The following is a 57,671-nucleotide window of genomic DNA, read 5'->3' as shown; positions in this document are numbered from 1 at the left end:
AACCAGTAAAAAACAGCCGACCAAATGGGCGGAAAACATCCTTGCAGGCATAGAAGCCAGCAAAACGCCTGAACTTGCCCGCTTCCTCTTTGCCCTCGGCATCCGTCACGTCGGCGAACGCACCGCCAAAACGCTGGCACAGGCATTCGGTACGCTCGAACATGTCCGCCATGCACCCGAACCCATCCTCGCCTGTCTGCCCGATATCGGCACGGTGGTTGCCCGCTCCATCGCTCACTTTTTTGCCCAAGAAGCACAACAGGCGATGATAGACGAGCTGCTGGCTGTAGGTATTGCCCCGCAAAGCCAGGCTGTCACTATCCCGCCATTACGCCATGCCGAGCCGCAACGCTGGATTGCCCGCCTGCCCGATTTTAAAATCAGCGAAACCAAAGCCCATGCCTTATGGGAACTTGCCGGCAAAAGCATAGAAGGTTTGCAAACCGACAAAGTGTTGCCTGCTGATTGGCAAATATGGCGCAGCAAACCGCAAAACGCAGCCCTGCTTGAAAATATGAAAACTTTCTTTGCTCAAACACTGTCTAAGCTTCAAGATGAAACGATTTCAGACGGCATTAATGAAGCCGTGGCAGGTAAAACCTTTGTATTAACAGGGACTTTACCCACGCTCAAACGCGACCAAGCCCAAGCCATGATTGAAGCTGCAGGCGGTAAAGTTTCCGGCAGCGTATCCAAAAAAACCGACTACGTTGTCGCCGGAGAAGCCGCAGGCAGTAAATTGGAAAAAGCCCAAGCTTTGGGCGTGGCCATATTAACCGAAGAAGAATTACTGACGTTGCTGGGATAAGACAGTATATACAGTCTTTTTCGAGCCGCCTGATACTTTATCATGTGGTATTATCGTTACACACAATTACACTTTCGGGGGCCAATCCCTCAGACAAAATAGGATACCAATATGAAACCCATTAAAAAATGCGTCTTCCCCGTTGCCGGTATGGGCACCCGTTTCTTGCCTGCGACCAAAGCCAGCCCCAAAGAAATGCTGCCTATTGTGGACAAACCTCTGATTCAATATGCAGTTGAAGAAGCGGTTGAAGCCGGCTGTACCGAAATGGTGTTCATCACTGGCCGTAACAAACGCAGCATCGAAGATCACTTCGACAAGGCATACGAGTTGGAAACCGAATTGGAATTGCGTCAAAAAGACAAGCTGTTGGCACACGTTCGCGATATCCTTCCTCCGAATATTACCTGCTTGTACATACGTCAAACTGAAGCATTGGGTTTGGGTCATGCCGTGTTATGCGCTCAAGCTGCCGTTGGCGATGAGCCTTTTGCTGTTATTTTGGCAGACGATTTGATTGATGCGCCTAAAGGTGCATTAAAACAAATGGTCAATGTGTACAACCAAAGCGGTAACAGCGTTTTAGGCGTTGAAACCGTTGATCCTTCCCAAACATGCTCTTATGGTATTGTCGAAGTCGAGCAGCTGAAAAACTATCAACGTATCACCAACATAGTTGAAAAACCCAAACCGGAAGAAGCGCCTTCCAACCTTGCAGTTGTCGGCCGCTACATCCTGACTCCGCGTATTTTTGACTTGTTGACCAACCTGCCCCGCGGCGCCGGTAACGAAATCCAACTGACAGACGGTATCGCCCGCCTGCTCGACCATGAGTTTGTGTTGGCTCATGCGTTTGATGGCAAACGCTACGACTGCGGCAGCAAATTGGGTTACCTTGAAGCAACCGTGGCTTATGGTTTGAAACACCCTGAAACTGGCGAACAATTCAAAGAATTGCTCAAACAATACGCTTAAGCCCAGCCATTATAAAAAGGCCGTCTGAAATTTCAGACGGCCTTTTTCTCACACTTATTTCTTCCAATATGCCGGAGTTAGCAAAATCAGAACGGTAAAAATCTCCAAACGTCCCAACAACATCACCGCCGTACACAGCCATTTCTGCACATCGCTCAGCACAGCATAATTATGCGACGGACCGACTGCACCCAAGCCCGGCCCTGCATTGGTAATACAGGCAATGACTGCCGTAAAGGCGGATAAAAAGTCCAAGCCTGCGGCCATCAGTAAAAAGCTGAATACGATGACCGTCATAAAGTAAATAAAAATGAACGACATAACGGTCAGCGCCATACGATCCGGAATGGAGCGATTATTGACCTTTACCGTACGAACCGCTCGCGGGTGCAGCAAAATCAACATCTCGCGCAAGCTGAATTTAAACAATACCAACGCACGCACGTTTTTAATACCGCCACCCATAGAGCCTGAGCTTGCCAACACGTTCGATAGGAAAAACATCCACAACGACACAATTAGCGGCCATTGTGCAAAGTCGGCATTGGAGAAACCACTGGCCAATCCGATGGACACAAAGTTGAAGCTGACAAAACGCAAAGCTTCACCAAGGCTTTGGTACACGTCCTGCTGCCACAGATACAATGCCGAAATCAAAATACTGCCCGACAAAACCAGCAGCATGGTGCGGCATTCTTCATCCTTCCAATACACCTGCAAAGAGCGGTTGCCCAACGCAGTAAAGTGGCTCGCGAAATTGATACCACCCCATACAGTAAAAAACATCAACGTCCATTCGACTGCTACGGAATCAAAATAGGCAACGCTGTCATCATGTGTAGAAAAACCGCCCAAGGCCACTGCCGACATCGCATGGCACAAGGCATCAAACCAACCCATACCGGCAATATGTAAGGATACAAAAGCCGCAGCAGTTGTCAGCGCATAGGCAAACCATAGCCGTTTGGCCACTTGCGAAATGCGGGGCGCCATCTTACTTTCTTTATCCATACCCGGAATTTCCGCTTTGAAGAGCTGCGTCCCCCCCACGCCCAACATCGGCAAAATTGCCACAGCCAGCACGATAATACCCATACCGCCAAGCCAGTTAAGCATGTGCCGCCAAAAATTCACCGATGGTGCCAACGTATCCAAACCGGAAATCACTGTTGCCCCCGTTGTCGTCAGCCCCGACATCGCCTCAAAAAACGCATCGGTGAAACTCATGGACGGCATATAAAAATAAATCGGCATCGCCGCCACGACAGCAAAAGCCAGCCACAGCATCAATACCAGGGTAAATCCGTCACGCGGCCGCAATTCACGGTTGAAACGCAGCGTCAGCACCCAAGTTACACACGATACCAGCAATACGGTCAAAGCCGTATAGGCAAACACGAGAAACGCGCTGTCGTGATAAAAATACGACATCAGTGTCGGTACGGCCAACAGTAATGAAAACAACAGCCCCAGCTTGGACAATACATGGACAATCGGCATCACCTTGCTTACCGCACCGCCCAATCTGAAACCCTTATGCAGATACATCATATTCCTATCATCAGAAAACAAAATGTTTCAGACGGCCTCATAAAAAAGGCCGCCTGAAACCGTATATTTTATCAAAATGCCGCAATCACGTGATAAAGAAAAACAAAAAACACTTGCCTGCTCTTTCTCTAGGAGTATAATGTTATACCATAACATTTATTGGAGAAAGAAATGAAACCTGATATTCACCCAGACAACTATCGTACCGTCCTGTTTTACGACAGCGGCGCAGACCAAGGATGGCTCATCCGTTCATGCGCCAATACCCACGGCAAAACCATGGTTTGGAAAGACGGCATAGAGTATCCCCTCTTTTCACTTGATACTTCTTCCGCGTCCCACCCCGTGTACACAGGCAAACAACGCAATGTCAATATCGAAGGCCGCGCCAGCAAGTTCAACCAACGTTACCAATCCATGATGTCTTCCTTCAGAAAGGATAAATGATGCAAGTTCTCTCATCTCTAAAAACTACAAAAAAACGACACCGCGACTGCCAAATTGTCCGCCGAAAAGGCAAAGTGTACGTTATTTGCAAGAGCAACCCCCGCTTTAAAGCACGCCAGCGTTAAGCGGCCCAACCCATATTTCAATGTAACTCTCTGAATTTTCCGCACTTTCGTTTACCTCTAGCGCAAGTGCGGCTTTTTTTCAAACGGCATTAATCATTCATATCAAAACTACAAAGAATCCTGCCATACTCCCGGAAACAGGAAGGAAAAGTAAATAATGGTTATCCCTATTGTGAAGCCATAAAGATATTTATAACATGCCGCTACATTCTTCCTTCAACACTGACCATAGGAGTCAAAAATGAAAGTAAAAGCCCTGCTTGCAATTGCCGCCGCCATGAGCCTCGCTGCCTGTGCCGCACCCGAAGCCCATCAACATGACCATGGTCACCGTCACGAGCACAATCATGACCACGGCCGTGCACACGATCATGATGCCCGTGTTCAATCATTCAGCTGCGAAAACGGCCTGTCTGTACAAATCCGCAACCTGAGCACCGATCAAGTTGAATTACGCCTTGACGACAAAGTTGCCACCCTGTCTTCTGCCGTTGCAGGTTCAGGCGAACGCTATGTTGCCAACCAAGGTCTGTTCGGCAAAGGCGCTGAATGGCATCAAAAAGGCAGCGAAGCATTCTTCGGCTTCACTGACCCATACGGCAACAAAGTAGAAACTTCTTGCTCTGCCCGCTAATTTTTACTTAGCAATAGAATAGCTGAAGGCCGTCTGAAAACTTGTTTCAGACGGCCTTTTATATTGGATAAAACGAAATTTCCATTTAAGGATAAAATGCAAATATGAGGCTATTTGAAGGTTCAAAATACGTCCATACTCCACGGATAAGTAAGACCCTTTGAAAGGTATCTTCTCCAACAATGCATTATTTCAAAATCATTAAATATATATCTACCTTAATTTAAAACTTTTTCCAAGATTTCTTTAAGGTTTTCATCATCTTCATCCAAAATTAATTTTTCTGAAATATTATGAAGACAATGCTCCAAATCAATGGCTAAGGCTAATTGGTTTTGATAGGATAATTTTGGATAGAGTTCAAGTAAAACCCAATAAATGCATATACTATCATTTGAATAAAAAATATTTGAAATGAATGGAAGTAATGTATCTTGTCGTTCTACAAAGATTTCGACAATTTCACTAAAAACAGGAAAGTTCGCATCTCCCAACCATCCTGAGAGCCACTCCCCCATCTCAATTAATTCCTCATCGTTGCAGTCCTTAATTTTTTTGCAAGCCTTGATGTCAAACTTATCTTTAGGACGCATAGGATACCTCATTGTTATTAAAGACTTACGAATACAGAATTATAATGATTGATCTCATTTCTAGACAAATGATTATTCGTCATTCCTATATCCTCAACAAATTTTCTCTGGAGTAAGAGTTATTTTTTGCAATTAAACTCCTACCCCACAATAACTTGAAACCCTATCCTGTATTTTACCTAAATCACAAATCCCAATTACCCTTCAAAATCTATTCGCTATCCGAAACAGATTCAATAAACAAAGGCCGTCTGAAAACCTATTACCAAAGTTTTCAGACGGCCTTTATCTTAGACCAAACCATTAAGCGTAATGTCTGTCTTCGCCTTTACCGTCAACGTTGTCGGCACAACGTTTACAGATGGTTTCATGGCCTGCAACTGCGCCCACATCGTGGGTGTAGTGCCAGCAGCGTTCGCATTTTTCACCATCGCTGGCTTTAGCGGTTACAGCAAGTTCATCACCTACTTTCACTTCAGCTTTAGACACCAGCAAAGCAAAACGCAATTCTTCACCCAAAGTGTTCAGATAATCGGCAATTTCTTCCGGAGCCGTAATTTCGGTTTCGGCTTGCAATGAAGAACCGACGGTTTTATCCGTACGCAGAGGCTCGATGGCGGCAGTTACCGCTTCGCGTGCTTCGCGGATTGCCGTCCATTTTTTCACCAATTCGGCTTCGGCTTTTTCATTGATAGACGGGAACTCATGCCATGTGTGGAAGAGGACGCTGTCTTCTTCGCCGCCACCGATGATGTCCCATGCTTCCTCGCCGGTGAAGCACAAAATCGGAGCAATCAGCAGAACCAAACTGCGTGTGATGTGATACAAGGCAGTTTGCGCGCTGCGGCGTGCATGGCTGTCGGCTTTGGTGGTGTAGAGGCGGTCTTTCAGGATGTCGAGGTAGAACGCGCCCAAATCCTCCGAGCAGAAAGAAACAATGTCTTTTACAGCGAAGTGGAAGGCGTAGCGAGGATAGAAGTCGCCTGCCAGACGCTCTTGCAGCTGACGTGCCAATACCACGGCGTAGCGGTCGATTTCCACCATATCCGCCTGTTGCACGGCATCTTCAATCGGATTGAAGTCGCTGAGATTGGCAAACAGGAAGCTCAAGGTATTGCGGATACGGCGGTAGCTTTCGGTTACACGTTTGAGGATTTCTTTGGAAATCGCTAATTCGCCGCTGTAATCGGTGGATGCTGCCCACAGGCGCAGGATGTCCGCGCCGAATTCGTTATAGATTTCCTGCGGTGCGACGACGTTGCCGATGGATTTCGACATTTTTTTGCCTTCGCCGTCTACAACGAAACCGTGGGTCAGCAGCTGTTTATACGGTGCGCGTCCCATGGATGAGGCGCAACCGGTCAGCATAGAGGATTGGAACCAGCCGCGGTGTTGGTCGCTGCCTTCGAGGTACAAGTCAGCAGGCCATTCCAATTCTTTGCGTTGTTTCACAACGGAATAATGGGTCGAACCGGAGTCGAACCATACGTCCATGGTATCGGAAAGTTTATCGTAATTTTCGCAATCTTCCGCGCTCAAGAGTTCGCTCTTATCGAGGGAGAACCACGCTTCGATGCCTTTTTCTTCGATTTTCAGGGCAACTTTTTCCAAAAGCTCGGCGGAATTCGGATGCAGCTCGCCCGTTTCTTTGTGAACAAAGAAAGTCATCGGCGTGCCCCAGTAACGTTGGCGTGAAACTACCCAGTCAGGACGGCCTTCAATCATGGCTTCCAAACGCGCACGACCCCATGATGGGAAGAATTCGGTGTCATCAACGGCCTTGATGGCTTTGTCGCGCAGGGTTTTGCCGTCGGCACCGGCTTTATCCATACCGACAAACCATTGACCTGTCGCGCGGTAAATCAGCGGCGTCTTGTGGCGCCAGCAGTGGGCGTAGCTGTGTTCGATTTTGCTGCTTGCCAAGAGGTTGCCGGTTTCTTCCAACCATTGCAGGATAACGGGATTGGCTTCCCAAACGCGCATACCGGCAACGCGCGGCGTTTCGTTGATGTATTTGCCTTCGGCATTGACGGGGTTGTAAAGCTCGATGCCGTATTTATTGCAGACAGCGTAGTCTTCCAAACCGTGTGCAGGCGCAGTATGCACCAAGCCGGTACCGGCATCAGTGGTCACATGGTCGCCGTTGAGCATGGGAATATCACGCTCGAGGAACGGATGATTCATGTGCAGGTTTTCCAGCTTGTCGCCGGTGGTTTCGGCAAGAATAACAATGCCGTCTGAAAAACCGTAACGTTTGAGTGCATCTTCTGCCAAATCTTTGGCCAATACCAATTTGCCTTTGGGCGTATCAATCAGTTGGTAAACTACGTCTGCGCCAGCTGAAACAGCTTGGCTCGCAGGCAAAGTCCAAGGCGTGGTTGTCCAGATAACGGCAAACGCTTTGCCTTCTATACTTGCCAAACCGAATGCGGCGGCAAGCGCAGCGGTGTCTTTAAACGGATAGCCCACGTCAATCGCAGGCGATACTTTGTCTTTATATTCCACTTCCGCTTCAGCCAGCGAAGAGCCGCAGTCCAAGCAGAATTGAACCGGTTTCGCACCGCGGTAAAGATAGCCGGATTTGTAGATTTCGCCGAGCATACGCACGGTATCGGCCTCGGTTTTGAAATCCATGGTCAGGTAAGGATGGTCCCAGTCGCCCAACACGCCCAAGCGGATAAAGTCTTTTTTCTGGCGGGCAATCTGTTCGGCGGCATATTCGCGGCACAATTCGCGGAAACGGGCTTTAGGCATGTCTTTGCCGTGCAGCTTTTCTACCATCACTTCGATAGGCAAACCGTGACAGTCCCAACCCGGTACATAAGGCGCGTCAAAACCGGCTTGGGTTTTGCTGCGGATAATGATGTCTTTGAGGATTTTATTGACGGCATGACCGATGTGAATGTCGCCGTTGGCATACGGAGGACCGTCGTGCAGGATGAATTTCGGACGGCCTTTGGCGATTTCGCGCAGTTTTTGGTAGCGTTTTTGCTCGTACCAGCTTTTCAGCCATGCAGGCTCGCGCTTGGCAAGATTGCCGCGCATTAGAAACGGGCTCTCGAGCAGGTTTACGGTTTTACTGTAATCGGTCATTTTTTGATCTCTATTGTTGCGGTATTTCGGTTTCAGACGGCCTGATTGCTCATTTTGAAAAGAACAGGCCGTCTGAAAAAATTCAAAGGACTTATTGTAGCCCAATTGTCTTGATTTTATAAGCTTCTAGACGCGTTTCTATGCTTCCCAAACCCTCGCATCTTCCATATCTTGCAAAATTTGGGTTTTCAATGCTTCGATGCTCTCAAATTTTTTCTCGTCACGCAGTTTGTGCAGGAAGCGGACGAAGATACGTTGTCCGTACAAATCGCCGTTGAAATCGAACAGATGGACTTCCAGCTTCTGCGAGCGGTTGTTGCTGACAGTGGGGTTAAAACCAAAGCTGGCAACGCCTCGGCGCGAGCCGAATGTGCCGTCTGCTTCAACGACAAATACGCCGCTTAAAGCATAATGATACGGAGGAAGCTGGACATTGGCGGTAGGCGCGTTGATGGTGCGGCCGAGTTTTTGCCCGTGTTTGACCTTTCCGCTTAACACGTAATCATGGCCCAACAGTCTTTTGGCGTATTCCAACTTGCCGTCTGAAAGGGCTTGGCGGACGGCGGTGCTGCTGGTACGGATGTCTTCAACGATAACGGACGGCGTGCGCTCGGTTTGCATATCGGGCTGTTGTGCCAAGAGTTCAAAACAGCCTTCACGGCCGGCACCGAAACGGAAATCGTCACCAATCAACAAATAACGCGTGTTGAGCGTTTGGCGCAAAAGTTGGTCGATAAACGCTTGTGCGCTCATATCGGAGAAAGCTTGGTTAAAACGCAAGACCCAAACGGCATCCACGCAGCCGGTTTCACGCAAAAGGCGCAATTTGGTACGCAGCGGGCTGATGCGGTAAGGCAGCTTTTTCCCGGCTTTGCGCGCAAAAAATTCTTTGGGCTGGGGCTCAAAAACAACAACGACAACAGGCAGACCGCGCTGGTCTGCCTCTCGTTTGAGCTTCTGTAGAATGTGTTTGTGCCCGAGGTGTACGCCGTCAAAGTTGCCGATGGTTACGGCGGCTCCTTGCGGAAATTTGGGCGCGTGTCGCTGTCCAAGCCAGATGTTCATGGGTGGTGGGTATTGTGTTTGAATAGGCGACTATTGTAAACGTTATTGCCGTTTCAATAAACCTTAGGCCGTCTGAAACCAATAAATATATGCTTTCAGACGGCCCTAAAGTTTGTTAATACCTTACCACCACCAAGGATAACGGCCAAACGGATAGCCCCAATCGTCGTAATAGCGATAGTAGCGGGCTTCGCGCAGCTGTTCTTGGGAAATATAGTTTTGCCATGCCATTTTGTAGCAGGCTTGGAACATCGGGTCGGAAACTTTGTCGATATATTTGAGGCGGAAGGCTTTTTGTTCCGCGGTTGCTACACCGGGTTTGCCTTCTTCGTCAAATTTGCGGCGGATCAGTGCGGCAGTTTCCTGATCGCATTGGGCGGCAAGATTGACTTGAAGATCCTGTTCATAGCGTTTCTGCGCTTGGGCGCGTGCAGCTTTTTGCTCAGGCGTGGTGGCACAGGCGGCAAGCAATGCAACGGCGCCAAACAATAAGGTCAGACGGATAGGATTCATCGGATGTTTCCTTATGTTTATATCTTTCTATTAATGTACGCCCTCATCTTGCAATGAGCAAGTGTAGCAACTTAGGAACACTTTATATTATTTGTTCTTGGTAGCAGACAGTTGCATATAAAATACACCCTGTATGAATGTTTAACTCCAAACCCACTCAATGAACACTGACAAACCGCCCCACTCCTACCGATTGCGCCACCACAGGCAACACACGCCGCCGTTTTGGCAGGCGGATCGCCCGTATCTGCACGAACACAATATTTCCGATGCCCGTTTCAGACGGCTGGGCTACATCATGGCCTTTCTTGCCGGAGCGATTAATGCCGGCGGTTACTTCGCATTCTCACGTTATACCTCCCATGTTACCGGCTCAATGTCGCTGTTGGCAGATGTTTTGTATCTTCAAGAGTGGAGTGTGGCCATTATTGCCACAATCAGCGTGTTGTGTTTTGTTGCCGGTGCCGCGCATTCGGGCTGGGTGATTTTATGGACGCAGCAGATGCGTTTCCGTGGCAGCTTTGGGTTTTCCATGTGGCTGGAAGCAGTTTATCTGTTGATATTCGGTTGGTTCGGTATTGCCGCGATGGAATGGGATTTTGGCGGCTCTGATTTTATTATGCCGTCTTTGGCATTGTTTTTATTGTGTTTTATCATGGGTATGCACAATACGGTTATCACGCTTCTTTCCGGCGGTGCCATCCGTTCCACCCACATGACCGGCACGGCGACCGACTTGGGCATTGAAATTTCACGCGCGCTTTATTACTCCAAACAGCATCATCCGCGCCTGCCGCACGTCCGCGTCAACAAACCGAAAATGTGGCTTTTAAGCGGCTTGATGCTGTCGTTTTTGCTGGGCGGCGTGGTTGGCGTATGGGGTTATCATTTGGTCGGCCATCATTTCGCCCTGCCCGTTTCCGCCGTTTTGTTCATATTGGGTGCAGGCTCGGTGGGATACGATGTCAAAGTCAGATTGAAATGGGCATTTGTCAGCTGGTATCGCCGCAAGCATAAAAAACGGAAGAAACTGTAAAAAACTTTGCTTGTTATTTCGCGGCAAAATGACCAAACTGTCGGAGAAATGCAGAAATGCTTCAGAATTATGTTAACTGGCAAATATTTTCGTAATATCGGGTTAAACCCGTTCTTTTGAGTTTCGGATATTCGGTATCATTAATTCGTAACGACCCACGCGGTTTTTATTCATTTCAGACGGCCCGAGCCGTCATCTAAAAAGAGGATACAACATGAAATTCTTGAAACCACTGACCGTTATTGCTACTGCAATTCCTTTGGCACTCACCGGCTGTGTGACCGATCCTGCTACCGGTCAACAATCCGCCAGCAAAACCGCTATGTACGGTTTGGGCGGTGCGGCTGTTTGCGGCATCGTTGGTGCGCTGACCCACGGCGGTAAAGGCGCGCGTAACTCCGCATTGGCTTGTGGTGCAGTAGGTGCCGGTATCGGCGGTTACATGGACTACCAAGAGAAAAAACTGCGTCAAAGCTTGGCCAATACCAACATCGAAGTTGAACGTCAAGGCAACCAAATCAAACTGGTTATGCCTGAAAACGTAACCTTCGCTACCGGCAGCGCTGCCCTGAGCGGCCATGCTCAAAGCGCCTTGTCTGCTGCCGCGCAAACTTTGGTTCAATATCCTGATACGACTTTGACCATCAACGGCCACACCGACAACACCGGTAACGACGCCATCAACGAGCCATTGTCTCGCAACCGCGCCGAATCTGTCGCTACCTTCCTGCAATCCCGTGGCGTAAGCAGCACCCGTTTGAGCACTTTCGGTTACGGCTCCCGTCAACCAATCGCCTCCAACGCTACTGTTGAAGGCCGCGCACAAAACCGCCGCGTTGAAATCTTGATCAACCCTGATCAACGCGCCATTGATGCTGCTAAAAAACAAATGTAATCTGACATCCGTCTGATTCCCATACTTAAGGCCGTCTGAAATTTCAGACGGCCTTTTTCTTTGTAGATTTTGTTTGCAATTTCGCCTCCTCAATCCAATCCATCATAAAATTTATTCCTTTATTAACAAGACTTTTCAATTTTTCCTTCAAAAAAACTGTATTAATACTCTAATTTTTACATTAACTTAGAGTATAATTCCTAAAATTTTAAAAACACGCCTCATGCCGTCTGAAAAACGGCGGCGAAAAACACACTTATTTATATACACATCAGTCCGTTATCCAATCCATTTCATAGGATTTCAGACGGCACCATCCAGAATCTATGAAGGAGCATCCATGCAAAACAACTTTGACCCATTGATTATCCGTGGCAAATCACTGATTCCCGTTGTACAAGGCGGTATGGGTGTAGGCGTTTCCGCATCAAAACTCTCCAGCGCGGTTGCGCGCGAAAACGGCGTGGGTACCATCGCCAGCGTCGATTTGCGCCACTTGCACGAAGATTTGCTGGCCGAATCAAAAATCGATTCCAGCGAAGAAAAATACACCCGCCTCAACTGCATCGCGCTTGACCGTGAAATCAAAAAAGCCAAAGCCGATTCAGAAGGCAAAGGCATGATTGCCGTCAACGTCATGAAAGCCGTAAAAGACCATGCCGCCTACGTCCGTCAGGCCTGCGAATCCGGCGCAGACGCGATTGTGATGGGTGCAGGTTTGCCTTTGGATCTGCCTGAAATGGCCGAGGGCTACCACAAAGATGTCGCCCTTTTCCCTATTTTGTCCGAGTCACGCGGTATCAATATCGTTTTGAAACGTTGGATGAAAAAAGGCATCTTGCCCGATGCCATCGTTATCGAACACCCTGCCCACGCAGCCGGCCACTTGGGTGCGGCAACCGTTGACGGCGTGAACGATGCCAAATTCGAGTTCAAACGCGTTATTGAAGAAACATTTGAAGTATTCAAAAACTTGGGCTTGGAAAGCGAAAAAATCCCGTTGGTACTCGCCGGCGGCATGGCAAACTTTGAAAAAGTCAAAACAGCCTTGAAAAACTGGGGCGCATCCGCCGTCCAAATCGGTACCGCGTTTGCCGTGACCGAAGAAGGCGATGCCCACATCAACTTCAAGAAAACACTGGCCGGTGCGGAAACCGAAAAAGTGGTTGAATTCATGTCTGTTGCCGGTTTGCCTGCACGCGGCGTGCGCACAAAATTCCTCGACAACTACATCAAACGCGAGGCCAAATTGCAAGCCAATGCCAAAAACGATCCGCGCCGCTGCACCCAAGGCCTGAACTGCCTGACCAGCTGCGGCTTGCGCGACGGTTTGGCCAAAGCCGGTCAATTCTGTATCGACATCCAACTTTCCGCGGCATTCCGCGGCGAAGTCGATAAAGGCCTGTTTTTCCGTGGTAAAGACCCGCTGCCGTTTGGCAACGCCATCCGTACGGTTCAAGAAACCATTCATTATCTCTTGAACGGTTCCCTGCCTGTCGTCCCTGCCAAATAAACGCATCAACACTCAAAAGGCCGTCTGAAAAACATTTAAACCCTGTTTTCAGACGGCCTTTTTGTCCTAATCCATCTAAAAAATGCTAAGATTATTGCCTTAATTTATCGGCAGAAACATCATGAACCCATTATTGAACCATCTCAAACCCTATCCTTTCGCCCGCCTGCGTGAAGCCATGCAAGGCATTGATGCACCCGAAGGCGTAACGCCCATTCATCTGCAAATCGGCGAGCCGAAACACCCGACGCCCAAAGTCATTACCGACGCGCTGACCGCCTCCCTGCACGAACTGGAAAAATATCCGCTGACCGCAGGCCTGCCCGAACTGCGCCAAGCCTGCGCCGAATGGGTTGCCCGCCGTTATGATGGTTTGAGCCTCAACCCCGATAATGAAATCCTGCCCGTATTGGGCAGCCGGGAAGCTTTGTTCTCTTTTATCCAAACCGTTTTAAATCCGGCTTCAGACGGCCCCAAACCGGTCGTTATCAGCCCCAATCCTTTCTATCAAATTTACGAAGGCGCGACTATTTTGGGCGGCGGCGAAATCCATTTTGCCAACTGTCCTGCGCCCAGCTTCAACCCCGATTGGAGCAGCCTGCCTGAAGACGTATGGCAGCGCACCAAAGTCCTGATCGTCTGCTCGCCAAACAACCCGAGCGGCAGCGTCCTGCAATTAGAAGACTGGAAAGAAATTTTTGATTTGCAAGACAAATACGGCTTCATTATTGCCTCTGACGAATGCTATTCCGAAATCTATTTTGACGACAACAAACCGATCGGCGGCTTGCAGGCTGCGGCGCAATTAGGACGCGGCACACGCAACATTATTATGTTCACCAGTCTGTCCAAACGCTCCAATGTCCCCGGTTTGCGTTCCGGCTTTGTCGCAGGCGATGCCGAGTTGCTCAAAAACTTCCTGCTCTACCGCACCTACCACGGCAGCGCGATGAGTATTCCCGTCCAACGCGCCAGCATTGCCGCTTGGAATGATGAAGAACACGTCATTGACAACCGCCGCCTCTACCAAGAAAAATTCGACCGCGTCATCCCTATTTTGCAACAGGCATTCGATGTCAAACTGCCTGACGCGTCGTTCTACATTTGGCTGAAAGTTCCCGATGGCGACGACTTGGCATTTACGCGCAACCTGTGGCAGAAAGCCGCGATCCAAGTGTTGCCCGGCCGCTTCCTTGCCCGCGATACCGAACAAGGCAATCCGGGCGAAGGCTACGTCCGCATCGCTTTGGTTGCCGATGTGGAAAGCTGCGTCAAAGCGGCTGAAACCATTGTTTCGCTCTACCGCTGACGATTAAGCAAACAAAGGCCGTCTGAAATTTCAGACGGCCTTTTTATTAAATAATCGGGTAATTTATATGGTGAAGTCCAGAAGGTAGAAATCTTCTTTACCTACGCCGCATTCAGGGCATTTCCAGTCGTCGGGGATGTCTTCGAACTTGGTACCTGCCGGCAGGCCGTGCTCAGGATCGCCGAGGTCTTCGTCGTAAATCCAGCCGCAAGGGCCGCACATATATTGAGCCATTTTGTGTTCCTTCTATTTTAAAAGGCCGTCTGAAACCGTATTTTCAGACGGCCTTTCGTGTGTTTTATTGTTGATATTTTGAATTTATTGAGCTGCTTCCAAAGCGGCGATTTCTTTACGCAGGTGTTTGATGGCCGGTGTTACGATGGCGACGAACATGGCCTCGCGGACACGGCGTTGCGCCGGACTGCGCATCAGATAACCTTTCGCGCCTGCATGCAATGCAGCAGATTGAGTGGCGTTCAATGCCAATACGGCAGCCGCTTCACGCAGTTTCAAGGTTGCCAGCGTGTCAGGTTTATTGTTCCACGCATCATCGGCAAGGCGTTCGGTTTCCGCCCATGCGCCGTCCAACGCGGCTTTCAAATCATCGTAGCTGTGGTCGAGGTAAGCGTTCACTTCTGCGTTCACCACATTGGCCATGCGGATAATGCCGAGCGCACCGTCAATCACACCGGCGCCGATACCCATTTGCAGTAGAATGAAACCGGCTTTAATGGTCGGGATATAAGACTGGAACTGCTCAGGCGTAGCAATCACATCTTCATCCGGAATAAACACGTCTTTAAAATTCAGGCTGTAAGTGCGCGTGCCTTCCAAACCGCAGAACTCAGGGCAATCTTGCAAGGTAACGCCTTCCCATTGACCGCCGGTGATAAACATCACATAGCTGTCGCCGATTTGGGCGGTATTTGCCCAAATGTGGTCTTCGCCGATATTGGATACCCAAGGCAAAGCACCGTTGACTTTGTAGCCGCCCTCGACGTGCTCGGCTTGCAGGTTGTGTTTTTCAATGCCGGCAAGATGTTTGACGGTATTGGACATGCCCGTACCGGCCAAAACTTTACCCTGCAGAATATCGGCAAAATATTTATCTTTAACCGCTTGATTAGGCGATTGGTGCAGATACCACGCGCAAGCCGCCTGACACCATGCGCTGAACGAAGTGGCGCCGCATTCTTTACCGATTTCGCGCAATACGGCAATTTGCGTTGCCAAACCCAAACCGTTACCACCTTCTTCAACCGTACCGGTCGCGGCAAAACCGCCGATTTTGCCCAATTCCAGCATAAATTCTTTCGGATACAGGCCTTTGCGGTCGATGTCGTCCACCAATGGTTTTAATTTGCTTTTAACGAGTTCGGTAACATTGTTCAGTAAAGCTTCGCGTGTCATGATTTTTTCCTCTGAATAAGGTTTGAAGCGTAGATGGTTCTACTCATGAATTATTCTTGACAACAAGATATCCCTTGCTTTTTGCTAAAAGGCCGTCTGAATTTTCAGACGGCCTTTGATGGGATTAGGCAAATGCCTGCAATTCAGGGTTGATCTCAGTTTTGGCAAGGTTGTTGACGTAGTTGCACAAGGTTGCCAAAGCAACGCCCATAACTACTTCAACGGCTTGCTGTTGGTTGTAACCGGCATCGAAGAATGCTTTCAGCTCATCGTCGGATACCGCGCCTTTTTTCGCCATAACGGCTTGGGTGAATGTCGCCAAAGCACCCAGTTTGGCATCGTCAAACTCGCCTGCAGCCAATGCGCGTGAGGCTTTGATGGATTGTTCGGACAACAGTTTTTTCAGGGTAGCCAGTTTGGTGTGGCCGGCAACGCAGAAACCGCATTCGTTGGTACGGGCTGCAATGATTTGGACAACTTCGACTTCGCCGTCAGTCAGGCTGTTGGCCGCATTCAGCTTGCCAACTTCTTGATAAAACGCCAAAGCTTCAGGCGCATTGGCCAAAACGCCGATCAGGTTAGGAATAAAGCCGTTGTTTTTCAATACGGCTTCAATGCGTGGTTTAGCAGCTTCAGGAGCGGTTTCAACTGTGTGTATGGTTAAACGTGACATCTTTATGACCTTTTTTGTAATAAAACGAAGTGGGTATGATAAGCCATTCGTTTTTGTTAGAAAAAGATTAATTGGTTATTTACCGTAAACCAAAAGTTATAAGGCCGTCCGAACGGATTCAGACGGCCTTATCAAATGATTCAACTCATTATTTCATAAAGTTTTTCAGCAACATAGAAGCGATGTCGTCCAAGCCGAAGCCATCCGCATCTTGAGCCGTGCCGTTAGGCGTCGCTTTATCGACCAAGTCTGGCAACACTTTTGCCAACAAATCGCCTGCTTGACCGGCATCCACACCGAATTTTTGCGCGATTTGGTTTACCGTATCGCTGCCCAAAGCATTTTGCAGGTCGCTGCCGGACACTGGCAGGTTGCTGGATTGATTGGAAACCCAGCTGCTCAGGGCATCGCCCAAACCGCCTTGTTGCAGTTGGTTGATCAGGTTTCCCACACCACCTTGTTGTTTCACCAAATCCATCGCCATATCGGTCAGAGAACCTTGTGCGCCGTTTTCGCTGTTGCCACCCAACATTTGGGTAGCCGCATTCAAAAGATTATCCATGAGTGCCATGACTTTTTCCTTGTATTTGTGTCTAAAAAAGAGAACGGAGTGTAGCAAAATTTGCACTGAAAAAAATCAGGCTTAACCAAACTAAACTTCTTTTATCCCAAAGCCGTAACAAAACAAAGGCCGTCTGAAACCTGGTTTCAGACGGCCTTTATAATGAATAATGCTATTCTTCGCGGCCATTGAAATACTCGGCCGCTCCACCTTCAAAAAAGCCTTGCAAAATCGCCTGCGCCGCTACTTGGTCAAGTACGGATTTTTGTTTTCGGCCAAATACTTGGGCTTCAGCAAGCAGGCTTTCCGCGTATAGGGAAGACATCCTTTCGTCCACCCAATAAACCGGCAAGTTAAAACGTCCGTGCAAACGGCGGCCAAACTTACGGCTCAAACGGGTCAACTCATGCTCCGTCCCGTCGCTATGCGTCGGCAGTCCGACCACAAAATACTTGGGTTGCCATTCTTTGACCAGCTTGGCAATGGCCTCGAATTTCTCATCATTGCTGTTGCCGGTTACCGTTGCCAGCGGATGAGTCATGCACAACTCAGCATCGCCCTGCGCCACGCCGATACGCGCCTCGCCGAAGTCAAAGGCCAAAACCGTACCTTTTGGTGCATCAGGCATGGCCGACTCCTGAAACCAAGGCGTTCGGATTGACGCCCAATTTTTCAAAAGCGGCGGCATAGCGGAGTTCGTAAGGCACATCAAACAGAATATGCTCGTCCGCAGGGACAGTCAGCCAAACATTTTCTGCCAGCTCACGTTCCAACTGCCCTTTACCCCATTTCGAATAACCAATGCTGATCAAAGCCTTGTCCACCGCACCTTCTTTAGACAAGTTTTCAATCACATCGCGCGAAGAAGTCAGCGCGACGTTATCGGTTACCACCATGCTGTTTTGCCAACGGCCGATCGGCGTATGCACGACATAGCCGCGCTCAATCTGAACCGGCCCGCCCATCATCACATTTTCATGTTGCAGGCGCAACGGGATATTGCGGTCGGCGGCGGCGAAAATCATGTCCATGGTAATCGGCGAAGGCTTGTTGATGATGATGCCCAGCGCACCTTCTTCATCGTGTTCGCACACATAAATGACCGTATCCGTAAAAAACGGATCGTCTATATGAGGCATGGCAATCAGGAAATGGTTGGCTAAATTCATATTCTTCTTAATATCTATAAGCTGATTTTATTATTTTTGTCCGTCGGCAACCGGCGCGTCCACCACGCACGCACCGTAAACCGCGCCGCCTGCCGGTACCGGCGTATCGGTTTTCGCATGGGCAAAACACGATACCGCACTCAAAGAGTTTTTCGGCGAGCCTTGAACGATTTTATCGCTGTACACCAAATAAGCGAAAGACTTACGTTTCGGGTCGTAGTAGCGGATAATCTGCTGGCTCTTAAATGCTATGCTGGCGCTGCGTTTGAACACTTGTCGCGGTTTCAAAACAGCAGCCTCGTTATAACGGATGACTTCCGCACTTTGCACGCAGGAAACCGATGCGTCGCTGGCATCTTCTTCCAGATTGACCGTTTCTTTCAAACCGCCTTTTTTCGCGTACGAAATATAACAGGCAACCCCCTGCACATCAGGATCGTCAAAACCTTCCACTTCAATACGGTCGTTTTTACCCAGCATATGAAACACCGTACTGGCGCGTCCGATTTTATCGGTATTGTCACCGCAAGCTGCCAAAACCATGGCGCCCAACACTATTAATAAATATTTTTTCATAATATCCTGTCGATGCAGACTGTCAATTTCCAGGCAGACTAAACCCCGTCCGCCTACTCTATCGTTACTATATAAGACCGTTCGTCCATATTGCAACCCGATATTATTTTCAGACGGCCTGACAGACAGTATAATCCGTCCTATTGTTCCTACTTTGATAGCAAGATCGAACCATGCGTTATAAACCCCTCATTCTCGCCCTATTGCTCAGTTTCTCCCTGCCAACCTATGCTGCCAAAGACGCTCCGAAAGAAAAAGCGGCCGCCGTCAAAAAGGCTGCGCCCGTGAAAAAAGAGAAAGAAGCCGCTAAGGCAGATGTAAAAAAAGAAACTTCAAAAAAACAAGCGGTAAAAGAAAAAGAGGAAGACAAAAAAGCGGTTAAAGCCAAAGCTGCCAAAGGGAAGGAAACCGCCGACAAAAACGAACGCGCTTCAGCCAAAAACAAACCGGCTAAAGCCTTCGAAGCCGCTGCCGACAATAAAAAGGCCAACCGTAAAGCCGAAGAGCCTAAAGAAACAGCAAAAGACAAAAAAGCCGCAGCCGCAAAATCTGGCAAAGCCAAAGAACAAGACAAAACAACTGCTGAAGATAAAAAAGACAGCAAAGCCAAAGAACCCGTAAAAAAAGCAGACCCTAAGGAAACCAAAGTCAAAGAGCCTGCTAAAAAAGCCGCTGAAGATAAAAAGGCCGAAGCTAAAGAACCTGCCAAAAAAGCTGTTGACGACAAAAAAGACACAAAAGCCAAAGAGCAAAACAAAAAGGCCGAACCTAAAGTTGAGCCTAAAGCCGCTTCTTCAGCCGACAACGATTTCAAAGCAGCCGTAACTGCCGCCGCCAACGACATAGAAACCAAAAAATCCTTTGCCAAACGCAACGAGGGTTTCATTATCCATGTCAATACCACGCTCAAACAGCTGCAACAAACACGCAACAACCTCTCCGGCATCAACCGCAAACAACGCGATGCATGGGAAAAATTCCAAAAACTCAATGCCGATGCCAACCAGTTGAAAGCCGAAGTTTCCAATACGCGCGCCCAAATTTCGCGCTTTGTGTCCGGCAACTATAAAAACAGCCAGCCCAACGCGGTCGCCCTCTTCCTGAAAAACGCCGATGCCGGTCAAAAAACCCGCTTCCTGCGTTACACACGTTATATCAACAACGCCAACGACCAAGTTATGAGAGACTTGGAAAAACAACAGAAAGAGCTGGCGGCGCAAGAACAAAAAATCAACAATGAATTGGCTTACCTGAAAAAACTGCAAGCCAATATCCAAGCTTCGTTGCGTCAACAAGGCGTGACCAATACCGCCGAACAAGCCGAAAGCCGCCGTCAAAACGCGCAAATGGCCAAAGAAGCGCAAAAGAAAATCAACCACAGAGAAAACGAGCAGCGCCTCAACAATCTCTTGAAAGATTTGGAAAAACGCAAAGCCGAGCAACGCAAAGTCGAAGCCGAAGCGCGTAAAAAAGCCGCCGAAGCCCGTTTGGCCGCAGCCGAAAAAGCCCGCAAAGAGCAGGCAGCCGCCCAACAAAAAGCCGAAGCCGAACGCGCCGCCATGTCCACGCTGACTGACGAAGACATGAAACTGCAAGCCCCGAACACCCAAGGCTTTACCGTCAGCAATGCCAACAGCTTCAGCCGTATGCAAGGCCGTCTGAAAAAACCGGTCAACGGCACACTGGCAGGCCTGTTCGGTCAAGACCGCGGCGATGGCGAAGTTTGGAAAGGCGTGTTCTACAATACCGTTCCTGCTCCTGTCAGCAGCATTGCCTCAGGCACGGTTACTTTTGCCGGCGAACTTGAAGGCTACGGCAAAGTAGTCGTCCTCGACCACGGCGACGGCTATGTCAGCATTTACTCCGGCCTGAACGAAATCGACATCGCCCAAAACTACGCCGTCAATGCCGGCAGCAAAATCGGCACCAGCGGCACTTTGCCGTCGGGCGAAACCGGCCTTTACCTTGAAGTCCGCTACAACGGACAAGTCATGAATCCGCTTTCCTGGATTAACTGATGTTTCAGACGGCCTGAGTGAATTTTCCCCTTCAGGCCGTCTGAATTTTCATCATAAACTACAATAAAACACGATTTTCACGCCTGTTCAGCACATTAAACAACAAACTTTTACCTTAAACTTATTGTTCCAAGCGTTTAAATCACATAAAGTCAACGGGTTCAGAGAAAACAAAAAACACTTTGCTTACCGTACACAAAAAGAAAGTCAAACGAATGTCAACAAAATCCACTTTGAAAAAAGTTGCAATCTACACTCTCGGCGCGTTTAGCGGCATCGCCCTCAGTCTGAGTGTACAAAGTTTTGCCGCCGAAAAAGACAAAAAAGACAACGAAGCCCTGCCCGTGCAAACCATCCGCACCATGGCAGAAGTGTACGGCCAAATCAAAGCCAACTATTACCAAGACAAACCCGATGCCGAGCTCTTTGAAGGCGCAATGAAAGGCATGGTGTCCGATCTCGATCCGCATTCCGAGTATATGGACAAAAAAGGCTATGCCGAAATGAAAGAATCCACCAGCGGCGAATTCGGCGGCTTGGGTATGGAAATCGGACAAGAAGACGGCTTCGTCAAAGTCGTTGCCCCGATTGAAGACACTCCGGCAGAACGCGCCGGTGTGAAAAGCGGCGACTTCATCGTCAAAATCGACAATACCTCTACGCGCGGCCTGACCGTCAGCGAAGCCGTCAAAAAAATGCGCGGCAAACCGGGTACCAAAATCACCCTGACCCTTTCACGCAAAAATGCCGACAAACCCATCGTCGTCAACCTGACCCGCGCCATCATCAAAGTCAAAAGCGTACGCCATCACCTGCTTGAAAAAGACTACGGCTACATCCGCGTCTCCCAATTCCAAGAGCGCACCGTTGCCGCGCTCAACGAAGCCGCACAAGCCTTAGTCAAAGAAAACAAAGGCCCGCTCAAAGGTATCATCCTCGACTTGCGCGACGACCCGGGCGGCCTGCTCAATGGCGCAGTCGGCGTATCCGCAGCCTTCCTGCAACCTGACGTAACTGTTGTCAGCACCAAAGGCCGCAACAAAAAAGAAGGCATGGTACTCAAAGCAACTGCCGAAGACTACATTACCACCAGCGGCAAAGACCCGTTGGCCGGATTGCCTGCCGAGCTGAAAACCATTCCTATGACCGTCCTGATTAACGCAGGCTCGGCCTCCGCTTCCGAAATCGTTGCCGGAGCATTGCAAGACCACAAACGCGCCGTCGTCGTCGGCACACAAAGTTTCGGCAAAGGCTCAGTGCAAACCCTGATTCCGCTTTCCGGCGGCAGCGCAGTCAAACTGACCACCGCCCTTTACTACACACCAAACGACCGCTCGATTCAAGCGCAAGGCATTGTTCCTGACGTTGAAGTCAAAGACAAAGACCGTGCCTTTGAAAGCCGCGAAGCCGATTTGGTCGGCCATATCGGCAATCCGCTGGGCGGCCAAGACGTCAACAGCAGCACTGAAACACCTGCCAACTCAGAAACCAAAGCCGATAAAGACAAGTCCCAAAAAGACAAAGACGAAGACATCTCCAGCCGTCGCATTCCAAATCCGGCCAAAGACGATCAGCTTCGCAAAGCCTTGGACTTGGTGAAAAATCCAGCCGAATGGCAAAAATCTTTGGGCTTGGCAGCGAAAAAACCTGCGCCGAAAAAAGATGCAGATAAAGACAGTAAAAAATAAACCTGTTATTTCTCAATAAAAAAGGTCGTCTGAAAACGATATGATTGTTTTCAGACGACCTTTTCACACATCAAATATTCCACAGGGAAAACACCATGGCAAAAGCCCCCAAAACCATCTACCAATGTTCCGAATGCGGCGGCACTTCCCCGAAATGGCAGGGTAAATGCCCGCATTGCGGCGAGTGGAACACGCTTCAGGAAAGCCTTGCCGCGCCCGAACCGAAAAACGCCCGCTTCCAATCTTGGGCGGCGGACACCTCGACCGTCCAATCCCTCTCCGCCGTCACCGCCACCGAAGTGCCGCGCAATCCGACCGGCATGGGCGAACTCGACCGCGTATTGGGCGGCGGTTTGGTAGATGGCGCGGTCATCCTGCTCGGCGGCGACCCCGGCATCGGCAAATCCACGCTGTTGTTGCAAACCATCGCCAAAATGGCGCAAAGCCGCAAAGTGCTGTACGTTTCCGGCGAGGAATCCGCCCAACAAGTTGCCCTGCGCGCACAACGTTTGGAGCTGCCCACCGAAGGCGTGAACCTGCTTGCCGAAATCCGCATGGAAGCGATTCAGACGGCCTTAAAACAGCATCAGCCCGAAGTCGTCGTCATTGATTCCATCCAAACCATGTATTCCGACCAAATCACTTCCGCCCCCGGCTCCGTGTCGCAGGTGCGCGAGTGTGCCGCCCAACTGACGCGTATGGCGAAACAGATGGGCATCGCCATGATACTGGTCGGACACGTTACCAAAGACGGCGCGATTGCCGGCCCGCGCGTGCTGGAGCATATGGTCGATACCGTACTGTATTTCGAGGGCGACCAACATTCCAACTACCGCATGATACGCGCCATCAAAAACCGTTTCGGCGCAGCAAACGAATTGGGCGTATTCGCCATGACCGAAAATGGTTTGAAAGGCGTATCCAACCCGTCCGCTATCTTCCTTGCAAGCTACCGTGACGACACTCCAGGTTCATGTGTTTTGGTCACACAGGAAGGCAGCCGCCCGCTTTTGGTCGAAATTCAGGCACTGGTCGATGACGCACACGGTTTTACCCCCAAACGACTCACCGTCGGCCTCGAACAAAACCGCCTCGCCATGCTGCTCGCTGTCCTCAACCGCCACGGCGGCATTGCCTGCTTCGACCAAGACGTGTTCCTCAACGCCGTCGGCGGCGTCAAAATCGGCGAACCTGCTGCCGACCTCGCCGTCATCCTCGCTATGCTCTCCAGCTTCCGCAACCGCCCCATGCCTGAAAAAACCGTGGTTTTCGGCGAAATCGGCCTAAGCGGCGAAGTCCGCCCTGTCGCACGCGGACAAGAGCGGCTCAAAGAAGCGGAAAAACTCGGCTTCAAACGCGCCATCGTCCCCAAAGCCAATATGCCGCGCCATGCCAAAGAGTTTCCAAACCTGAAAATCTACGGCGTCAGCAGTTTGCAGGAAGCAATTGATGTTTGTCGTGACGGGGACTAAACCGTTTCGATAATCTGATTCAAAAAAACAATCATCTAAAAGGCCGTCTGAAAGTTTTCAGACGGCCTCTCTTTAAATTTAAATAATTTTGTTATATTATAACGAACAACTTTATTCTATCTTTTCTACACATCGAAAATCGGAGAGAAATCATGAAAAAAACCGCTTTGCTTATTGCATCAGCCTTCCTGTTCAGCACTGCCGCACACGCCCATCGCGTTTGGGTTGAAACCGCCCACACACATGGCGGCGAATACCTTGAAGCCGAATTAGGCTATGGCGAATTCCCGGAGCTTGAACCCATCGCAAAAGACCGCCTGCACATTTTCAGCAAACCCATGCAACTGGTGACTGAAAAAGGCAAAGAAAACATGATTCAAAAAGGCACATACAATTACCAATACCGCAGCAAACTGCCGGTCAAAGACGGCAGCTACTTGGTAACCGCCGAATACCAACCGACTTTCTGGTCAAAAAACAGCGCAGGCTGGAAGCAGGCAAGCATCAAAGAAATGCCTGATGCAAGCTATTGCGAGCAAACCCGTATGTTCGGTAAAAACATCGTCAATGTCGGCCATGAAAGCGCAGATACTGCCATCATCACCAAGCAAGTCGGCCAACATTTGGAAATCGTACCTTTGGACAACCCAGCCAACGTCCACGTCGGCGAACGCTTCAAAGTCCGCGTCCTCTTCAATGGCGAGCCGCTGCCTAACGCCACCGTTACCGCCACATTTGACGGCTTCGACACCAGCGACCGCAGCAAAACCCATAAAACCGAAGCCCAAGCCTTCTCCGATACCACTGATGACAAAGGCGAAGTCAGCATCATTCCCCTGCGCCAAGGTTTCTGGAAAGCCAGCGTAGAACACAAAGCCGATTTCCCCGATCAAAGCGTGTGCCAAAAACAGGCGAACTACACCACTTTGACCTTCCAAATCGGCCATTCACATCATTAATTTTTCCATAACAAAAGGCCGTCTGAATATTTCAGACGGCCTTTATTCATACTATTTAAGGACGATGCGGCGCAAACTGCCATTGTCCCAATTCCAAATTCAAATCAAACAGATTCAGACGGCCTATTGCCACACGAACCAAGCGCAAACACGGAAAGCCTGCTTTCGCCGTCATCCTTCGCACTTGGCGGTTTTTCCCTTCCGAAATTTTGATCTCCACCCAAAAATCAGGTACAGACTTACGCACACGAATCGGCGGCACGCGCGGCCATAAAACATCCGCTTCGCCTTCTTCCAATACCCTAACCTCGGCTGGACGGGTGACAAAATCGCCCAAATCTACGCCACGGCGCAACAAATCCAATTTGGCTTCATCAGGAGAACCCTCCACCTGCGCCCAATAAGTTTTGACCTGCTTGAATTTCGGGTCGGCAATCTGCGCCTGCAACCGGCCATTATTGGTCAGCAGCAGCAAACCCTCGCTATCCGTATCCAAACGTCCGGCCGGATAAAATCCCGGTTTCTCGACAAAATCCTTAAGGCACTGATGTTTTTCATGTGCAGAAAACTGGCAAATCACGCCATAAGGCTTGTTTAGAATAATCAAATCGTTCATTTCACACTTTCAGACGGCCTCAGATTTCAAGCAATTCCGGATAATAAAAAAGACACCGTATAAACGGTGTCTTTCATATTTGGCGGAGTAAGAGGGATTCGAACCCTCGATGCAGGTTGACCCCACATGCTTCCTTAGCAGGGAAGTGCCTTCAGCCTCTCAGCCATTACTCCTAAGGAAGACCGCAATATACGCTTTCTGCCCTCCTTCGTCAAGCATTACCGCCTCAAACTTTCTTAACACCATGAAATAATTTAAATAAAAATATAATATTTTTTGCATCATCCTATTTTTATACTTCTTTCATATATGTTAAAATGATTCTGTTTTCTGTAAACCTTTTTTCACACCCCTTATTACAAAGGAGTTCGTATGTTACGTTTTTCTGCTTTGGTTGCCGTATCCGCCCTGATGCTTGCCGCTTGCTCACAATCCGGCAATTCCCAACCATCTACTTCCTCCTCTCAAACTTCTACTCAAAAAACAACTGCCGCCGGTTCTGCCTGCCGCAGCATGGGTGAAGGCCATAAAGTCAATGGCAAAGGTCAAAATGACATTTATATGTGTAAAGTCGATGTAGCTTTGAACTCTGCCGAAGCCAAATCCGCTTTGGATCCTAGCATCCGCGTTCACTACGGCAGCACATCCGGCGCGACTTTGACTTCCCGTCAAATCTCCAACTCAGTCGGCAAAACCCCTGATGAAACCTGTCAACGCGCATTCTTGAGCGCGGTTAAACGCTTCCAAAGCACTGCGCATCGTAAAAAAGCCAAATCTGTTCATCTGGTTAGCTACTTTGACAAAGTAACCAAAGGCGGTAACGAATACGAATGCCACATCGCTACATTCAACAGCCGTGTGGTTTTGAAAGGCAGCTTCCACTAAGCAATGTCAAAAATGCCGGACTTCAATATGAAGTTTGGCATTTTTCTATTTTATGGATACAACACCCCTTCACTGCCTGCTGGCCGATCCGTCTTTTGCCGCCTGCTACGACCATGCGTCTCTAAACGCGGTCGATTCACAACGTTTGGCTGCCGCGCCGCAACTGGCGCAGCGTCAAGACTGGCAAGTCAGCCGAGCGTTAAAACAGCAAACCGATTTAGCGACTGTATCGCTGAGCCACAGCCAAGGCTTTGCCGCTTTATTGTGTGCACCTCAGCCCTTAACAGCCGGAGTCGATATCGAATTTATCCGCCCGCGCGATTTCAAAGCGCTGTCGGCTTTGGTCTGCACGCAAGAAGAACAAAACTACTTAGAAACAATAAACTGGCCGTCTGAAACGTTTTACCGATTGTGGTGTTTCAAAGAAGCATTGATTAAAGCAGCAAATTTGGATTTTCCGTCGGACATGAAATCAGTCGGCTATGTTTTCGATTCAGGGCAACCCGTCGGTTTACGCGCTGGAAAGCAAACCGATTGGCACGGCACAAGCGCGATTTTAGCGGATACGATGGCACTTGCCTGCGTTTGGAAGGGAAAAACCGTCGCTCTGCAATGGCAGTTTTTCGGCTCGCTCAAATCTAATGATTTAACCGACCGGCAAACTATCTAACAACTGACAAAATAATAATAATCTGATTTAATTTACTGTACTTTTACTTATTCCACACACTAACAGCAGCATTTGCAAAAGGCCGTCTGAACGATGAATCTTCGCCTCCTAAACCGCCTCTATACTGCCCTTATCCTGTTTCTTACCCTGTTTTTGGTTTATGCCTTTGCCTCACAAGCGCGCATCCAAACCGACTTGAACGCGTTGTTGCCAAGCGAACAGCAACCCGATGCCTTACTGACGGCCGCGGATAAAACCGCAGAAGCGCAGCTCAATTCACAAGTTATTTTGCTTGCAGGCAGTACCGATGCCGAAACCGCTTTTCAGACGGCCTCACAAATTGCCGATGCATGGCGCAAAAGCGGCGTATTTGAACAAGTCGACAGCAGCATGACGCCGAATTTGGACAAAGTACGGGCGGATATGCAGAAACTGGGCTTGGCCGTTTTGCCGCAAGACGAAATCCGCCTGCTGTTTGAGCAACCGCAAACCTATTTTCAAGCGCGTGCAGAAGCCGCAGCCAATCCGTTTGCCGCCCCCTCGCCTTTGTCTTTAGAACAAGACTGGCTGGGCTTCGGACGCTTTGTTGCCGACAAAGCCAATCCGCAAAGCCGTTTGCAGTGGGACATGGACAACGGCATGCTGTTTGCCGAAGACAAAGGCAAAACTTGGGTATTTTTGCGCGGACGGCTCGCCGGCGGCGATCAATTTTCCGGCAACGACGCCCTCTTACCGCTGATGACGCAAAGCCGTCAAATCGCTTCGGAAAACGGCGCGGAAACCTTAAGCGCAGGTGGCGCATTGTTCGCCGCCGTATCCAAAGCAGCCGCAGAAAAAGAAAGTCGGCTGATGAGTATGGTCGGACTTGGACTGACCTTTGCGCTGCTGTTGTGGGTCTTCCGCAGCGGCCGCGTGTTTTTGCTGTCCTTGTCGCTGGCAGCCGGTATGTTGACCGGATTGGCGGTTGCGTTATTGACCTTCGGCGAAGTGCATATCCTGACCATCGTCATCGGCACCAGCCTGGTGGGTATGTTGGTGGATTTCCCGTTGCACTGGCTGGCTCCGTCAGTATTTGGGCCGTCTGAAAAGACCGTTTGGCAGGCCGAATCGGCAATGAAACATGTCTTGCCGAGTTTTGCCGTCAGCTTGACGATTACCGTCTTGGGCTACGCGCTGCTGTGGTTCACCCCTTTGCCTGTACTGCGCCAAACCGCGGTATTTTCAGGCTTCGCTTTATTTGGCGCGTTTGGTGCCACCGTTTTATGGCTGCCACCGCTGTTTCGCCGCTACCGTGCCAAAACCGTGCCTTTTGCCGCATTAACAGAAAAGCTCTATTCCTTGTCAGGCCGTCTGAAAAACCGCCTGCACAAACGCGGATGGTTAATCGTAGGCGGAATTTTGCTGGCAGTCGGACTGTGGCGCAGCGACTGGCGTGACGACATCCGTCAATGGGTCAATATGCCGACCGCGATGTTGGCCGAAGTACAACAAATCGGCCAGTTGAGCGGCACGGATTTTGGCGGCAAATATTTGGTGGCCGAAGCACAAAGCGAAGATGCCCTGTTGAAGAAAACCGCCGAACTCAGCCGCGCCCTGCAGCCCTTAATCGCGCAAGGCAAACTTTTCGGCATCCAATCGCCCGACCAATTCATCCTGCCGACAACGGAACAGCAAAAACTGCAAAACCGCCTGCGTGAATTGACCAAATTGCCTGATAGCTGGAAACCACTCACAGAAATCGGTATTCCGCGCAAAACCGTGCGCGATGCCCTACTGCAAGCTGCCGACACACAACCATTATCGCTTTCAGACGGCCTGAATACCGATTTGGCAGAAGCTTGGCGTTCCTTGTATTTGGGCGAAGTGGAACCAGGCCGTTTTGCTGCCGTCGTGCGTTTAAACGGCATGACCGATGAAGCCGCCGTACGCGCCGTGGCGCAACACGTCTCCGGCGTACATTGGGCAGACAAGCGCGCCCACTTAAACGAGCTTTTCCACCACACGCGCAATCAGGCCGCATGGTTGAAACTGGCTTCCTATGCGTTGGCATGGTTACTCTTGTGGAAAATGTTTGGTTTCAAACGCGGCAGCAAAATCCTTGCCGTGCCGCTGGCCGCCGCCATCTGCACCGTTGCCGTACTCGGTTTGGCCGGCATTCCCGTCAGCCTGTTTGCCATGTTCGGACTGCTTTTAGTATCCGCCATCGGCGTGGACTATGCCGTCTATGCCGCCACCGCACACCACAGCGCGCCGGAAAAATTAGGCGGTATGCTGCTTGCCGCCGCGACGACAGCCATTTCCTTTGCCCTGCTCGCCATCAGCAGCACGCCCGCCGTTGCCGTGTTCGGCATGACGGTTACCATCGGCGTGGCATTCAATATTTGGCTGGCAGGCACATTGTTGAAAAATTAGACACAAGATGAAGACGATTGAAATTGAAGCGATATTTTGTTTCGACTTCTATCGTCACGTTGTAAGAGGCCGTCTGAAAAATTTCAGGCGATGGATTAAACATTTTTTTATCATTAAAATCAAAGGTATTTTCAAATGTCTATAGAATTTGACGTTGCCGTTATCGGCGCAGGCCCTTCAGGTTCGGTTGCTTCCGCTTTGCTGAACAAACAAGGCTTTAAAGTTTGCGTATTGGAAAAACAACATTTCCCGCGCTTTGTCATCGGCGAAAGCCTGTTGCCGCATTGCATGGAAATGTTGGAAGAAGCCGGTTTTGCCGATGCAGTGCATGCCGAGCCCAGCTTTCAATTTAAAGACGGCGCTGCGTTTTCATGGGGCAGCCGTTACACAGATTTCAACTTTACTGAAAAATTTTCAGACGGCCCCGGTACTATTTATCAAGTGCGCCGCGGCATCTTCGACAAAATCCTGATTGATGAAGCGGCAAAACAAGGTGTCGATGTCCGCTTCGGACATGGCGTAACCGCGTTTGACAACAGCGGCGATGTGGCACGTTTGAGCGTTGCGAGCGATACAGGCGAAAACTATGAACTGACCGCCAAATTCGTTTTGGATGCCAGCGGTTACGGTCGCGTCCTGCCCCGCCTTTTGGACTTGGAAAGCCCGTCCGAGCTGCCTCCGCGCCAAGCCCACTTCACGCATATTGACGACAACATCACCAGCCCGAAATTCGACCGCAACAAAATCCTGATCAACACGCATCCTGAACATCGCGATGTCTGGATTTGGCTGATTCCTTTCGGCGACAACCGCTGCTCCATCGGCGTTGTCGGCACGCCCGACAAACTGGCCGGCAAATCAGAAGCCGTGTTGAAAAAATTTGTGTACGAATGCCCGATGCTGGCGGAAATTTTGGATAAAGCCGTTTGGGAAAACGACTTCCCGTTCCGTTCTATCCAAGGCTACTCTGCCAACGTAAAAACCTTATACGGCAAACATTTCGCCCTTTTGGGCAACGCCGCCGAATTCCTCGACCCAGTCTTCTCCTCCGGCGTGACCATTGCCCTGCACTCTGCCAAACTGGCTGCCGATTTGTTGGGCAAACAGCTCAAAGGCGAAGCCGTCGATTGGCAAACCGAATTTGCCGACCAACTGATGATCGGCGTGAACGCATTCCGCACTTATGTAAACGGTTGGTACGATTTCCGCTTCCAAAATGCCATCTACGCGCCTAACCGCAGTCCTGAAATCAGCCGTATGATTTCATCTATTCTGGCAGGCTACGCTTGGGACACGAACAATCCATTCGTGGAAAAATCCGAGCAACGCTTGTCCACACTTGCCGCATTGGTGGGCGATTTGAAGGTAGAATAAGGACGAATGTCTTTCAGACGGCCTAGACTGAAAACAGAACAGGCCGTCTGAAACTTCATCCACACCATTAAATATTTTGACCGATAGATAAAACCTTATGCGATTTATCCCTTTGCTTGCCGCACTGCTGCTCTCCGCATGTGCGACCTCGCTCCCCCATCCGCAAACGCTGCCGCCGCTTTCCAAAGAAGGCCAATGGTTCAAACTCGAGCAGACCAATGCGACGGGGCAAACCGTTCAAACCAATCTCTTGGCAGTCGAGCCTCATTCAGACGGCATCCGCTTTGTCCAAACCGATGCACTGGGTGCGCCGGTATCGCGCCAATCGGTCAGCACCAAAGGTTGGAAAAATGACGGCTTTGTGATGCCCAATGCTGCTTCGCGCCGACTGTTTGCCGCCTTGTTGCCACTTTTGGCCGCCGAACACGCCGCCACGCTTTACCCTGAAGCCCGCCAACAAAATGCCACCCATCAAGGCTTCTGCCCTGACGGCAAAGGCGCGGTGTTCAGCTACCGCGAGCATGATTTGTGGTGTGTCGCCCACCATTCCGAACAATTCCTCATCGGCTTCCCCGACCAAACTTTCTGGACGGTCAGCCCGATTGCAGAAGACTAATTCATGAATACTCCTGTTTATCTCAGCCGTCCGGCACTGACCAGCGCATTGGGTAGCGGCTTGCAAGTTCATGCCGATGCCTTACTCACGCCGTCTGAAAACACGCCCCTGACTTTTTCAGACCAATGGGTAAAAGGCAAAACGCATGCTTTCGGTGCAGTCAAAGAAACCCTGATGCCTCTGCCCGACAGCATTCCCGAAGCGCATCGCAGCCGCAACAACCAGCTTATCCTGCACGCGCTTTCGCAAATAGACGGACTGATTCAGACGGCCATTGCCCGTTACGGCAAAGAAAGAGTTGCTGTCGTTACCGGTACGTCCACCAGTGGCGCAGACGAAAATATCCCTTTGTTCCAACACGTTGTACAAGGTGGTGAGTGGACGGATGTTCCGTTCAAGCAGCTGCAACACACCATGGCTTCGCCCTCCGAATTTATCGCCCAAGTTTACGGTCTGGACGGCTTGCGCTATACCGTCTCCACCGCCTGCACTTCCGGCGCACGCGCCCTCATCAGCGCAGCCCGATTGCTTCGTGCCGGATTGTGTGATGCCGTAATTTGCGGCGGCGCGGATACGCTTTCTCCGCTGACAATTAATGGTTTTGCCTCTTTGGAAGTGCTTTCAGACGGCATCGCCAAGCCTTTTTCTGCCAACCGCAACGGCATCAATATCGGCGAAGCGGCCGCATTTTTCGTGATGACGCGCGATGCAGATTTTGACGGCGAAATGCAATTGTTGGGCTACGGTGCAAGCAGTGATGCCTATCATATGTCTTCGCCCCGTCCCGACGGTTTGGGTGCAGCCCAATCCTTTCAGGCTGCTTTGGATAAAGCCGGTTTGAAAGCAGAAGACATCGGCTGGATCAATCTGCACGGCACCGGCACGCAACACAACGACAGCATGGAAAGCCGAGCCGTTGCCGAAGTGTTTGGCAGTCACACCCTTTGCACCTCAACCAAGCCGTCCACCGGTCATACTTTGGGTGCAGCCGGTGCGATTGAAGCCGCATTTGCCTGGTTGATGGCCAACCGCCAATACAATCCGGAAGGCAAACTGCCGCCGCAACAATGGGACAATGTACCCGATTCCGAGCTGCCCAACATCGCTTTAACCGACGAAAACAGCCGCTGGCCGTCTGAAAAACGCATTGCCGCCAGCTCGTCATTTGCCTTCGGCGGCAGCAATGCCGTTTTGATTATCGGATAAGTCCTTATATTTAGGCTGTCTTTTCAGACGGCCTTTTTCTTTTCCGCAACTTAAAAAACAATAACATCAAAACAACAACCAAATCCGCCGAAATATGCCATAATAGGCTTAGCACGTTTCTTCTCGCGATGTGCCCGAAAAGAAAAACTTAACCTACATAGAGAATAATCCCATGACTAAATCCACCATTATCTATACCTACACCGACGAAGCTCCTGCATTGGCCACTCAATCCCTGCTGCCAATCGTGCAGGCGTTTACCCGCCACGCCGATATTGATGTCAAAACCAGCGACATTTCTCTCTCCGGCCGTATTTTGGCGGCGTTTCCCGAATACCTGACCGAAGCGCAACGCGTACCTGATGCGCTTGCCGAATTGGGCGAACTGGTTAAACAACCCGATGCAAACGTGATCAAACTGCCGAATATCAGCGCATCCGTACCTCAACTGACGGCCGCGATTAAAGAATTGCAGTCTAAAGGCTTTGCCGTTCCCGACTATCCTGCCGACCCTCAAACCAATGAAGAAAAAGCCGTACGCGAACGCTACGACCGCATCAAAGGCAGCGCGGTAAACCCTGTCCTGCGTGAAGGCAACTCCGACCGTCGCGCGCCTAAAGCAGTGAAAAACTTTGCGAAAAAACATCCGCACAGCATGGGCGCATGGACCAAAGATTCCAAAACCCACGTTGCCACTATGCAAAGCGGCGACTTTTTCCATAACGAACAATCCGTTACCGTACCCGATGCGACTTCCGTATCCATCATGTTCACCGACAAACAAGGCAACAAAAAAGAGCTGCGCGAGCCTGTTGCCCTGAAAGCCGGCGAAATCATCGACGCGACCGTGATGAGCAAAAAAGCCCTGCTCGCCTTCCTTGCCGAACAAGTGAAAGACGCAAAAGCAAAAGGCGTATTGTTCTCGCTGCACATGAAAGCCACCATGATGAAAGTGTCCGACCCGATTATCTTCGGACACGCCGTCAAAGTATTCTTCGCGCCTGTCTTTGAAAAATTCGGCGACAAACTGGCTGCCGCAGGCGTCAACGTCAACAACGGCTTCGGCAACCTGCTTGCCAATCTGGACAAACTGGATGCGGACACCCGCGCCGCCGTTGAAGCTGAAATCGCTGCCGTTTACGCCGCCAACCCTGATTTGGCCATGGTTGATTCCGACAAAGGCATTACCAACCTGCACGTTCCTAGCGATGTCATCGTCGATGCTTCTATGCCTGCGATGATTCGTAATTCCGGCCGCATGTGGGACAAAGACGGCAAAGCGCAAGACACCAAAGCCGTCATTCCGGACAGCAGCTATGCCGGCGTTTACCAAGCAACCATCGACTTCTGCCGCGAACACGGCGCGTTTGACCCGACAACCATGGGTACCGTTCCTAACGTCGGCCTGATGGCGCAAGCAGCCGAAGAATACGGTTCACACAACAAAACTTTCGAAATCGAAGCCGACGGCCAAGTTCAAGTCATTGATGCAGCAGGTAATGTCCTGATGCAACACGACGTTGAAGCCGGTGACATCTGGCGTATGTGCCAAACCAAAGACGCGCCCGTCAAAGACTGGGTACAACTCGCCGTCAACCGCGCCCGTCTGAGCAACACGCCAGCCGTGTTCTGGCTCGACGAAAACCGTCCGCACGACAAGAGCCTGCTCGCCAAGGTTAAAGCCTACCTTGCCGAACTGGATACCGACGGCCTCGACATCCGCGTCCTCGCTCCTGAAGAAGCCGCTAAATTCAGCTTGGGCCGTCTGAAAAACGGCGAAGACACCATCTCTGTAACCGGTAACGTCCTGCGCGACTACCTGACCGACTTGTTCCCAATTTTGGAACTGGGTACCAGCGCGAAAATGCTGTCTATCGTTCCATTGATGAATGGCGGCGGTATGTTTGAAACCGGCGCGGGCGGTTCTGCACCGAAACATGTTCAACAATTCCTCGAAGAAAACCACTTGCGTTGGGACTCTTTGGGCGAATTCCTCGCACTCGCCGTATCGTTTGAACATCTGGCGCAAAAAACCGGCAACGCCAAAGCCCAAGTCCTCGCCGACACTTTGGATGCAGCCACCGAAAAACTGCTGTTGAACGACAAATCGCCTAAACGCAAAGCAGGCGAACTCGACAACCGCGGCAGCCATTTCTACCTCACCCTCTACTGGGCGCAAAAATTGGCAGCGCAAGACAAAGATGCCGAACTGAAAGCCGCATTTGCTCCATTGGCAGCTGCTTTGACTGCCGACGAAGCCAAAATCGTTGAAGAACTCTCTGCCGTACAAGGCAAAGCTGTCGACATCGGCGGCTACTACGCAGCCAATCCTGAAAAAGCTGCACAAGCAATGCGTCCAAGCGCAACCTTTAATCAGGCCTTGTCAGCCTTATAATTAAAGCAATAAAAGGCCGTCTGAACTTTCAGACGGCCTCAAACCTTATGGAAGCACAATGAAAAAAACCATTCTTTCTCTTACTCTCCTCATCAGCGCTCCGGCTTTGTGGGCATTTTCTTCTGCCGAATTGGCACAAACCCTGCAAAAACCGCAAAACGTGCAAGGCAATTTTGTCCAACAACGCCAACTCAAATCCCTCAGCAAACCCATGACCACCAGCGGCAGCTTTACCCTTGTCCCACAAAAAGGCCTGCTCTGGAAAATGCAAAAACCATTTGAAACTACCCTGCGCGTGCGTTCAGACGGCATCATGCAGTGGAACGGCAGCCAATGGGTCAACCCAAATGCCAGCAAACTCAACGGCCAAAGCCGCCAAATCAAACTCTTCCTCGACCTTTTGGGCGGTAATACCCAAGGCTTGGAAAAACAATTTGATTTGAAATTAAACGGCAACGAGAAAAAATGGACGTTGACCTTAACTCCGAAAACCGCCATTACCCGCCAAATCTTCAACCGTATCGAAATCAACGGCGATACGCTGGTGCGAAAAATCGAATTGGACGAAAAGCAAGGCGACAAAACCATCATGCAGTTCAACCAAATCCAAACCGATAAAGCTCTGGACAGCTTCAGCCGTACCGCCCTCTAAATTGCCTATTCCAACAAAAGGCCGTCTGAAAATAGATTTCAGACGGCCTTTTATATTAATCGGCAGAAGGCTGTTGCCCTTTTCGTTCCGCCTTTCTGGCTTCGCGAATGGCTTTGAGTTCGGCCTCTTTCTGTCTGGCTTTTTTCAGCCAAGCCTCCCATTGATTTGGCGTTTCCAGCGTAATTCTGCCGATTTTGCCTTCGCGGAAATCGGTCAGGATATTTTCAGCGGCCTTTTGGTAATTGACCCGTCCGCCGCTCAAAACCGCACCGCGTTTTTTGGCAATCCACTCCAGCCAAGAAGTATCGTCCCAATGACTGCTTGGATCTTTGTCGGCTTGATAACGCTCTTGCAACAAAGCCAGATAATGGCGGCGGAGGTAATCCAAAAGCTCAAGCGCCACTTCTTCTTCGTCCAGCGCGTTGCGTCCGACTGCACCGCCGGCCGCAAGGTTATAGCCGCCTTCTTCAACGATAATTTTCGGCCACAACATACCGGGGGTATCGTAAAGCCAGAAATCGTCGGCAAGGAAAAGACGCTGTTCGGCTTTGGTAATACCAGGTTCATTACCGGTTTTGGCAGATTTTTTGCCGATCATGCCGTTAATCAAGGTGGATTTGCCGACGTTGGGGATACCGCAAATCAGAACACGCAACGGCTTCTCGATACCTTGACGATGCGGAATCATGGCACGGCAGGCTTGGATAATTTTGCCGTGCGCGCCGGTTTCGGAAGAATCAAGCGCAATGGCTCGGGTATCTTGGCGGCTGTTGTAGTGTTCGAGCCAAACTTTGGTACGCTCGGGATCGGCAAGGTCTTGTTTGTTTAAGATTTTCAGTTTGGGCTTGCCTTTGGACAACTGGGTAAGCAAAGGGTTTTCGCTGGAAGCAGGCATACGCGCGTCCAACATCTCAATCACCATATCAACGCTTTTAATGCGTTCGGCAATGGCTTTTTTTGCCTTATTCATGTGGCCGGGAAACCATTGGATAGCCATGTCTTTTTATTCTTTCTATTCGTATCTGAGGCCGTCTGAAAAATCATTGTTTTTCAGACGGCCTCGGTATTTGGATAATCGGTCAATCAGGATTTAGAGGTTGCCATGCTCGTAGCTGTAATAACCTGCTTCATCCATACATTGCTCAAACGTCTTGGATGTATTGCCACGTTTGGTTCCATTTTGAACTTGTGATTTGCAGGTATTGATTTGGCGGGAAACTTCAGCTTCGCTCGCGCCTGTACGGTGCCAGCGGTAAGCAGTGACAGGCTCTGTTGCACAAGCGGTCAAGATAAGCAGGGATAATGCGGTCAGACTGATTTTTTTCATGGTTTCTTCCTTTGAGGCCGTCTGAAACGGCAAGTTAGCGTCCTGCCAAGCTTTGAACCTGACGGTGGCGGACAAGGAGTTCGTAACGGCCCTTGAGACGTTCGGCCAGTTTTTCCACAACATAAACGGAGCGGTGCTGCCCGCCGGTACAGCCGATGGCAATCGTCACATAACTGCGGCTCTCTTGTTGCAGGCGCGGCAACCAGCGGCTAATAAAATGGTCGATGTCATCAACCATTTCTTGAGCCAACGGCTGCTGGCCCAAATAATCTTGAATGGGCTTGTCCATGCCGGTAAAGGGGCGTAATTCCGGATCGTAATACGGATTGGGCAGGCTGCGCATGTCAAACATAAAGTCGGCATTATTGGGAACGCCGTATTTGAAACCAAAGGATTCAAGAATAACCAGCAAACCGATGCGTTCAATGTTGAGCCATTGTTGAACGGCATAACGCAGCTGCTGCGCGTTCATTTTGGACGTATCGATGCAATATGCAATGTCTTTGAGCGGAAAGAGCCATTCGCGTTCTTTTTGCAGGCTTTCCAACAAGGTCAGATTATGGCCTGACAAAGGATGGCCGCGGCGTGTTTCCGAGAAGCGGCGTACCAACACGCCCTCTTCCGCTTCAATAAAGAGGACTTCGACTTGATGCCCTTCATGACGCAAATATTGGATTTGCTCTTGCGCTTCCTGAATATTGATACCGGAACGGATGTCAACGCTGACACCGAGTTTGGTTTCATCGGCACGTTCGATGTGAAGCGAAACCAACGACGGAAGCATTTCCAAAGGAAGGTTATCGACACAGTAATAACCCAAATCTTCGAGCTGTTTGAGGGCTACGGATTTTCCTGAGCCGGATAAGCCGCTAATCAGGACGATTTTCATGGTTTTGTTCGTTTTCTTTGAGTTGTGTTTGATGGCGTTCGAGGAATTCTTTGGTGCTGTCTTTGCCGCGCAATTGAAGGATGTAATTGCGCACCGCAGCTTCAACTAATACTGCTAAGTTTCGACCGATTGCAACAGGCAGGGTAACGGAACGGACGCTGACGTTGAGGATAGATTCTGTTTCGGTACGGATGCTCAATCGATCGAGTTGTTTCATGTATCCGTCGTCGGCCGGAACCAAATTAATAATTAGCTGGAGGATTTTTTTCGGACGGATGGAGGTTTCGCCAAAAATATGGCGGATATTGAGTATGCCCAAACCGCGCACTTCGAGGAAATCACGCAGCATAGGCGGGCAACGGCCTTCCAGCATTTCCGGGCCGGTGCGGAAGAGTTCGACCGCATCATCGGCAATCAGGCTGTGCCCACGCGAAATCAGCTCCAATGCCAATTCGCTCTTACCCAAGCCGGACTGCCCGGTAATGAGTACGCCCACTTCAAATACATCCAAAAATACGCCGTGCTTGATGGTGGAAGTCGCCAATGTGCGTTGCAGATAAATCCGCAAAACGTCCATCAAGTGCGGGCTTTCCTGTTTGGATGTCAGCAAAGGGATACTGTTGGTATGGCAATAATCGCGTAATTTGGGCGAAACCGGCAAACCGTTGGCGACGATGACCAAAGACATGGGGATGTCGAAAAGCTCGCCGAAATCATAGTTGAGTTCGCCCGATTCCAGACGGCGTAAATATTCGGCTTCGGCTACGCCGACAACTTGAATTTGGTTGGGATGGATAAAGTTTAAGTGGCCGACCAAGGCCAAGACGGGTTTATCGGCTTCGACACCGATACGGTTGTCCGCGCCGGAATTGCCGGCAGCCCAAGCAAGTTCGAGTTTGTGCTGATTGTCGGAAAACAGGCGGCGGACGGATATGCTGGGCATGAATTACTCTTCGGTCAGGAGTGTGCGTACTTCTTCGGCAGAAGTCGCGGCCATCAATGCTTCACGGACGGCTTTTTGAGAGAATCTGCCGGCCAGTTTGGACAAGACTTCCAAATGTTCACCGGTAGCGTTTTCAGGCACAAGCAGGATGAAAATCAGGGAAACGGGTTTGCCGTCGGGCGCATCAAAGGCAACCGGCTCTTTGGTACGGATAAACGCACCGGTGGCTTTTTTCACGCATGCGTGACGGCCGTGGGGAATCGCCACCCCCTGCCCCAAACCGGTCGAACCGAGTTTTTCACGGGCAAACAGGCAGTCGAACACGTTGGCATTCGGTAATTCTGCTTCATTCTCCAGCAGCTGTGCGGCCTCTTCAAACAGACGCTTTTTGCTGCTGACTTCCAAATCCAAAACGATATGGGACAAAGGTAAAATTTCGCCGATCAGGCTCATATGTATCTCTTTTAAATGTCGCAAAACAATGGGATTGTACCGATTGTCGGTGCAAATCTCAATCCTGAAGGCGTAATTTACACTCGTCCCGCTAACATTTTCCATGTTGTTTTTGATATTTTTTAACGAGCCGAAAATAATCCAACCATTTGATTATGATTGATTTAAAGTAAAAATTCCATCATTGGCTAAATCACGGTTTAAATAAAAAGGAGTATGTCCGACATACTCCTTTTCCCTTTCTTTTCAGACGGCCCCAACCTCGTTTTTTAAAACAGTTTGGACACCAAAAACAACCAGAAATAATGGCAGACCAATCCGCAAAACCACGCCAAGCCGATGCGGTTGTTGGCCAAAAACGTTTGGAAGCACAACTGACGGTCGCGCGTACGGATGGCGGCATATTGTTGGCACTGCCAATACGCGGTTATCGGCAATACCAGCCAATACGGCCAAGTTGCGCCGATTTTGATACCCAGCACCGCCATCAATACCGTAAACCAAAAATGGCAAAGCATGGTTGCGCTAATGTCGTGATGGCCAAATGTGATTGCCGAAGTTTTAATGCCGATTTTCAAATCGTCTTCTTTGTCCGCCATGGCATAAATCGTGTCGTAAGCCAGCGTCCATAAGGCATTGGCGGTAAACATCAGCCACGCTTCGGGAGGCACTCGGCCTTGCACGGCGGCAAAGGCCATGGGAATGCCGAACGAAAATGCCAGTCCTAAATAAAACTGCGGCAACGGGAAAAAGCGTTTGGTAAAGGGATATGTGACAGCCAGAAACAAGGCCGGAAGACTCATCAGCCAAGTAAAGCGGTTGAGCGGTACCAGACACAAGGCCGCCATCAGACACAGCATGACGGTCAAAAGCAGCGCTTCGGTTTTGGAAACCAAACCTTTGGCAAACGGGCGGTTTTTGGTGCGCTCTACTGCGCCGTCAAAATTGCGGTCGGCAAAGTCATTCACGACGCAACCTGCGCTGCGCATTAAAAACGTGCCTGCAGTAAAGGCAATAAAAATATCCGCGTCGGGAACGCCTTTAGACGTAATCCACAATGCCCAATAAGTCGGCCACAGCAAAAGCAGGGTGCCGATGGGTTTGTCGATGCGCATCAGTTTGGCGTATATCACCATCCTTCCGACAGCGTAACGTGGTAAAAATTGTAGGAAAAAGCGCCGTATGTTCATTGGTGTAATGTGTCGTTGTATATGTATTGATGCTGAAGGAAAGGCATTTTAGAGCCTTAGCTCTTATTATAATTTATTGCCGTCTGAAATCAAACGAATCTTAACGATTTAATTTGTTGTATTATAACAGAATTATGACAAATATCGGCAATCGGTTTTCTTTTCAGACGGCCTTATCGGTATAAATCCATTAATTTCAATAAGAAATATTCTGTTAATTCCAATATTTCGCCGTTCCAATCGAAATACGAACGGCGCGCGGTAACAGGCCGTCTGAAAGACGGATGCTCGGCATCTTCAAAACGAAGAAACTCAAAATCCGAACGTTTCAACGGCAATGTACCGTCAAACAGACGCTCTCCCAAAGGCTGCGTTCCGCAATCCAATAATTCTGTCCATAGACGGCTATCCGGCCGGCACGCGCTTCTGGCTTGTATCACTGTTTCGCCGTCCAGTTGGAGCAAAACATCGCGCACAAAGATTTCGTCTCCGTTTTCCTCCTCCTTCGTCAAACCCAAATACACCGGCTCGACCGAAAAATCCTTACCGGAAGCGCGCAACGCAGCGGTTAGCGAAGAAACGGTCAGCAAATGTTCGGCCTTAGACGGCAGAAGACTTGAAGCTTCGGCATGTGAACAAAGTGTGCCACGCGGTATATCAAACGCCATTTACCACCTCTGTTTTGGCCAACTCCTGCCATTTGGCTTCGGGAAACTCATCTTTCAGACGGCCTTTAAGATATTCCAAGGTATCTCCGGCAACGGTTTCATCTTTGCTGTCGTGAATATGGTTGAAAATCAGGCTGTGTAACCGGATGCCGTATTGTTTGAGCGCGGCGAAGCTTAGTAAAGTGTGGTTGATACTGCCGAGCCGTCCGCTGGTAACGAGGATGACGGGATAAGTCTGTTGCTGAATATAATCAATGGTTAACAGGTTTTCTGTCAGCGGAACCATCAATCCGCCCGCGCCTTCGATCAAGACAATTTCGTATTGCGCCGCCAATTCTTGCGTGGAGGTGCGGATTTTGTCCAAGTCCAAAGCCCTGCCGTCCAGTCGGGCGGCGAGGTGGGGCGAAGCGGGATAGCTGAAGATTTCGGGCATGGTCAGCCGCTGTTTGTCGGCTTCCTGCATGGGTATGCCCATGATTTTGCGGTGGACAGCGATGTCGTCGGCGATGTTTTGGCAACCGGTTTGCACGGGCTTTTGCGTGATCACGCTTTTGCCCTGCTGCAACAATTGTTTTGCCAATACGCCGGTGGCGACGGTTTTGCCAATGTCCGTATCAATGCCGCTGACGAAGTAAACGCCTTTCATTTGTTATGTTCCTTCAAAATGTGTACGGTTTTGTCGGCAATTTCGGTCAAGAGGCCGTCTGAAATGATGTAAGGCGGCATGAGGTACACCAGCCTGCCGAATGGGCGCACCCAAATGCCCTGCGCCACGCAGTCCGCTTGAAAACGCGCCATATCCACGCCTTTTTCCAGCTCGATCACGCCAATGGCACCCAAAACACGCACGTCTTTCACGCCGCGAATGTCCCATGCGGTTTTCAGACGGCCTTTTAAGATGCTTTCGATGCGGCGGATATTTGCCTGCCAATCTTGGGACAAAAGCAGTTTGACCGAAGCGCAGGCAACGGCACACGCCAGCGGGTTCGCCATAAACGTTGGCCCGTGCATGAACACGCCCGCTTCGCCGCGCGAAATCGTTTCGGTGACTTTTTGCGAAGTGATTGCCGCCGCCAGCGTCATATAGCCGCCGCTCAAGCCCTTGCCGATACACATAATATCCGGCACGACGTCCGCATGTTCGCAGGCAAACATCTTGCCCGTGCGCCCGAATCCGGTGGCGATTTCATCAAAAATCAACACGATATCAAACTCGTCGCACAAATCGCGCAATCCGCGAAGATACTGCGGATGATAAAAATACATGCCGCCCGCGCCCTGCACGACCGGCTCTAAAATAAAGGCGGCAATATCCGCATGATGCGCTTCAAACAAGGCGCGGACAGGCTGCAAATCCGCCTTATCCCATTCATCGTCGAAACGGCTTTTCGGGTTATCGACAAAATAACGCTGCGGCAGAGCGCTGCCGAAAATATGGTGCATCCCCGTTTCCGGATCGCAGACGGACATCGCGTTCCAAGTATCGCCGTGATACCCGCGCCGTACTGTCGCAATATTCTGCTTCGCCGTCAAACCCCGCGCCTGCTGGTACTGCACCGCCATCTTCAGCGCGACTTCCACCGAAACCGAACCCGAGTCCGCATAAAAAATACGGTCCAGCCCCTGCGGCAAAATCCCGACCAATAACTTGCCCAGTTCTACCGCCGGCTCATGCGTCAAACCGCCGAACATCACATGCGACATTTGCTTAATCTGCGCCTCAACCGCCTGATTCAAAACAGGATGATTGTAGCCGTGTATCGCACACCACCAAGACGACATCCCGTCAATCAGCCGAGTACCGTCCGCCAATTCAATGTGCACACCCTCCGCACGGCGCACCGGATAAACAGGCAACGGGTCAGTCATGGACGTATAGGGATGGAGTAGATGGTCGCGGTCGAAATCGAGCAGGAAGGAATGTTCGGACATGTTTAAAACAATGGTTTGATTAGTTTCATTATTATATAACATATTTCCTATTTCAGACGGCACGTCTTCCGTACTGCATCAACACCAATCCGACCACTGCCGCCAAACAGCCGGCAACCAAGGAAACATGCAATACCTCGCCCAAAAACCAAGCGGAACATAAAATGCCGAATACCGGCACCAAAGTGATGTACGCCGCCGCGCTGCCTGCGCCCAAAGTTTTTACGCCTTCAAAATACCACGCATAGCTCAAGACCGTTGCACCGACAGACAGGCCAATCAAAGCGAACCAGCCCCTGCCGTCCATTTCGGCAAGCATACCAAACGGCAGGCCGTCTGAAATCAGCGCAGGCGGCAACAACATCATTACACCCAGCCAAGCGGTGGCCACGGTGACCGTCAGCGCATCAATCCCCTGCAACACCGCCCTGCCTATCATCGTATAAGTAACCAAGCAGCAAAGGCTGCAAAACACCAGCACTTCGCCCCACCCTATGCCGCCGCCCGACAAAAATGCCACCATCTCGCCATGTGTGACCGCCCATATCGATCCTGCCACTGCCAACAATATGCCCGACACAATCTTGCCGTTGAGTTTTTCACCAAACAGCAAAGCCGCAAAAAACATCGTCAGCACAGGATTGAACGTAACCAACACCGTCGCCCTTGAAGCAGGAATCCGCTGCAAACCCAGCATAGACAATACGGTAAAACCAAATACGCCGAATGCCGCTGCCAATGCCAACCCAAGCCATTGTTTGCGCGACAAAACCGCCAAAGTACGCAATCGATACCGTGCAAACAGCCAGCCCAAAAGCAAGATTGCCGCCGTCAAAAAGCGCAGCATACCGCCCGTTAAAGGCGGCAGCGCCTGTCCCAGCATCCGCCCCATCGGCCAAGATGCGCCCCAAAACGCCGCCATGCCCAATAGTTTTAGATGAATTGCTAAATGTTTCATGGTGATGGATAACTTGAATAATCGGTTTAGAAAGCGTACAAGATCGGTTTGGAAAGATAAATTTCCTTAGCCACCGATACTTGATAGAGTTTGCATGGATAAAATACTACGCTGAATCATTAAGGAAACAAAGGCCGTCTGAAAGACTGAAATCCAGCTTTTTCAGACGGCCTTTACTGCTCAATCAATAAGGCTTACAACTCAATGCCTTTGAGTTTCGCCACGGTATTAATGTCTTTATCGCCGCGACCGGACAGGTTGACCAGAATCACTTGGTCTTTGCCCATTTTCGGCGCATTGGCGACTGCCCAAGCAACGGCGTGACTGGATTCCAGCGCAGGAATAATGCCCTCGAAACGGCAGAGCAAATCAAAGGCTTCGAGTGCTTCGTCATCTTTGGCAACAGTGTATTCCACGCGGTTGATGTCGTTCAAATGGCTGTGTTCCGGGCCGATGCCTGGGTAATCCAAGCCTGCGGAAACAGAGTGCGTACCCAAAACTTGGCCGTTTTCGTCCTGCATCAAATAGCTGCGGAAACCGTGCAATACGCCGATAGGGGCTTTGCTGGTAATCGGTGCGGCGTGGTCAGGCGTATCCACGCCCAAACCGCCGGCTTCTACGCCGACCAAACGTACGTTTTCTTCTTCGATATAGGGATGGAACAAACCGATGGCATTCGAGCCGCCGCCCACGCAGGCAACGGCAACATCAGGTTGGCGGCCGATGGCTTCCAACATTTGTTCTTTGGCTTCATTGCCGATCACGCATTGAAAGTCGCGTACCATTTCTGGATACGGCGCCGGGCCTGCGGCGGTGCCGATGATATAGAACGTGTCGTCCACGCGGGCAACCCATTCGCGCATGGCTTCGTTCATCGCGTCTTTCAAAGTGCGGCTGCCGCTGTCAACGCTGACCACATTCGCACCCAATAATTTCATACGGAACACATTCGGCATTTGACGTTGGATATCGTCCGCCCCCATGTACACATCGCAAGTCATGCCGAAACGTGCGGCAACGGTGGCAGAGGCCACGCCGTGCTGACCCGCGCCGGTTTCGGCAATCACGCGTTTTTTGCCCATGCGGCGGGCGAGCAGAGCCTGACCGATGGTGTTGTTGACTTTGTGCGCACCAGTATGGTTCAAATCTTCACGCTTCAGCCAGATTTGTGCGCCGCCCAAATGATCGGACAATCGCGCGGCATGGTAAACAGGGCTGGGACGGCCGACATAGTGTTTCAAATCATGGCGGAACTCTTCCCAAAATGAAGGATCTTCTTTCGCTGCTTTATAGGCTTCTGCCAATTCTTGCAAAGCAGGAATCAGGGTTTCGGAAACGTACAGGCCGCCGTGTTCGCCGAAAAAGCCGTTCTCGTCGGGAGCGTAATAATTTTTCATGGGATTTTTCCTTGTTCGTTTTATGGTTTCAGACGGCCTGATTCAGTACAAGGCCGTCTTAAAGTAAAATTGTCAGCAATTATAGCCGTTTTCCATTCATCTTGTCGGCAACTAATTGAATAATAATATCAGCAGACAAAATAGGAACAACAGCGTACAGCTCGATGTTGCAATCAATGCCGTACCCAACGGCGGCGCGATATATTTTTCTTCGTTTTTGTTTCTCAGGCATAGTTTCAATGCTAACATCCCCAGCCACAGCGCCAGCAACCAACAACCCAAAAAGTTAAGCACAAGCAAAGCAATAATCAACTCATTGGTATTTATAGTGCTTACGTTCAAAAATATCCAATTAAGGCCGTTAACAGACATAATGACTGCAGATATTTGTATCACATACAAAAGCGTTCCGCCCAACAATACCTTGATATGCCATTGTTTAGCCTTCAGCCACACTGAGACGACATTAAAAAGCCACCACAAAGCCATAAACGTCATTAAAGAAATTTCATAACGGTCCATCGCTCTACTCCTGAAAAACAGTCAATCCAGCCGTTTCAAAAAAAGCCCGATACGCCGCCACTTTTTTCGCCAAACTCAAAGGATAGGCACGCGAAGTCGAAGGCAGGCGCGTCAGGGTCAACTCACGTCCAGCATAGGGAAACGGCACTGTTTCGCCGGCCTTCGGCATTTTCATGCCGCTGCCTTGAATCTCCAACAAAACTTCGGTTGCCTTGCCGCCAGTGGTGCAAAGATGGCGGCACTCGGGCATTTGCGCCAATACTGCCGCCAAATCGACAGTTTCTATTACTTTTAAAAACTTATCCGAAGCATTGCCATGTTCGCGTATTGCCTTCAACACGGTCGGACAGGATGCAATCCCCTTCTCACTCAAAAACGCTTTGATTTTATCGGCATCAAACGCTTTTTCGCCTTGCTTTTGAAAATGCGCCGCATCGCCGAAAAACACCAGCCCGTACACACGCCACATATCGTTTTGAAAATTCGGATAATGAAACTGCATCGCGTGTTTTTCTTCTTTAGGCGGAAACGTCCCCATCATCATGACCGTTGCCTGCGGCGGCAACAAGGCTGCGAAGGGGTGAGACTCGACGATTGGCTCTTGCATATATGTATTCCGGTTTCTTTGAATTCAAACAAAATTTCAGACGGCCTTTACAGCCTGAATAAACACCGCCATTTTCTCCCTGCTCTTAACCCCGCCGGAGATTTCCACGCCGCCGGACACATCCACCGCCGCCGCGCCACTGATTTTTACCGCTTCGGCAACGTTTTCCGCAGTCAATCCGCCGGCAAGTATCCACGGTTTGCCGATATTGCCGTGCAACATGGTCCAGTCGAAACTTTGTCCCGTACCACCGTATTCGGTCGGATGATAGGCATCAAACAACAAGGCGCGAGCATTCGGAAATTTGGCATAGGCCGTCTGAATATCGGCAGCGGACTGTACGCGCACGGCCTTCAAATACGGGCGGTCAAACCGACGGCAAAAATCATCGTCTTCATCGCCGTGAAACTGAATCACATCTATCGGCACCTGACGCAAAATCTCGCGGATGGTTTGCTCGTTTTCATTCACAAACAAGGCCACCACCGATACAAACGGCGGCAGGTTTTTCACAACCGCCTGCGCCTGCTCAATACTCACTGCCCGTTTACTCTTGGCGTAAAACACCAGCCCGATGGCATCCGCGCCCAATTCGGCCGCGGCCAGCGCGTCTTCAGATCGGGTAATACCGCAAATTTTGGTGCGTATGGTGTTCATGGGGATTGCCTTTTTAAAGAGATAGGTCAGATATTATATAAGTTTAAGGCCGTCTGAACATGAAATATCAGGTTCAGACGGCCTTAAACTTTAAAACAACCATCAGCCGATAATATTGGCGGCTGTCAGCTGCGCAGCATCTTCATTGTAGAAACGTGCAAACTCTGTGCTGCTTTCAGCTCCTGCGCCCCGATACGCCAAGGTTTTTTGGGCGCTGTTGAACACAAGATACGAGCGGTCGGGGCTGAATGTATCCACATCTCGGACAAACAAATCCGCCCAGCTAACCTGGCTTTCTTTCTCATTGAGCAGCGGACGCATAGCGCTCAAATCCAACTTGTCTTTGACCGGATTGAAATCCAGCAAGTGATCCAGTTTGCCCTCGCGGACATCCCATGCAGTAAATGCCACCGTATCTCTACCCTCGCCGGTAACAATGGTATCGCCACCCAGTCCGCCTGCCAGATAATCATTGCCATCGCTGCCTTTCAAGACATCGTCAGCCGCGCTGCCATGCAAGGCCGCTACGCCTTTGTTGTCTCCACTGATGCTGACAGACCAATCAAAGCCGTTTTTGCCTAAGTCGATTTCCTTGCCGTTTGCTGCATACGCCATCTTATCGCCCTGCTGGTGCGCCGTCATTTCCACGCCTTTGAGTGACAGGACGTTACCGGCTGCATCCTCTGTCTGAACCACGGCAAGCATGGGCCGGTCATCGGTATAAATAGTAGAGGTACCGGTTGCGTATGGCGTTTCTTGAGCATCATTACTGCTGCTACCCCATTTTTTTTCAATGCCGTCTGAAAAACCGTCTTGGTCAGAATCCATCAAATAAGGATTTTTGTAATGCTTGTCGATACGTTTACCTTGGGAGAAGTATTGTTCAAGTTCGGTATCAAACTCATAAAAGCTGGTCATATTGTGTTTGCCCCATACATCGCCGCTTTTGAAATCCAAAACCTTGGCATTCGGATATCTGCCCAATCCTTTATGAACTTGGGACGCAGCAGCACCTGCAGCTGCACCTGCTGCAATGCCCCATGGCCCAAACAAAAGCCCACCGACTACTGCACCAATACCCGCACCTGTTTTACCTGAAAAACCATCTCCAACCCATTCGCCTTTGATTACATACGAATTGGTTTCATACAGATGGCGTGCCTGTGTTGTATCCGAGTTGTCCGTGATACGTGTTTCCGCCATTTTATCGGCCATATCTCGTGCTTGTTTTAAGGCTTCAGGCGAGGCTTTGTCCACATTCAAAACAGCCGGATTAAACAGACTGCTGCGTTTAAAATCGCTTGCCCAGTCATAACGCTGTTGCATGGTATGTGCGGCAAAGTATTCTGCAAGATAGCCGCCCAACGAATGTCCGGTCGAATACACATTTTTGGCATGAAGCGTATCAATATAGCGTGCAATTTCATCCAAATATTTGGTTTGCTCCGGCAAATTACCGGTCACAATTTTCAAATCAGCCAAAACATCTTTAATACTGGTCGCCTGCGTACCTCTAAACGCCACCACGACATTGTCCCAACCGCCCTTTTTGTTCGCATTGCCGAAAATCGCATAATCCAAACCGCTTCCCGGACTACCTGCCTTAAGCAATGTCCATTTCCCAACCAATTCAGATACATTGGCCTGATTGCTAAAATATTTGTCGTTAATATTCTTAGCAATAGAAGCATATTGCGTATTCCACCAATAATCGCCTTTAAATACAGTATGCAAAGCAGACGGAGATTCATAAACCAATGAAGAGAACATCCGCAAATCACGCTCGGAAACATTCCACTCCTGCGGATTGCGGTCAATAGCATCGACCAAACCGTCGCCATCACTGTCTTTGGTAAAGATAGAATGTTGCGCCTGTTTATAACTGGGTCGGACAATATCATTGGCTCTTTTTTGAGTAGCAATATTTTCCCAATACTGCAAAGAGGCCGTCTGAAGATGCTGCCCTTGTATGGCGGCATGTGTGACGGCATGACCATCTTTATAAAGCACACGCATGGTTACGCTGTCTTGGCCGGAGTCATGTTCGGGATATTTGAAGATTTCAGCAACATCCATTTCCTTATCCGAAAATTTATACTTAGATACAGATGAATAGGTCTTGTGTTGCTCTTTAAGGGTCAGCGTTTCGCCTGTTTCACGAATCGTAAATACCCAATCTTTAAGGACAGGATTACGGACGCTTGGACGAGTAGTAAAACTGATATCCTTCCTACTCAAACCTTTAAAATGAATGCTGTTATGGCCCAGATTGTCTGAAATGACATCATGACCGCTGCCACGGCGGAATACATAAGTATCGTCTCCACTACCGCCTTCAAGCGTGTCATTTCCTTCGCCGCCATCTAAATAATCATTACCGGCATCGCCGCGTAAAATATCGTTGCCGGTACCGCCGTAAAGTTTATCGTCGCCATCACCCGCCAACAGCAAGTCATAGCCTGCCTCTCCGCGAAGCACATCATTGCCGCGGCCTCCGATCAAACGGTTGTTGCCAATGTTGCCGATTAAGACGTTGTCGGAATGGTTGCCGAAACCGAAATAATTGCCGCTGCCGGTCAAGGTTAGGTTTTCGACATGAGTCGGCAAACGGTAAGTCATACCTGTGTAGACCGTATCAATGCCGCCATTGGCTTCTTCGATAACAACATCGTTTGGACTGTCTATATAATATGTATCGTTGCCATTGCCGCCGCGCATTACGTCTGCACCGATTCCGCCGTCTAAAACATCGTCGCCTTCGTTTCCTTCCAAATAATCGTTGCCATGATCGCCACGCAAAATATCGTTGCCGTCGCCACCATAAAGTTTGTCGTCATCATCGCCTGCCAACAGCAAGTCATTACCCGCCCCTCCGTAAAGCACATCCTTGCCACGGCCGGCACTCAAACGGTTGTTGCCGCTGTTGCCTATGAGGACGTTGTCGGAATTGTTGCCGAAACCAAAAATATTATCGTGACCGGTCATCGTCAGGTTTTCAACATAATTCGGCAACGTATAAGTCGTATGGGTATAAACCGTATCCGTACCCTCGCCGTACCTTTCAACAATTTGGTCATTCCTGTTGTTCACAATAAAGGTATCGTTTCCTAAACCGCCGTAAAAAATATTGTGTCCCAAGCTGCCATACAGCACATCATCACGACGCGTGCCGATAATCACTACGGACTCTTCGTTATTAGGTTGGTTTTGAGTTTCAGCCATTTCTTTTCGCTTTGTTAAATTTAATTTGAATGCGCAATAATGCGTTTAAATTATATAAGCAAGCTAAAAACAAGTGAATTTATTCAGCCAAACAGATTCAAAATGCTTATCAAATTAACAACAGTTATAAAATGACTTTGTAATTATTCTCCTATTTTTATACTGCCTATTTTTTCATCAAAATTAATTTGTTCTTTATTATCAATGATTAAACAAAACTATCCACAATTGGATTCACACAAAATTTGGATAATGCCCGTCAATAAAAATATTAAGGCCGTCTGAAAAGTCTTTCAGACAGCCTTTTATCCTTTTTACTCAAACGGTTTCTTCTGCCAATAAAACTTATCCTCTTTCAGACGGCCTTGAAATATATCGTCCTGTCCCAAAGCAAACATCAACGCGCCTGACAAATCCGTTCTCAACAAAGTAATGCCGTGCGCGCGGACACGATTTTGTACGGCAACGGTCGGATGTTTGTAGGCATTGGCATAGCCGCTGGATGCCACGGCATATTGCGGCGAAACCGTATGCAGAAAGCTGCCTGACGAAGCCGTGCTGCTGCCGTGATGTCCCAATACCAACACTTGACTATACAGCGCATTGCCGTATTTCTCAATCAAACCTGCCTCGCCCTTCACGCCCAAATCGCCGGTTATCAACAAAGCTTTGCCGTTTGCTACGACACGCAATACGCAGCTTTGGTCATTATCTTCCTTACCTGCATTTTCAGATGGCCTGAGCAACTCGAAATCTACGCCGTCCCATTGCCATTTGTCTTCTTGGCAAAACTCTGCATTCGGATAAAACTCAGGTTGTCCGGCAAGCAATTTATCAGCACCGACAGCCGCCACACTTTGAAAACCGCCGTCATGGTCAATATCATGGTGCGACAAAATCAGGCTGTCCAAACGGCGCACGCCCATCGCGTTCAAACTCGGCACAATACCTGTTTGCGCCACTTGCTCCGTTCCCGTATCAAACAAAAGATTGCGGTTACGCGTTTGTATCAACACCGACAAACCTTGTCCTGCATCCATCACCGTAACTCTTGCCACCCCCTCCTCCAGCTTGGCAGGACGGTAAAACACAAAGCCCAATAAAACCAGACATGCCCAAGGTTTTAAGCCCATTCCTTTAGGCAGCAATAAAAGTAAAGCCGCCATCATCGCCAACACAAGCAAAGGCACGGGCGCCGCTGCGACGGCAAATTCAGGCGATACCGTAGCCAGCCATAGCAAACCGCGTAAAGTATATTCCGCCAAAAATGCCGCTACCAACTGGACAAGTTCAAACGGAAAAACCGAACCCAGCAAAGCCAACGGCGTCAACACCCAAGAAAACCAAGGAATAGCCAGCGCATTAACCAACGGACTGAGCAAAGGTAACGAAGCAAACAAATAGCCCAGCAATACCACCGACAATACCGTTGCCGCCCATTGCCCCCGTACAGCCAAACGCCAACCCAACTCTTTCAGACGGCCTGATGAAGCCCAAATCAAAGCAGCAACCAAACCGAATGACAACCAAGTTCCCACGCCCAATACAGCCAACGGGTCCAACAACAAAACAACGGCCAAAGCCTGCCACCATGCCGTCCAGCCCGAGCCGCCACCGCCGCGCCACCATGCCCACGCAAACGCAGCCAACATCAACACGCTGCGTTGCGTCGGTACGGAAAAACCGGCCAAAAGTGCATAAAACAAAGCCCCGGCAACACCGCCGGCCAATATCCACACACGCGGTTTCGCCGGAATCCACGGCGAATAACGGAAAATTCGCTTGATTAGCCAGGCAAACAATACCGCCACCATCGTCACATGCAAGCCCGAAATACTGACCAAGTGCGTCAGCCCTAAAGGCCGGAATGCCTGCCACAAAGGCGGCCGCAACGCCGATTGCTCACCAATACTCAAAGCACGCATCAACCCTATGCCGTCTGAAAACTCAGGATATTTATCCTCTATTCTCTGCCAACTTTGGCTTACCGCATCACGCATATTAGCCAAACCGAAACCGCCGCCTTGACGCACGAGTTTCCTGTCGCGCCCCAAAGTACCCATGCCATCGATACCATTGGCCAAAGCCCATGTTTCACGGTTCAAACCGCGCACATTCACTTCGCCAATCACCGGCTTTACCCGCGCCGATACAGACCACCGACTGCCCACCGTCCAATTGCGCCGCTGATAATCCGACAACATCAAATCAAAAGCCTGCCCACGCTCATCCCAAGCCCTTGCCGCAAACTGCACGCGCCGACCATCATCACGCGGCATATCCGCCACTTCAACCGTCAAAACTTTAGCCTCCGCCTCCCCCACAGACCATTGACCAGCCAAAACCAGCCCAGTCCGCCACACGCCAAACACCATGCCCATACAGACGGCCAACACCAACCAAGCCACAGCAAATTTTCGACACAACACAAGCGCGCCAATGATTACAGACAACCAAATCCACCATGACGGCACAAACGGTAACGCAAACGAAAGCACTACACCCACCACCCAAGCAGGCAACACAAACCGCCACGCCATGAACGTTTTCCCTTAAATTATGATTATTAGATATGTAATAATAAATGCTTTTAGATAATTATGACAAATATTTGATTGCAGAATTTATGCGGGGATACCAGTCCGTCGGGCTGGCTGTGTTCGACCATGATGTGGTTGCGGTAGGCGAAACCGCGCAGTTTTTTGCCGTCGCGTCCGTAAACGGCTGTCAAATCGCCGTAGCCGTCGTAGTCGTAGCGCACCAGTTCCTTGCCGTTGAAGGTGACGGAGGTGAGGCGGTTAACGTAGAAACGCTCGTCTTCGGAAACGAAGATGTCCCGTTCCCCGGCTGGGTCGAAGACGGGATCGTTATCGTGCAGACGGATGGAGGGGAATACGGGTTGGAAGCGTCGGCCGCTGCCGTCGTAAATGCTGTGCGGCAGCCCGTTGTCGTCGTAGCAGAGTCGGATATGGCGACCGTTGCGGTCGAGTTGGCGACCAGTTGGTAAATGCCGCAGCCGGAATCGACTTCGGCAAACAGCAGCCGTGCGCCGCCGTCGGGGGAGGCGATTTGGTAGAGGTCGTCTGAAAGCACACTCCCTATATCAGGGTTGTAGGTTTTATGTGGGCTACCGCATACTACACGCTCATTATCCGAGTAATTCGGATATATTATTGATGAGGTCGACAACATAAAGCACACAAACAATTTCAGAATGAAACGTATCACCATTTTTAAAGAAGACATTAAGACCGTCTGAAAAGTAAGAAAACTCTAGTGTTCTGATATACCTTACTTCAAGATTTAAAGTTTCATATGCGCTACGGCTTGCTTTGCCAAAAACAGTATCTAAACAACTTGTTTAGAGTTTTGACATTTTGCTTAACGGTCTGAAAATACAGTTGTTATCGGTGTGAGCTACGCTTTCCGTTCATAAACTTGCTTGGCTTCTTGATACTCTGCAAACTGCTCTTTGGCCAATCGTGAATAACCTTTAAATCTTCTAGCTTTGTAATGCTCTGCCAATGTTTTTTCTGATTGTTCCAGAAATATGGTTACTAATGTATGGTAAATCAAACAAAGTTTTGTTTCTCCATGAAAGGCAACATTTTCCTTCTCACATTTAGCGATAAAATTTTTTGTTGTAACTTCTATAAAAGTAAAAATAAATTCTTTATTCGCATCTAATTTTTTTCAATTGTTGCTAAGTCTATATTGGCAATATTTAATGCGCCAGCTAGGATATTACATCCTTGAGAAGATAATTCATCATTTGTTATTTTAACTTTATAATTTCCGACAATTCTTTTAGATAATTTTTATGTTTCTCGGTTTCAACAAATTTTCTAATATCTAAGCTGTTTATCATTTTAATACTCCATAATATATATACTATTTGCATGTTTTAGGATCGAATGAGTTTACCCCATTTTTAATTTTCTCTAAATTAAAATCTTTTCCAAGATGCCTATATTTATCCATGCTGGAATGCGCCCAAGGACTTGCTTTGGTCAAATTCTATGCGGAATGTGCCAATGGGGATTTACTTCTTTGCGGTATGTAGGTATGGTGTAGCTCCATAGATACTGCTCGAGTTGTAAGTCTACCAAGTGAATCAAAAATAACAGCACAAATACGAGGGGCGTTGCCCTTTTCCATTCTCTTCAGATTTGCTGCTGAATATTTGCATTTAGGTTTAGCTGACGGATCTTTGGCTTTAATAGCAGCAATCCTATCACGCTCACGTTTAGCTTCATTTTTCCAAAAACTTGCCCTAGCACTTCCCCATTTCTTTAACCCTAAAATATCAATCCACGTTTGCGCATTAGGTGCAAACTGATACAGGTTATCCCTACCCCACAGCCCAATCGGATCCTGATTCACAAACCGACCTGCCTCAGGTTCGTAATAACGCATCAGGTTGTAGTGCAGCCCTGTTTCTTCATCGTAATACTGGTTCTGCAACCGGAACGGCTGATGCACATCTTTATAAACCCGCTCATCCTTTTTCAGACGGCCCCAGGCGGTGTATTCACCGTACCACAGGAGATTACCATGAATGTCGGTCATCTCGCGCGGGATGCCGATTTGGTCGTTGTGGAAATAGGCGAGGTATTGTTCTTCGTCTTGGTTTTTGCGGAAGACTTGGGCTAAGGGTTCGTAGCTGTCTTGGTCGGTGTAGATATAGGTATAGCTGCCTTTGTAGGTGTACTCCTGCAACAAGCGGCTGCCTTCCCAGACGAAGTGGGTGCGTTTCGGGTCGGTACTCGTCCAGGCGAGTTTGTCTTGGCGTTCTTTGGAAAGCCTTCTGCCAAACGGGTCGTAGGCGTATGTCCAGATTTCGGTATTGCCGGCGGGCTTTTTGATTTCGGCGCGGACGAGTTGGTTTTCTAAATCGTATTGGTAATATTGGTTTTCGCCGTCGGGCAGCTGGCGGTAGATCAGGTTGCCCAGTGCATCGTAGGTGTATTCGATGCCGTTGTATTCTTTGAGGCGGTTGCCGCTGATAGGGTTAGGGTTGGCGGGGGATTTCAGACGACCTTGAGTTTTGGGGTCGTCTGAAATCGGGGCGGTCGTTTTGCCCTCTCCCCAGCCCTCTCCCACGGGAGAGGGAGTAGATGTCGGGATGTCGAGGATGTTGTGGGCGGGGTCGAAGGCGAAGGTTTCGCTGCGGCCGGTTTGGCTGTTGCGGGCTTCCTGAATACGTCCGATTTTGTCGTAAACGTAATGAAGGACGCCGCTTCTTTGGTCGGCGCTTTGGATCAGGTTGCCGGCTTTGTCGTAGGCGTAGCGGCGGTTGACGGCGCCGCCGGCCAGCGGGTTTTGTTTGTTGTGAAGCGTTTGTGTGCCGCTCCAAACGGTATGCTGGCTTTTCAGACGACCCATGGGGTCGTAGTCGTACAGGCTGCTGATGCTGCCCTGCGTCCTTTGGATTTCGCGGTGCAGTTTGTCGCGTTCGATGTCGCTGACGACTTCGCCGTCGAGGCTGATTTGGTGCAGGTGTCCGCTGCCGTAGTAGAGGTAATCGATATGGCAGCCGTCGGGCAGGATGGTGCGGATGCGGTTGCCCAACGGGTCGTATCGGTAGCCTACGGTGGCGCTTTGGCCGTTGTGGACGGTGGTTTCGCCGATGAGTCGGTCGAGTTCGTCGTAGGCGAGTTCGACGCTGCTGTGTTGGTTGCGGGCTTTGGTCAGGTTACCGGTAATGGGGTCGTAGTCGAAACGGGTGCGGCTGATGCCTTCGTCTTTGCTTTGCCCGTTGCGGCTGGAGACTTTGCGGCTTTGTTTTTCGAGCAGTTGGCCGAGGATATTGCGTTTGAAATGGTGGATGTGCCACGTCTCGGGACGGTCTTTCAGACGACCTTCAGTATTGCTTTGACCGTATTCGGTCTGTTGAACCAGTTGTCCGGCGGCATCGTAGCCGTAGGCGGTGATTTTGCCGTCCCAGCCGGTTTCTTGGATCAGGTTGTCGGTTTGGCTGTAATCGAGACGGTAGGTTTCGCCGTTTTCGTTGGTGAGGACGGTCAGACGGCGGGCTTTGTCGTAGGCATAGGCGAAGGTATGGCCCAGCGCGTTGGTGCGTTTGAGCGGCAGTCCGTCCACTGCGAGTTCGTAGGCGGTTTTGGCACCGAGTCCGTCGATGTGGGCGGTCAGCCGGTTGAGGCGGTCGTATTCGAAGGTTTCGTGACTGCCGTCGGGATAGTCGGTACGGACGGGGTTGCCCGCTGCGTCGTAGTGGTGGCGGGTGGTATGGCCCAGCGCATCGGTAACGGTTTCGAGATCGCCGTATTCGGTGTAACCGAAACGGGTGGTTTCGCCGGTACAGTCGGTAAAGCAGACAAGCTGGTCGAGGGTGTCGTAGTGTAGGCGTCGGGTTTTGCCTAAGGCGTCGGTAATGGTTTCGGGCAGCCATTGGGCGTTGTAGCCGTAGCGGGTGGTGTAACCGGCGGGATCGGTGATGCTGATGAGGTTGCCGCGTCCGTCGTAGGTGTAGGCAGTAATCCTGCCGGCGGGATCGTTGACGGCAACCGGCAGGTTGAGGGTTTCGTGGTAGTCGATTTGGGTGCTGCTGCCGTCCGGCGCGGTGATGGCGATGACGTTGCCTTCGGTATCGTAGAGATAGCGGGTTTCGCGTCCGAGCGGGTCGCGTTCTACGGTAATGCGGCCGTAGTCGTCGCGTTCGCTGTCGCTGCGTTGTCCGTCGGCATCGATGCGGTAGACGAGTTCGCGGTTTTCGTCGAAACCGTATACTTCCGTCCTCCCCAATGCGTCGGTAACGACGGTATGGTCTTTGCGGTAGTCGAACGTCCATGCTTCGCCGAGGTTGTTGCTGCTTTTGAGCACTTTGCCGTCGGTGTCGTAGCGGTCGTATTCGTAGCGGGATACCAGTCCGTCGGGCTGGCTGTGTTCGACCATGATGTGGTTGCGGTAGGCAAAACCGCGCAGTTTTTTGCCGTCGCGTCCGTAAACGGCAGTCAAATCGCCGTAGCCGTCATA

52 protein-coding genes and 1 tRNA gene (1 of these 53 running past the window's edge) are annotated in these 57,671 nt (G+C 50.0%); 22 read left to right on the top strand and 31 right to left on the bottom strand.

Annotated elements, in window-relative coordinates; all coding sequences use genetic code 11:
• Both ligA and galU read left to right on the top strand, forming a co-directional pair.
• Positions 1 to 808, top strand: partial view of an NAD-dependent DNA ligase LigA gene (gene ligA / locus O3682_RS00265; protein ID WP_371507962.1) — the final stretch only. The gene continues 1,661 nt to the left of window position 1, outside the view; only the last 808 of its 2,469 coding nucleotides appear in the window; its start codon lies beyond the left edge, outside the window; it ends in the stop codon at positions 806 to 808.
• Positions 809 to 919: 111 nt separating this feature from the next.
• A complete protein-coding gene (gene galU / locus O3682_RS00260) occupies positions 920 to 1,783 on the top strand; it encodes a UTP--glucose-1-phosphate uridylyltransferase GalU (RefSeq protein ID WP_371507961.1) in 864 nt (287 codons plus the stop codon).
• A 54-nt stretch (positions 1,784 to 1,837) separates the two neighbouring features.
• Here the strand turns inward: galU and O3682_RS00255 are convergent, their stop codons facing one another.
• Positions 1,838 to 3,334: a TrkH family potassium uptake protein gene (locus tag O3682_RS00255; RefSeq protein ID WP_371507960.1), complete on the bottom strand. Its 1,497-nt coding sequence runs from the start codon at positions 3,332 to 3,334 to the stop codon at positions 1,838 to 1,840.
• A gap of 171 nt (positions 3,335 to 3,505) precedes the next feature.
• Here O3682_RS00255 and O3682_RS00250 point away from each other — a divergent pair, with 171 nt between their 5' ends.
• The 3 genes from O3682_RS00250 to O3682_RS00240 all read left to right on the top strand — a co-directional run bounded on the left by O3682_RS00250 (position 3,506) and on the right by O3682_RS00240 (position 4,540).
• The gene (locus O3682_RS00250; protein WP_003747294.1) at positions 3,506 to 3,781 is read left to right on the top strand and encodes a type B 50S ribosomal protein L31; all 276 of its coding nucleotides are present in this window, start codon (positions 3,506 to 3,508) and stop codon (positions 3,779 to 3,781) included.
• Entirely contained in the window at positions 3,781 to 3,906 is a 126-nt protein-coding gene (gene ykgO / locus O3682_RS00245) for a type B 50S ribosomal protein L36 (protein ID WP_371508120.1), read from the top strand. The genes O3682_RS00250 and ykgO overlap by 1 nt, the downstream gene beginning before the upstream one ends.
• A gap of 241 nt (positions 3,907 to 4,147) precedes the next feature.
• On the top strand, positions 4,148 to 4,540 hold the full coding sequence (locus O3682_RS00240) for an MliC family protein (protein ID WP_070822369.1): 393 nt from the start codon (positions 4,148 to 4,150) through the stop codon (positions 4,538 to 4,540).
• Between the two features lie 218 nt (positions 4,541 to 4,758).
• Here the strand turns inward: O3682_RS00240 and O3682_RS00235 are convergent, their stop codons facing one another.
• From O3682_RS00235 to O3682_RS00220, 4 genes are all read right to left on the bottom strand, one after another.
• Positions 4,759 to 5,133 carry a DUF5071 domain-containing protein gene (locus O3682_RS00235; RefSeq protein ID WP_308186830.1) on the bottom strand — a complete coding sequence of 125 codons (375 nt, stop codon included), beginning with the start codon at positions 5,131 to 5,133 and terminating at the stop codon, positions 4,759 to 4,761.
• Positions 5,134 to 5,436: 303 nt separating this feature from the next.
• A complete protein-coding gene (gene ileS / locus O3682_RS00230; protein WP_371507959.1) occupies positions 5,437 to 8,226 on the bottom strand; it encodes an isoleucine--tRNA ligase in 2,790 nt (929 codons plus the stop codon).
• Between the two features lie 138 nt (positions 8,227 to 8,364).
• Positions 8,365 to 9,291, bottom strand: coding sequence for a bifunctional riboflavin kinase/FAD synthetase (gene ribF, locus O3682_RS00225; protein WP_371507958.1), 927 nt, complete (start codon positions 9,289 to 9,291; stop codon positions 8,365 to 8,367).
• A 123-nt stretch (positions 9,292 to 9,414) separates the two neighbouring features.
• The gene (locus tag O3682_RS00220) at positions 9,415 to 9,804 is read right to left on the bottom strand and encodes a hypothetical protein (RefSeq protein WP_004520101.1); all 390 of its coding nucleotides are present in this window, start codon (positions 9,802 to 9,804) and stop codon (positions 9,415 to 9,417) included.
• A 160-nt stretch (positions 9,805 to 9,964) separates the two neighbouring features.
• Here O3682_RS00220 and O3682_RS00215 point away from each other — a divergent pair, with 160 nt between their 5' ends.
• The 4 genes from O3682_RS00215 (at position 9,965) to dapC (ending at position 14,557) form a co-directional block, all read left to right on the top strand.
• Positions 9,965 to 10,840 (top strand): YoaK family protein, encoded by an 876-nt coding sequence (locus O3682_RS00215; protein WP_371507957.1) that lies wholly within the window; start codon positions 9,965 to 9,967, stop codon positions 10,838 to 10,840.
• A 214-nt stretch (positions 10,841 to 11,054) separates the two neighbouring features.
• Positions 11,055 to 11,735 carry a YiaD family glycine zipper/OmpA-like lipoprotein gene (locus O3682_RS00210; protein WP_049328625.1) on the top strand — a complete coding sequence of 227 codons (681 nt, stop codon included), beginning with the start codon at positions 11,055 to 11,057 and terminating at the stop codon, positions 11,733 to 11,735.
• A 340-nt stretch (positions 11,736 to 12,075) separates the two neighbouring features.
• Positions 12,076 to 13,248, top strand: a complete 1,173-nt coding sequence (locus O3682_RS00205) for an NAD(P)H-dependent flavin oxidoreductase (RefSeq protein ID WP_004520097.1) — start codon at positions 12,076 to 12,078, stop codon at positions 13,246 to 13,248.
• Positions 13,249 to 13,369: 121 nt separating this feature from the next.
• Positions 13,370 to 14,557 carry a succinyldiaminopimelate transaminase gene (gene dapC / locus O3682_RS00200; protein WP_371507956.1) on the top strand — a complete coding sequence of 396 codons (1,188 nt, stop codon included), beginning with the start codon at positions 13,370 to 13,372 and terminating at the stop codon, positions 14,555 to 14,557.
• Between the two features lie 63 nt (positions 14,558 to 14,620).
• On the opposite strand, the gene O3682_RS00195 is transcribed toward dapC, so the two are convergent.
• From O3682_RS00195 to O3682_RS00165, 7 genes are all read right to left on the bottom strand, one after another.
• On the bottom strand, positions 14,621 to 14,791 hold the full coding sequence (locus O3682_RS00195) for a rubredoxin (protein WP_063068841.1): 171 nt from the start codon (positions 14,789 to 14,791) through the stop codon (positions 14,621 to 14,623).
• Positions 14,792 to 14,875: 84 nt separating this feature from the next.
• Positions 14,876 to 15,967, bottom strand: coding sequence for an acyl-CoA dehydrogenase family protein (locus O3682_RS00190; RefSeq protein ID WP_371507955.1), 1,092 nt, complete (start codon positions 15,965 to 15,967; stop codon positions 14,876 to 14,878).
• Between the two features lie 124 nt (positions 15,968 to 16,091).
• Positions 16,092 to 16,640 carry a carboxymuconolactone decarboxylase family protein gene (locus O3682_RS00185; protein WP_371507954.1) on the bottom strand — a complete coding sequence of 183 codons (549 nt, stop codon included), beginning with the start codon at positions 16,638 to 16,640 and terminating at the stop codon, positions 16,092 to 16,094.
• Positions 16,641 to 16,788: 148 nt separating this feature from the next.
• Complete coding sequence (locus tag O3682_RS00180; RefSeq protein ID WP_003684921.1) at positions 16,789 to 17,211, bottom strand: YidB family protein; 423 nt, start codon at positions 17,209 to 17,211, stop codon at positions 16,789 to 16,791.
• 163 nt (positions 17,212 to 17,374) lie between these two features.
• Positions 17,375 to 17,830 (bottom strand): Holliday junction resolvase RuvX, encoded by a 456-nt coding sequence (gene ruvX / locus O3682_RS00175; protein WP_371507953.1) that lies wholly within the window; start codon positions 17,828 to 17,830, stop codon positions 17,375 to 17,377.
• The gene (locus O3682_RS00170; RefSeq protein WP_371507952.1) at positions 17,823 to 18,371 is read right to left on the bottom strand and encodes a YqgE/AlgH family protein; all 549 of its coding nucleotides are present in this window, start codon (positions 18,369 to 18,371) and stop codon (positions 17,823 to 17,825) included. Before O3682_RS00170 ends, ruvX begins: the two co-directional genes overlap by 8 nt.
• Positions 18,372 to 18,401: 30 nt before the next feature.
• Entirely contained in the window at positions 18,402 to 18,947 is a 546-nt protein-coding gene (locus O3682_RS00165; RefSeq protein WP_371507951.1) for a CreA family protein, read from the bottom strand.
• A gap of 173 nt (positions 18,948 to 19,120) precedes the next feature.
• Between O3682_RS00165 and O3682_RS00160 the strand changes: the two genes are divergently transcribed.
• The 4 genes from O3682_RS00160 to O3682_RS00145 all read left to right on the top strand — a co-directional run bounded on the left by O3682_RS00160 (position 19,121) and on the right by O3682_RS00145 (position 25,084).
• Entirely contained in the window at positions 19,121 to 20,965 is a 1,845-nt protein-coding gene (locus O3682_RS00160; protein WP_371507950.1) for a peptidoglycan DD-metalloendopeptidase family protein, read from the top strand.
• Between the two features lie 215 nt (positions 20,966 to 21,180).
• Positions 21,181 to 22,653: a carboxyl-terminal processing protease CtpA gene (gene ctpA, locus O3682_RS00155; protein WP_254324688.1), complete on the top strand. Its 1,473-nt coding sequence runs from the start codon at positions 21,181 to 21,183 to the stop codon at positions 22,651 to 22,653.
• A 95-nt stretch (positions 22,654 to 22,748) separates the two neighbouring features.
• On the top strand, positions 22,749 to 24,125 hold the full coding sequence (gene radA / locus O3682_RS00150; RefSeq protein WP_371507949.1) for a DNA repair protein RadA: 1,377 nt from the start codon (positions 22,749 to 22,751) through the stop codon (positions 24,123 to 24,125).
• Between the two features lie 152 nt (positions 24,126 to 24,277).
• Positions 24,278 to 25,084, top strand: a complete 807-nt coding sequence (locus O3682_RS00145; protein ID WP_003685136.1) for a DUF4198 domain-containing protein — start codon at positions 24,278 to 24,280, stop codon at positions 25,082 to 25,084.
• Between the two features lie 55 nt (positions 25,085 to 25,139).
• On the opposite strand, the gene O3682_RS00140 is transcribed toward O3682_RS00145, so the two are convergent.
• Positions 25,140 to 25,700: a pseudouridine synthase gene (locus O3682_RS00140; protein WP_049332414.1), complete on the bottom strand. Its 561-nt coding sequence runs from the start codon at positions 25,698 to 25,700 to the stop codon at positions 25,140 to 25,142.
• An 80-nt stretch (positions 25,701 to 25,780) separates the two neighbouring features.
• A tRNA-Ser gene (locus O3682_RS00135) sits at positions 25,781 to 25,873 on the bottom strand.
• Positions 25,874 to 26,072: 199 nt separating this feature from the next.
• Between O3682_RS00135 and O3682_RS00130 the strand changes: the two genes are divergently transcribed.
• From O3682_RS00130 to apeL, 8 genes are all read left to right on the top strand, one after another.
• Entirely contained in the window at positions 26,073 to 26,585 is a 513-nt protein-coding gene (locus tag O3682_RS00130) for a hypothetical protein (RefSeq protein ID WP_223168965.1), read from the top strand.
• Between the two features lie 52 nt (positions 26,586 to 26,637).
• The gene (locus O3682_RS00125) at positions 26,638 to 27,255 is read left to right on the top strand and encodes a 4'-phosphopantetheinyl transferase family protein (protein WP_371507948.1); all 618 of its coding nucleotides are present in this window, start codon (positions 26,638 to 26,640) and stop codon (positions 27,253 to 27,255) included.
• Between the two features lie 93 nt (positions 27,256 to 27,348).
• On the top strand, positions 27,349 to 29,667 hold the full coding sequence (locus O3682_RS00120; RefSeq protein WP_371507947.1) for an MMPL family transporter: 2,319 nt from the start codon (positions 27,349 to 27,351) through the stop codon (positions 29,665 to 29,667).
• 135 nt (positions 29,668 to 29,802) lie between these two features.
• Positions 29,803 to 31,041, top strand: coding sequence for an NAD(P)/FAD-dependent oxidoreductase (locus O3682_RS00115; protein WP_371507946.1), 1,239 nt, complete (start codon positions 29,803 to 29,805; stop codon positions 31,039 to 31,041).
• A gap of 97 nt (positions 31,042 to 31,138) precedes the next feature.
• Entirely contained in the window at positions 31,139 to 31,657 is a 519-nt protein-coding gene (locus O3682_RS00110; protein WP_300481521.1) for a hypothetical protein, read from the top strand.
• A gap of 3 nt (positions 31,658 to 31,660) precedes the next feature.
• On the top strand, positions 31,661 to 32,863 hold the full coding sequence (locus tag O3682_RS00105) for a beta-ketoacyl-ACP synthase (protein WP_371507945.1): 1,203 nt from the start codon (positions 31,661 to 31,663) through the stop codon (positions 32,861 to 32,863).
• Positions 32,864 to 33,035: 172 nt separating this feature from the next.
• Positions 33,036 to 35,258, top strand: coding sequence for an NADP-dependent isocitrate dehydrogenase (locus tag O3682_RS00100; RefSeq protein WP_371507944.1), 2,223 nt, complete (start codon positions 33,036 to 33,038; stop codon positions 35,256 to 35,258).
• Positions 35,259 to 35,316: 58 nt separating this feature from the next.
• Entirely contained in the window at positions 35,317 to 35,910 is a 594-nt protein-coding gene (apeL, locus tag O3682_RS00095; protein WP_371507943.1) for an ApeL family LolA-like protein, read from the top strand.
• A 55-nt stretch (positions 35,911 to 35,965) separates the two neighbouring features.
• Here the strand turns inward: apeL and ylqF are convergent, their stop codons facing one another.
• From ylqF to O3682_RS00015, 16 genes are all read right to left on the bottom strand, one after another.
• Complete coding sequence (gene ylqF, locus O3682_RS00090) at positions 35,966 to 36,907, bottom strand: ribosome biogenesis GTPase YlqF (RefSeq protein WP_371507942.1); 942 nt, start codon at positions 36,905 to 36,907, stop codon at positions 35,966 to 35,968.
• Positions 36,908 to 37,000: 93 nt separating this feature from the next.
• The gene (locus O3682_RS00085) at positions 37,001 to 37,237 is read right to left on the bottom strand and encodes a lipoprotein (protein ID WP_003684875.1); all 237 of its coding nucleotides are present in this window, start codon (positions 37,235 to 37,237) and stop codon (positions 37,001 to 37,003) included.
• A 34-nt stretch (positions 37,238 to 37,271) separates the two neighbouring features.
• A complete protein-coding gene (gene rapZ, locus O3682_RS00080; protein WP_371507941.1) occupies positions 37,272 to 38,126 on the bottom strand; it encodes an RNase adapter RapZ in 855 nt (284 codons plus the stop codon).
• A complete protein-coding gene (hprK, locus tag O3682_RS00075) occupies positions 38,107 to 39,069 on the bottom strand; it encodes an HPr(Ser) kinase/phosphatase (RefSeq protein WP_003747372.1) in 963 nt (320 codons plus the stop codon). Before hprK ends, rapZ begins: the two co-directional genes overlap by 20 nt.
• Positions 39,070 to 39,072: 3 nt before the next feature.
• Positions 39,073 to 39,522: a PTS IIA-like nitrogen regulatory protein PtsN gene (gene ptsN, locus O3682_RS00070; RefSeq protein WP_003747374.1), complete on the bottom strand. Its 450-nt coding sequence runs from the start codon at positions 39,520 to 39,522 to the stop codon at positions 39,073 to 39,075.
• 269 nt (positions 39,523 to 39,791) lie between these two features.
• Positions 39,792 to 40,658, bottom strand: a complete 867-nt coding sequence (ubiA, locus tag O3682_RS00065) for a 4-hydroxybenzoate octaprenyltransferase (protein ID WP_371507940.1) — start codon at positions 40,656 to 40,658, stop codon at positions 39,792 to 39,794.
• Between the two features lie 227 nt (positions 40,659 to 40,885).
• Entirely contained in the window at positions 40,886 to 41,380 is a 495-nt protein-coding gene (locus O3682_RS00060) for a chorismate--pyruvate lyase family protein (RefSeq protein WP_036490339.1), read from the bottom strand.
• Complete coding sequence (gene bioD, locus O3682_RS00055) at positions 41,370 to 42,026, bottom strand: dethiobiotin synthase (RefSeq protein ID WP_371507939.1); 657 nt, start codon at positions 42,024 to 42,026, stop codon at positions 41,370 to 41,372. The genes O3682_RS00060 and bioD overlap by 11 nt, the downstream gene beginning before the upstream one ends.
• Positions 42,023 to 43,312, bottom strand: coding sequence for an adenosylmethionine--8-amino-7-oxononanoate transaminase (gene bioA, locus O3682_RS00050; RefSeq protein WP_371507938.1), 1,290 nt, complete (start codon positions 43,310 to 43,312; stop codon positions 42,023 to 42,025). The genes bioD and bioA overlap by 4 nt, the downstream gene beginning before the upstream one ends.
• Positions 43,313 to 43,364: 52 nt before the next feature.
• On the bottom strand, positions 43,365 to 44,270 hold the full coding sequence (locus O3682_RS00045) for a DMT family transporter (protein WP_371507937.1): 906 nt from the start codon (positions 44,268 to 44,270) through the stop codon (positions 43,365 to 43,367).
• A 194-nt stretch (positions 44,271 to 44,464) separates the two neighbouring features.
• Complete coding sequence (gene trpB, locus O3682_RS00040; RefSeq protein ID WP_371507936.1) at positions 44,465 to 45,667, bottom strand: tryptophan synthase subunit beta; 1,203 nt, start codon at positions 45,665 to 45,667, stop codon at positions 44,465 to 44,467.
• Positions 45,668 to 45,778: 111 nt separating this feature from the next.
• Positions 45,779 to 46,189, bottom strand: coding sequence for a hypothetical protein (locus tag O3682_RS00035; protein ID WP_371507935.1), 411 nt, complete (start codon positions 46,187 to 46,189; stop codon positions 45,779 to 45,781).
• 4 nt (positions 46,190 to 46,193) lie between these two features.
• Positions 46,194 to 46,796, bottom strand: coding sequence for a uracil-DNA glycosylase family protein (locus tag O3682_RS00030; RefSeq protein WP_371507934.1), 603 nt, complete (start codon positions 46,794 to 46,796; stop codon positions 46,194 to 46,196).
• A 36-nt stretch (positions 46,797 to 46,832) separates the two neighbouring features.
• Positions 46,833 to 47,453, bottom strand: a complete 621-nt coding sequence (locus O3682_RS00025; RefSeq protein ID WP_371507933.1) for a phosphoribosylanthranilate isomerase — start codon at positions 47,451 to 47,453, stop codon at positions 46,833 to 46,835.
• 102 nt (positions 47,454 to 47,555) lie between these two features.
• Positions 47,556 to 50,675, bottom strand: a complete 3,120-nt coding sequence (locus tag O3682_RS00020) for a M10 family metallopeptidase C-terminal domain-containing protein (RefSeq protein ID WP_371507932.1) — start codon at positions 50,673 to 50,675, stop codon at positions 47,556 to 47,558.
• A gap of 314 nt (positions 50,676 to 50,989) precedes the next feature.
• The gene (locus O3682_RS00015; protein WP_371507931.1) at positions 50,990 to 53,215 is read right to left on the bottom strand and encodes a DNA internalization-related competence protein ComEC/Rec2; all 2,226 of its coding nucleotides are present in this window, start codon (positions 53,213 to 53,215) and stop codon (positions 50,990 to 50,992) included.
• A gap of 86 nt (positions 53,216 to 53,301) precedes the next feature.
• On the opposite strand from O3682_RS00015, the gene O3682_RS11720 reads away from it, so the two are divergent.
• On the top strand, positions 53,302 to 53,682 hold the full coding sequence (locus tag O3682_RS11720) for a hypothetical protein (protein ID WP_526023248.1): 381 nt from the start codon (positions 53,302 to 53,304) through the stop codon (positions 53,680 to 53,682).
• A gap of 1,010 nt (positions 53,683 to 54,692) precedes the next feature.
• Here the strand turns inward: O3682_RS11720 and O3682_RS00005 are convergent.
• A partial coding sequence (locus O3682_RS00005) for an RHS repeat-associated core domain-containing protein (RefSeq protein ID WP_371507929.1) occupies positions 54,693 to 57,671 on the bottom strand: 2,979 nt, incomplete at its 5' end.

Origin of the sequence: Neisseria sp. 27098_8_112 (genome assembly GCF_041433235.1) — a bacterium.
Lineage (GTDB): Bacteria > Pseudomonadota > Gammaproteobacteria > Burkholderiales > Neisseriaceae > Neisseria.
The sequence above is the reverse complement of the archived record's forward strand: the minus strand, read 5'-3'. Positions and strand labels throughout refer to the sequence as shown.

Bases quoted from the DNA above. Each gene is read 5' to 3' on its own strand.
- O3682_RS00235 (WP_308186830.1), bottom strand. From the start codon at position 5,133: ATGCGTCCTAAAGATAAGTTTGACATCAAGGCTTGCAAAAAAATTAAG.
- O3682_RS00130 (WP_223168965.1), top strand. From the start codon at position 26,073: ATGTTACGTTTTTCTGCTTTGGTTGCCGTATCCGCCCTGATGCTTGCC.
- O3682_RS00035 (WP_371507935.1), bottom strand. From the start codon at position 46,189: ATGGACCGTTATGAAATTTCTTTAATGACGTTTATGGCTTTGTGGTGG.
- O3682_RS00250 (WP_003747294.1), top strand. From the start codon at position 3,506: ATGAAACCTGATATTCACCCAGACAACTATCGTACCGTCCTGTTTTAC.
- O3682_RS00205 (WP_004520097.1), top strand. From the start codon at position 12,076: ATGCAAAACAACTTTGACCCATTGATTATCCGTGGCAAATCACTGATT.
- O3682_RS00125 (WP_371507948.1), top strand. From the start codon at position 26,638: ATGGATACAACACCCCTTCACTGCCTGCTGGCCGATCCGTCTTTTGCC.
- ruvX (WP_371507953.1), bottom strand. From the start codon at position 17,830: ATGCCTGATGCACCAAAAGGTACGGTTTTGGCCTTTGACTTCGGCGAG.
- O3682_RS00170 (WP_371507952.1), bottom strand. From the start codon at position 18,371: ATGAATTTAGCCAACCATTTCCTGATTGCCATGCCTCATATAGACGAT.
- O3682_RS00020 (WP_371507932.1), bottom strand. From the start codon at position 50,675: ATGGCTGAAACTCAAAACCAACCTAATAACGAAGAGTCCGTAGTGATT.
- O3682_RS00160 (WP_371507950.1), top strand. From the start codon at position 19,121: ATGCGTTATAAACCCCTCATTCTCGCCCTATTGCTCAGTTTCTCCCTG.
- O3682_RS00220 (WP_004520101.1), bottom strand. From the start codon at position 9,804: ATGAATCCTATCCGTCTGACCTTATTGTTTGGCGCCGTTGCATTGCTT.
- O3682_RS00190 (WP_371507955.1), bottom strand. From the start codon at position 15,967: ATGACACGCGAAGCTTTACTGAACAATGTTACCGAACTCGTTAAAAGC.
- rapZ (WP_371507941.1), bottom strand. From the start codon at position 38,126: ATGAAAATCGTCCTGATTAGCGGCTTATCCGGCTCAGGAAAATCCGTA.
- O3682_RS00180 (WP_003684921.1), bottom strand. From the start codon at position 17,211: ATGGCACTCATGGATAATCTTTTGAATGCGGCTACCCAAATGTTGGGT.
- O3682_RS00025 (WP_371507933.1), bottom strand. From the start codon at position 47,453: ATGAACACCATACGCACCAAAATTTGCGGTATTACCCGATCTGAAGAC.
- O3682_RS00105 (WP_371507945.1), top strand. From the start codon at position 31,661: ATGAATACTCCTGTTTATCTCAGCCGTCCGGCACTGACCAGCGCATTG.
- O3682_RS00240 (WP_070822369.1), top strand. From the start codon at position 4,148: ATGAAAGTAAAAGCCCTGCTTGCAATTGCCGCCGCCATGAGCCTCGCT.
- O3682_RS00140 (WP_049332414.1), bottom strand. From the start codon at position 25,700: ATGAACGATTTGATTATTCTAAACAAGCCTTATGGCGTGATTTGCCAG.
- radA (WP_371507949.1), top strand. From the start codon at position 22,749: ATGGCAAAAGCCCCCAAAACCATCTACCAATGTTCCGAATGCGGCGGC.
- ileS (WP_371507959.1), bottom strand. From the start codon at position 8,226: ATGACCGATTACAGTAAAACCGTAAACCTGCTCGAGAGCCCGTTTCTA.
- O3682_RS00120 (WP_371507947.1), top strand. From the start codon at position 27,349: ATGAATCTTCGCCTCCTAAACCGCCTCTATACTGCCCTTATCCTGTTT.
- O3682_RS00215 (WP_371507957.1), top strand. From the start codon at position 9,965: ATGAACACTGACAAACCGCCCCACTCCTACCGATTGCGCCACCACAGG.
- O3682_RS00030 (WP_371507934.1), bottom strand. From the start codon at position 46,796: ATGCAAGAGCCAATCGTCGAGTCTCACCCCTTCGCAGCCTTGTTGCCG.
- O3682_RS00110 (WP_300481521.1), top strand. From the start codon at position 31,139: ATGCGATTTATCCCTTTGCTTGCCGCACTGCTGCTCTCCGCATGTGCG.
- bioA (WP_371507938.1), bottom strand. From the start codon at position 43,312: ATGTCCGAACATTCCTTCCTGCTCGATTTCGACCGCGACCATCTACTC.
- O3682_RS00210 (WP_049328625.1), top strand. From the start codon at position 11,055: ATGAAATTCTTGAAACCACTGACCGTTATTGCTACTGCAATTCCTTTG.
- O3682_RS00060 (WP_036490339.1), bottom strand. From the start codon at position 41,380: ATGGCGTTTGATATACCGCGTGGCACACTTTGTTCACATGCCGAAGCT.
- ribF (WP_371507958.1), bottom strand. From the start codon at position 9,291: ATGAACATCTGGCTTGGACAGCGACACGCGCCCAAATTTCCGCAAGGA.
- dapC (WP_371507956.1), top strand. From the start codon at position 13,370: ATGAACCCATTATTGAACCATCTCAAACCCTATCCTTTCGCCCGCCTG.
- O3682_RS00085 (WP_003684875.1), bottom strand. From the start codon at position 37,237: ATGAAAAAAATCAGTCTGACCGCATTATCCCTGCTTATCTTGACCGCT.
- O3682_RS00115 (WP_371507946.1), top strand. From the start codon at position 29,803: ATGTCTATAGAATTTGACGTTGCCGTTATCGGCGCAGGCCCTTCAGGT.
- O3682_RS00015 (WP_371507931.1), bottom strand. From the start codon at position 53,215: ATGGCGTGGCGGTTTGTGTTGCCTGCTTGGGTGGTGGGTGTAGTGCTT.
- O3682_RS00045 (WP_371507937.1), bottom strand. From the start codon at position 44,270: ATGAAACATTTAGCAATTCATCTAAAACTATTGGGCATGGCGGCGTTT.
- ubiA (WP_371507940.1), bottom strand. From the start codon at position 40,658: ATGGTGATATACGCCAAACTGATGCGCATCGACAAACCCATCGGCACC.
- O3682_RS00145 (WP_003685136.1), top strand. From the start codon at position 24,278: ATGAAAAAAACCGCTTTGCTTATTGCATCAGCCTTCCTGTTCAGCACT.
- O3682_RS00185 (WP_371507954.1), bottom strand. From the start codon at position 16,640: ATGTCACGTTTAACCATACACACAGTTGAAACCGCTCCTGAAGCTGCT.
- ylqF (WP_371507942.1), bottom strand. From the start codon at position 36,907: ATGGCTATCCAATGGTTTCCCGGCCACATGAATAAGGCAAAAAAAGCC.
- O3682_RS00165 (WP_371507951.1), bottom strand. From the start codon at position 18,947: ATGAAAAAATATTTATTAATAGTGTTGGGCGCCATGGTTTTGGCAGCT.
- ykgO (WP_371508120.1), top strand. From the start codon at position 3,781: ATGCAAGTTCTCTCATCTCTAAAAACTACAAAAAAACGACACCGCGAC.
- apeL (WP_371507943.1), top strand. From the start codon at position 35,317: ATGAAAAAAACCATTCTTTCTCTTACTCTCCTCATCAGCGCTCCGGCT.
- O3682_RS11720 (WP_526023248.1), top strand. From the start codon at position 53,302: ATGCGGGGATACCAGTCCGTCGGGCTGGCTGTGTTCGACCATGATGTG.
- O3682_RS00255 (WP_371507960.1), bottom strand. From the start codon at position 3,334: ATGATGTATCTGCATAAGGGTTTCAGATTGGGCGGTGCGGTAAGCAAG.
- bioD (WP_371507939.1), bottom strand. From the start codon at position 42,026: ATGAAAGGCGTTTACTTCGTCAGCGGCATTGATACGGACATTGGCAAA.
- ctpA (WP_254324688.1), top strand. From the start codon at position 21,181: ATGTCAACAAAATCCACTTTGAAAAAAGTTGCAATCTACACTCTCGGC.
- hprK (WP_003747372.1), bottom strand. From the start codon at position 39,069: ATGCCCAGCATATCCGTCCGCCGCCTGTTTTCCGACAATCAGCACAAA.
- O3682_RS00100 (WP_371507944.1), top strand. From the start codon at position 33,036: ATGACTAAATCCACCATTATCTATACCTACACCGACGAAGCTCCTGCA.
- O3682_RS00195 (WP_063068841.1), bottom strand. From the start codon at position 14,791: ATGGCTCAATATATGTGCGGCCCTTGCGGCTGGATTTACGACGAAGAC.
- trpB (WP_371507936.1), bottom strand. From the start codon at position 45,667: ATGAAAAATTATTACGCTCCCGACGAGAACGGCTTTTTCGGCGAACAC.
- ptsN (WP_003747374.1), bottom strand. From the start codon at position 39,522: ATGAGCCTGATCGGCGAAATTTTACCTTTGTCCCATATCGTTTTGGAT.
- galU (WP_371507961.1), top strand. From the start codon at position 920: ATGAAACCCATTAAAAAATGCGTCTTCCCCGTTGCCGGTATGGGCACC.